Source organism: Simplicispira lacusdiani, from assembly GCF_003604195.1.
Classification (GTDB): Bacteria; Pseudomonadota; Gammaproteobacteria; order Burkholderiales; family Burkholderiaceae_C; genus Simplicispira; species Simplicispira lacusdiani.
Window position 1 is genome coordinate 113063 of sequence record NZ_QXGR01000006.1, and the last position, 55537, is coordinate 168599.

The following is a 55537-nucleotide window of genomic DNA, read 5'->3' on the forward strand; positions in this document are numbered from 1 at the left end:
TGGGCGGCACCTCGCTCCACGGCTGGGCCTTTGCCACGCGCACGTTCCAGAAGGCGGTGTTCGGTGGCGAGGGCGGGGCGACGCAGGGGGTCGATGAAGACTTCGCCGCCCGGGGCTTTCGGAATGTCGGGGCCTGGATCCTGGGCCGGAACATGTTCGGGCCGGTGCGCGGCCCCTGGCCGGACGAGAGCTGGCGGGGCTGGTGGGGCGAGAACCCGGTGTACCACGTGCCCGTTTTCGTGCTCACCCACCACGCTCGCGCGCCGCTGGTGATGGAGGGTGGAACAACCTTCCACTTCGTGACCGATGGCATTGCCAGCGCGTTGGCGCAGGCCCGGGCCGCAGCCGCGGGCAAGGATGTTCGCCTGGGCGGCGGCGTCCACACCATACAGCAGTACCTGCGCGAGCGCCTGGTGGATGAAATGCACATCGCTATCGCCCCCGTCCTGCTGGGCTCGGGGGAGCGCTTGTTCGAAGGGGTCGACCTGCCCGCCCTGGGCTACGCCTGCACGCAGCATGTGGCATCGCCGCTGGCCACACACGTGGTCTTCACCCGCCAGTGAGATCGGTGGCGCGCGCCTGCGGTGGGCCGACGGCAGTTGTTCAATGCATCGTCATCACTGCTGCGCCAGTTCCCCGATCGCCCGCCACTCTGGCTCCTCCACCGGCGTGATCGACAGCCGGTTCCCCCGTTGCAGCACCCGCATCCCGGCCAGCTCCGCGTGCTCGCGCAACTCGGCCAGGCCGATCAGCCGGGTCTTGCGCAGCGCCTGGATGTCCAGCAACAGCCAGCGCGGCTGCCCGGGGCTGGATTTCGGGTCGAAATAGGGCGAGGCGGGGTCGAACTGCGTGGGGTCGGGGCGCGTGCCCGAGGCGACGCGGGCGATACCCACGATGCCCGGCTCCGGGCAGCTGGAGTGGTAGAACAGCACGCCGTCACCCACCTGCATGGCGTCGCGCATGAAGTTGCGGGCCTGGTAGTTGCGCACGCCGGTCCAGGGCACGGTGGCGTGGGGCGCGGCCAGGGCGTCGTCGATGGAGCATTCGCTGGGCTCGGACTTCATCAGCCAGTAGCGGGGGGCGGAGGTGTTCATGCCGCCATTCTGGCAAAAGATCGCTGGCTCCGGGTGTGGCTCTTCTTTTGTGCGTTTTCGCCGTAGTTGGCGTGTTTTGGCGGTGGTTGGCGTCCAGGATGGCGTTTGTGATCCGTCTCCCGCAGGCCAGGCGGCTGCCCTGAAAGCGGCTTGCGGCATGCGTGCAAACCCCGAGCCGTTCTAGGCGCGGGCCTCTAGGGGGCCGCCGCAAGCGCGTGCGATAGTCAAAAGATGCAAAGACGATCCCTCTTGAAGCTGGGCCTGGTGTCGGGCGCCGTGCTGGCCCTGGCGGGTGGTGCCGCCGTGCTGCTGCGCCCTGGGTTGGACCAGGGGCGGCTGACGCCCGCCGCCCGCGCTCTGTTCGCCAGCCTGGGCCGCGCCATCCTGCAAGGCACGCTGCCCACGGAGACGGAGGCCCAGGCGCGCGCGCTGCAGGGGCTGGTGGAGCGTGTCGATGCGGTCGCGTTGAACCTGCCCGCGCATGTGCAGGCCGAGCTGTCGCAGCTCGTGGGCCTGCTGTGCACCGCCCCAGGGCGGCTCGCGCTGGCCGGGCTGGCGAGCGACTGGCCGGATGCCAGCGGTGACGAGGTGCGGGCCGCGCTCGACGGCATGCGCTATTCCACGCTGGCGGTGCGCCAGCAGGCCTACCACGCGCTGCACGAGATCGTCGGCGGAGCGTATTTTTCCGATGAGTCCACCTGGAAAACGCTGGGCTATCCCGGCCCGCTGGTCCTCTGAAACCCATCACGCACACATTTCCATGAGCAATTTCCCCGATCCCATCCGTGCGGGCCTGCAGCGCGGCTGGAAAGTGCTGGGCGGCGCCCACGGCGCGCTGCCCGAGAAAATCACCTGTGATGTGGCCATCGTCGGCTCGGGCGCGGGGGCGGGCATCACCGCCGAGCTGCTCACGCGCGCCGGGCTGAGCGTGGTCATCGTGGAGGAGGGGCCGCTCAAGAGCAGCGCCGATTTCCGCCAGCGCGAAGCCGAGGCCTATCCCTCGCTCTACCAGGAGAGCGCCAGCCGCAAGACCGAGGACAAGGCCATTTCCATCCTGCAAGGGCGCTGCGTGGGCGGCTCCACCACGGTGAACTGGACCAGCTCCTTCCGCACGCCGCCGCCCACGCTGCGCCATTGGCAGGCGCATTTCGGGCTGCAGGACTTCGGCGTGGAGGCCCTGGCGCCGTATTTCGAGCAGGCCGAGCGCAGGCTCCATGTCTCGCCCTGGCAGGTGGCGCCGAACGCCAACAACGATCTGCTGCGCCAGGGTGCGCAGCGGCTCGGCATCCCCGTGGAGTCGATCCGGCGCAACGTCAAGGGCTGCTGGAACCTGGGCTCCTGCGGCATGGGCTGCCCCACCAATGCCAAGCAGTCCATGCTGGTGACGACCCTTCCCGTAGCGCTCGACAAGGGCGCCACGCTGCTGGTGGAGACGCGGGCCGAGCAGTTCACCTTCGCGGACGGCAAGGCGCAGTCGCTGCGCTGCGTGGCCGTGGACGGCAACGGCGTGGCGCGCGACGCGGGCCGGCCCACGACCATCGTGGCCAGGCATTTCGTGCTGGCGGGCGGCGCCATCAACTCGCCGGCCGTGCTGCTGCGCTCCAAGGCGCCCGACCCGCACCAGCGCCTGGGCACGCGCACCTTCCTGCACCCGGTGGTGATGTCGGCGGCGGTGATGGAGCAGGCGGTGGAGGGCTGGGCCGGCGCGCCACAGTCCATCTACACCGACCACTACCTCGAAACCCAGCCCATCGACGGCCCCATGGGCTTCAAGCTGGAGGCGCCGCCGCTGCACCCGGTGATCATGGCCACCAGCATGCCGGGCCATGGGCAGGTGCAGGCCGACATGCTGGCGCAGTTTCCGCGCACGCATGTGCTGCTGGCCCTGCTGCGCGATGGCTTCCACGCGCAGTCGCCCGGCGGGCGCGTGAAGCTGCGCGGCGACGGATCGGCCGTTCTCGACTACCCGCTGACCGATTTCGTGATGGAGGGCGGCCGCCGCGCGCTGCTGGCCATGGCCGAGCTGCAGTTCGCCGCCGGGGCGCGCCAGGTGCTGCCGGTGCACGAAATGGGCCGGCCCGTGGATTCGTGGGCGCGGGCCAAGGCCGCCATCGAACAGTTGCCGATGAAGCCGTTGCTGGCCAAGGTGGTCAGCGCGCACGTGATGGGCGGCTGCGGCCTGGGCGGCGACGACAAGCAGGGCGTGGTGCGGCCCGACGGGGTGCACTGGCAGGTCGAGAACCTCTCGGTGCACGACGGTTCGCTGTTTCCCACCAGCGTGGGCGCGAACCCGCAACTGTCGATCTACGGCATCGTCAACCGGCTCGCGCAGGGGCTGGCGCAGCGCCTCACCGGCCAGGCGCAGGCCCAACCGCTGGCCTGACTGGTGCGATTGCCAGTGGTCTTGGTGCTATATTTAGGATAGCTAATAGCGCTTTATTGGCGGGCGCTAGAGCCGGTTTTAAGCCAAATATTCCGGGCCCTGGCCAGCGTGCTGGCGGGGCCCGGATTTTTTCATGGGCGTTGGAAATAACCGACACCATGGGTTTTTTCGCGGTGATAACTTTGCGCCCCTGACCAAGACAACCCAGGAGCGCACATGCCCAAAACCCTGATCGAACCCTTCCGCATCAAAAGTGTGGAACCCATCCGCATGACCACCCGTGCCGAGCGCGAGCGCCTGCTCGAAGAGGCCAAGCTCAACGTCTTCAAGCTGCGCGCCGAAGACGTGCTGATCGACTGGCTCACCGATTCCGGCACCGGCGCCATGTCGTCCAAGCAGTGGGGCGCCATCATGGAAGGCGACGAGAGCTATGCCGGCGCGCGCAGCTTCTACCGCCTGGAAAAAGTCATCCAGGACATCACCGGCATGCAGTATTTCGTGCCCACGCACCAGGGCCGCGCGGCCGAGAAGGTGCTGTTCGGCGCCACCTGCAAGGCGGGCGACCTGGTGCCCAACAACTGCCATTTCGACACCACGCGCGGCAACCTCGAATACATGGGCGTGGAGGCCGTGGACCTGGTGATCCCCGAGGGCCTGCAGCCCGCGCTGGACTACCCCTTCAAGGGCAACATTGACCTGGCGCGCGTCGAGGCCGTGCTCAAGGAGCAGGGCCACCGCATCCCCTTCGGCATGATCACCGTGACCAACAACACCGGCGGCGGCCAGCCGGTGTCGATGGCCAACATCCGCGCCTACGCCGCCTTGCTGAAGAAGTACGGCAAGCCCTTCATCATGGACGTGTGCCGCTTCTCCGAGAACGCCATGTTCATCAAGATGCGCGAGCCGGGCTATGAGAACACCTCTATCCGCGACATCGTCAAGGAAATGTTCTCCTACGCCGACGGCGCCACCATGAGCGCCAAGAAGGACGGCATGGTCAACATCGGCGGCTTCATCGTGCTGCGCAGCGAGGAATGGCTGGACGCGGTGCGCAACGGCCTGATCATGATGGAAGGCTTCCCCACCTACGGCGGCATGGCCGGGCGCGACCTCGAAGCGCTGGCCGTGGGCCTGGAGGAGGGCATGGAGGAAGACTACCTGCGCTACCGCCTGCGCACCGCCGAATACCTGGGCGAGCGCCTGGAGGCGGCCGGTGTGGGCTTCGTCAAGCCCACGGGCGGCCACGCGGTCTATATCGACGCCAAGACCGTGCTGCCCAACATGCCGGTGGAGCAGTACCCCGCCTGGGCGCTGTGCAATGCGCTGTACCTTGAAGGCGGCATCCGGGGCGTGGAGATCGGCTCGGTGATGTTCGGCAAGCGCCTGGATTCGGGCGTGGAGACCTACCACAGCATGGAGCTGGTGCGCCTGGCCTTCCCGCGCCGCATGTACACGCAAAGCCACTTCGACTATGCCGCCGAGGTGATCGCCGAGGTGAAGGAAAAGGCCGCCAGCATCCGGGGCGTGAAGATCACCAAGCAGCCCAAGTTCCTGCGCCACTTCACCTGTGAGTGCGCCTGGGCTTGAGCATGGGGGTGCCAGGGTTTGAGTGAAATCAGACCCTGGCACTTTTCCAGCAAGCGCCTCAAGCTACGGTTTTAGTAGCATCCGGCGCGGGCAGGCTCAGTTGGGCGGTCTGCGCCACCTGCATGCAGTCGCGGATGTGCCGCTCGCCCAGGTAGCGCAGCGTGGCATAGCCCAGCGTGGCCGAGATCGCCTGGCCCGCCAGCGGCACGTATTTGGCGGCCTGCTTGGTGGTCATGCGCAGGCCCACGGCGCTGGTGAGCTTGAGCACCGCGTCGCGCGTGATGAGCTTGCCGATGAGCACCGAGCCCACCAGGGCCACGGCCTTCTGCACCTGCTCGCGCTGCGTGGGATCGAGCCGGTCGATCTGCTCGGGCGTGAGGCCGAACTCGGCGTTGATCTGCGGCAGAAGCCGGGCGAGCAGGGCGGCGTCCGCGGCCCAGTCGAGGCCGGGCACGGGCACCACGCTGGCGGCCGCCGCCACCAGGGCACGCTTGTGCAGCAGCTTGCGGGCGCGCCGCGCCGCCGCCTCCAGGGCCGCATCGGCGGGCGTGGCCGGTGGCGCGGGGGGCTTGCGCATGCGGACCTGGCCCATCATGGCCGCACCCCGTCGGTCCTCACGAGGCCTTGCCCTTGACAAGGCCGTAGACCACCAGCAACACCACCGCGCCCAGCACCGAGGCGATGAAGCCAGCCGCCTCCCCCGCCTGGTACCAGCCCAGGGCCTGGCCCGCGTAGCTGGCCAAGAAGGAGCCGGCCACGCCGAGCAGGGCGGTCATGATCCAGCCAAGGCTGTCGTCGCCGGGCTTGATGGCGCGGGCGATGAAGCCCACCACCAGGCCGATGAGCAGGGAGCCGATCACAGACATCATGGAAATACCTCCGGTGCGGTTGCAGACCGCGCCAATCTACCGCGAATCCATGGTGCGCACATGTCAGACAACGCCGCCCAGCGGCCGCTCGAACAGGCAGGCTTCCAGGCGGTGCGCGGGCAGGAGCGCGCCGCCAATGGTGCACGGCCGGTCGCTGAACACATAGCGCCCGGCCGGCAGCAGCGCGCAGGCGCTGGCGGTGAGCAGGGTCTCGCCAGGCCCGGCGATGTCCTCGCCCAGCTTGCAGGCCAGGTTCATCTCGTGGCCGAACAGGTCCTTGCCGGCGATCACCAGCGTCGGGCCGTAGCCGATGCCCACGCTGGCCTGGAGCGCGGCCTCGGGCGGCAGCACGGCGTTCATGGCGTCCAGGGCGCGGTGGATGTCCAGCGCCGCCTGCAGCGCCTGCTCGGGCTGGAGGAACACGGCGAACAGGTTGTCGGCCTCCTGCTTGATCACCTCGCCGCCATTGCCCACGATGGCCGGGCGGGCGGCCTGTTCCATCTGGTGCACCATGGCCAGGAAATGGATGATGCCGTGGCGCGCCGTGATGCGCGAGAAGCCGCACATGTCCAGCACCAGCATGGCCACATCGCGCACGAAGGCGCGCTCGATGGCCGCATCGATGGAGGCATCCCGGCCGGCGGCCTGGTTGCGCCGCGACAGCAGGTGCTGAAGGTAGGCATGGTCGTGCGCGGGAGCGTGGTCGGAGCCGGGAGGGTGGGGGGCCGTGGGCATGCGCTGGGGTGGACAGGTGGCGTTGTCCGACATGGTAGCGTGCCGCCCGCCCCTACCATGGGCCTCTCTCTTTCGGTGCGGAATGTCGCCCGAGCCAGAACGAGGAAACCGCCATGACCCAGAAGACACCCCCGATCATCTTCCTGTCCCTGCTGTTGGCCAGCGCCGTGCCCGGCGCGGCCCTGGCGCAATCGTATGACGCGGAGCTGGCGCGTGCCGATGTGCCGGACACCACGCCCCAGCAGCGCTACCGCAGCGCCATCCGCGAGGCGGGCGGCGGGCTGAAGATCGGCCTGGCCGAATGCCGCGCGCTCCCGGCCGGGCGCCAGGCCTGCGAGGCCGAGGCCCGGGCGCGCTACCAGGAGGACATGCGCGCGGCGAAGCGAATGCTGGAAGACCCGCAGGCGCGGCCGGTGAACGAGATGGGCGGCCCGATCCGGGCCACCGAAACGATCACGGTCACCCGGCCCTGACGGCGGGCCGGATGGCCGGCTTACTGCGGAACGGTTTCGGCCTGGGCAGCGGCCGTGGGGCTGACGCGGCGCGCACCGTCGAAGCGGCGCTGCCAATAGGCCTGGCGCATGTCTTCCACGCGCACCTCGGAGCCGCTGCGGGGCGAGTGGATGAACTTGCCGTCGCCCACATAGATGCCGACATGGCTGAAGGCGCGGCGCATGGTGTTGAAGAACACCAGGTCGCCCGGCTGCAGGTCCTTCTTGTCGATGACCTGCGTGCTGGCGGCCTGCTGGTCGGCGCGGCGCGGCAGCAGCAGGCCCACGGTCTGCTCATACATGGAGCGCACGAAGCCGCTGCAGTCGAAGCCGGTTTCGGCGTTGCTGCCGCCACGGCGGTAGGGCACGCCGAGGAAACCCATGGCGGTGACGACGAGGTCGGAGGTGCGGCCCACCACCTGCTGGGCCTGGTCGGTGACGCTGTGGCGCATTTCCGCGAGCTGGCCGAGCAGCCCCTTGTCGTGCAGGAAACGGTCCATGTCCTCCGACGGGGCGGCGCCGGGGGCCGCCTGTGCGCTGGCACAGACCAGCAGCAGAATGTATAACCACTTGGACATGGGGCGCGAGGTTACCACGAGACTTTGACCGGTCAAGCCCCAAAAACCCCGCAAGCCGTTGATTGGTATCCGTATTTCCCCTCTGGTGTGGCGCGCGCCGCACCATGCGAAACGCTGGAAAGGTGCCCATGAAAATATGGCGAAAATGCATTGTGGCGCTTATTGGTAAAGCGCTTCCAGCTATTCAAATAATAGCAATCTGCGGTCTGGCCGGTCCGGGCCTTGCCGCGCAGGCCTCGCGGGTGGTGGCCGAGCCCGTGGCGGGCGGCCTGCAACACCCCTGGGCGGTGGCCTTCCTGCCCGACGGGCGCTTTCTCGTGACCGAACGGCCCGGCCGCTTGCGCGTGGTGGCGGCCGACGGACGGGTGCAGCCGCCCGTGCGCGGGCTGCCCGCCGTGGCGGCGGGCGGGCAGGGCGGCCTGCTCGATCTGGTGCTGGATGCCGGGTTCACGCACAACCGCCGCCTCTATTTCTGCTTTTCCGAGCCCGCTGGCGAGGGCGGCGGCAACAGCACGGCGCTGGCGCGGGCCACCCTGTCGCCGGATGCCAGCGCGCTGCAGGACGTGAAAGTGATCTTCAGCCAGCAGCCCAAGGTGGCGAGCAACCTGCATTTCGGCTGCCGCATCGTGCAGGCGCCCGATGGCCACCTGTTCCTGGCGCTGGGCGAGCGCTACCACCGCAAGGACGACGCCCAGAAGCTCGACAACCACCACGGCAAGGTCGTGCGCATCCAGCCCGACGGCGGCATGCCGGCCGACAACCCCTTGCGCGGCCGCCCCGGCGCGCTGCCCGAGATCTGGAGCTGGGGCCACCGCAACCCGCAGGGCGCCACCTGGGGGCCGGACGGGCGCCTGTGGGTGCACGAGCACGGCCCGCAGGGCGGCGACGAGATCAACCGCCCCGAGCCGGGCCGCAACTACGGCTGGCCCGCCGTCACCCATGGCGAGAACTACGGCGGCGGCAAGATCGGCGAGGGCACGGCCAAGCCGGGCATGGAGCCGCCCTTGCATTACTGGGTGCCCTCCATCGCGCCCTCGGGCATGGCCTTCCTGACCAGCGAGCGCTACGGCCCGGATTGGCGCGACAGCCTGTTCGTGGGGTCGCTCAAATTCGGCCGCCTGCACCGGCTGGAGCTGCAGGATGGCAAGGTGGTGCGCGAGGAGCGCCTGCTCGAAGACCTGGGCGAGCGCATCCGCGATGTGCGTCAGGGGCCGGACGGCTGGCTCTACCTGCTGACCGACAGCCCCGACGGCCGCCTGCTGCGTCTGCGCCCCCGGTGACGCGCGCCGGAAGCAGGTGCCCGAAAGGCCGGGATTCCGGTGTAGGCTAGGGGCATGCAAGCAGACCCGACATCCACTCCGCCCGCCCCCGCGCCGGCCGGCAACGGCGCCCCGGTCTCCCGCCTGGCCTTGCGCCGCGTGGCCATCGACACCTGGCGCGAGAACGTGGCCTACCTGCACCGCGACTGCGCTGTGTACCGCGCCGAGGGCTTTCAGGCGCTGTCCAAGGTCGAGGTGCGCGCCAACGGGCGGCGCATCCTGGCCACGGTGAACGTGGTGGACGACCCGGCCATCGTCGGCTGCCACGAGCTGGGCCTGTCGGAAGACGCCTTCGCCCAACTGGGCGTGGACAATGGCTACAGCGTGGCCGTGGCGCAGGCCGAGCCGCCCGAGTCCATGGGCGCGCTGTTCCGCAAGATCGCGGGCGAGCGTCTGGGGCGCGACGATTTCCGCGCCATCGTGCGCGACATCGCCGACCACCGCTATTCCAAGATCGAACTCACCGCCTTCGTCGTGGCGTGCAACCGCGACGAACTCGACCGCGAGGAGGTGTTCTTCCTGTCCGACGCCATGGTCCAGACCGGCCAGCGGCTGGACTGGCACGAGCCGCTGGTGGTGGACAAGCACTGCATCGGCGGCATTCCGGGCAACCGCACCTCCATGCTGGTGGTGCCCATCGTCGCGGCGCACGGCATGCTGTGCCCCAAGACCTCGTCGCGCGCCATCACCTCGCCCGCCGGCACCGCCGACACCATGGAGGTGCTGGCCAACGTGGAGCTGCCGCTGGAGCAGCTCCAGCGCATCGTGCGCGACCACCGGGGGTGCCTGGCCTGGGGTGGCACGGCCCAGCTCTCGCCGGCCGACGACGTGCTGATCTCGGTGGAGCGGCCGCTCTCCATCGACTCGCCGGGGCAGATGGTGGCGTCCATCCTGTCGAAGAAGATCGCCGCCGGCTCCACCCACCTCGTGCTCGACATCCCCATCGGCGCCACGGCCAAGGTGCGCTCCATGCCCGAGGCGCAGCGCCTGCGCCGCCTGTTTGAATATGTGGCGCACCGCCTGGGGCTGTCGCTCGACGTGGTCATCACCGACGGGCGCCAGCCCATCGGCAACGGCATCGGCCCGGTGCTGGAGGCACGCGACGTGATGCGCGTGCTCGAAAACGACCCCCGCGCCCCCAACGACCTGCGCCAGAAAGCCCTGCGCCTGGCGGGCCGCCTGATCGAGTGCGACCCCGACGTGCGTGGCGGCGACGGCTTCGGCATCGCGCGCGACATCCTCGACTCCGGCCGCGCGCTGGCCTGCATGCAGGCCATCATCCGGGCCCAGGGCGACAAGGATTTCGACCACAACAACCCCCGCCTGGGCGCGCTCAGCTTCGAGGTGCAGGCCCCCGGCGGGGGCGTCGTGGCGGGCATCGACAACCAGCAGATCGCCCGTATCGCCCGCCTGGCGGGCGCGCCCAAGGTGCAGGGCGCGGGCGTGGACCTGCTGAGCAAGCTGGGCGATACCGTGCAGCCCGGCCAGCCCTTGTACCGGGTGCATGCCGACTTCCCGGCCGACCTCGAATTCGCCCGCCAGGCCTGCGCGCACGCCAGTGGCTACCGCATCGGCGCGGCCGAAGACGTGCCGCATGTCTTTGTGGAGTTCTGAGCATGGCCAAAAGCACTGCTGCCTGCCTGCTGTACTTTGACGATGAACGCGCCGCAGCCGAACGCCTCGCCGCAGCTAGCGGCTTGAACGCGCTGGAAATCCAGCGCCATCGCTTCCCGGACGGCGAACTCAAGCTCACCCTGCCCGTGGACGCCGCCGGCCAGTTGCCCGCGCGCGCCGTGCTGCTGCGCAGCCTGCACCAACCCAATGACAAGCTCATCGAACTGCTGCTGGCCGCCCGCACCGCGCGCGGCCTGGGTGTGCGCCACCTCACGTTGGTGGCGCCGTACCTCGCCTACATGCGCCAGGACATTGCCTTCCACCCTGGCGAAGCCGTGAGCCAGCGCATCGTCGGCCCCTTCCTGGCCAGCCTGTTCGACGCCGTGGTCACCGTGGACCCGCACCTGCACCGCGTCGCCACGCTCGAAGAGGCCGTGCCCGCCGCGCAGACCGTGGTGCTGAGCGGCGCCCCCCTGCTGGCCGACTGGATCGTCCAGCAGCGCCCCGGCGCGCTGCTCGTGGGCCCCGACGGCGAATCCGCCCAATGGGTGGCCCAGGCCGCCGCCCGCCACGGCCTTCAGCATGCCGTCTGCACCAAGGAACGCCACGGTGACCGCAGCGTCACCATCCACCTGCCGCCCGTGGCCGTGCAGGGCAGGGCGGTGGTGCTGCTCGACGACATGGCCAGCACCGGCCACACCCTGGCCCAGGCGACGCGCCTTCTGCTGGCGGCCGGCGCCGCCTCGGTGGACGTCGCGGTGACACACGCGCTGATCGACGCCGATGCGCTGGCCGCGCTGCACGCAGCAGGGGTGGGAGAGTTCTGGAGCACGGATTGCGTGGCGCACCCTACAAACGCGGTGGCGATGGCGGTGGAGCTGGCGCGGGGGGTGGGGCAGTTGTGGGGCTTGGGGGCTGATATTCCCGGTTGAATGTGTTTGCCCGCCTGGATATGTAGCACTGTCGGCCATGGTCCAGCAGCTGGGTTTCTGGTGGCCGGCTTCTGTGACACGACGGTTTGCAGCAGCCGACTCGTTCCAACTACTTGTCAATTTTTGGCGAGCGACCGCTTGGGCAAGCATCGGGGGCGCCACAACTGCAAATTCATCGGCCCGATTTCACCCCAACCCTTCGGGCAAGTGCCTTGCCGGGCGGTCTGCGGCGTTGCGGCGCTTGTGGATAGCCGAGCTGTACGCTGCGCCCCGCGCCTTGCATCCCAACACAGCAAAGGACTCGTGCGACTCCAAAAAGACTTTGAACCAAGGCTTTTGGAAGATTTAGCGTGGCCCACAAGGGGCTCTCAGTCATGCAGATGCTCGGCTACAAACTGGCGAAAAATTCCCATGGCAGGCGCTTCAGTACGGTCGGCCAGGGTAACGAACGCAAAGTGTGCGCCCTCGTTCAACGCCGGAGTGATGGGCAACTCCACCAAGCTACCGGCAGCGATGGCTTCACGCGCGGGCCTGACGAGGCCGAGGAACACCGCGTCACTGCCTTGTACCGCGTATAACAAACTGTTGACATCGTTGCAACGCAAGGTCACTGCGACCTGGGGATCCGCTGCGGGTCCATAGCGGGTGATCAGAAGACGTGCCAACTCCGGATTGAGTGAAGTCGACGCTAACGGATAGCGTTGGAGGTGTGCAAATGTAATGGGGGTGTTGAGTTTGGCAAGGGGGTGACCCACGCGACAGATGAAACCACCGCGCATTTGGCCCAAATCTTCGATCAACAGGTCATCAGCTGGCGTGACGCTGCGTAGATCCACGACCAGTGCGTCGAATCCACGTTCGCGCAAGCGCCTGGTCTGCAACTCCGGGGGGCCGGATTCGAGGCTGACCTGCACTCTTGGATGCATGCAAGCCATGTAACTCAGAAAAGGCTGCATCAGCAGTGCAGTCGGCCCCGCGCCGAGCCCAATGCGAATGACCCCCAAGTAGCCTTCTTGCAATAGCTGTGCGCTGCGTTTTAGCTCAACGGCATCCAGCACCATGCGGCGCGCCCGGCTTGCAACGGTCTGGCCGAACGGCGTCAACTCGTTGCGCTTGCCCATTCGGTCGATCAGACGTGCTCCGAGGTCGTCTTCGAGGGTCTGGATGCTGCGACTCAGGGCGGACTGGGTGATGTGGCACCGCTCCGCGGCGCGGCTGAACGAACCGGTGTCCGCCACAGCCAGCAGGTACTCCAGATGGCGCAGGTTCATTTCCTTAGTCGCATGAGTTTTTTGAATGAATTCTGAATAAATTATGCATTAGACGCATTTGATCATGATTCATATGATTTCGCACGCTGTCGTCCAGGGCAGCAGCAATCATCCGGAGACAAATTCATGGGCGTTCAAAATTCCAGTATGGGCGACGTCGCGTTGCCGCCCACATCCCAGGGCGTATCGAACAATTTAACTGCCGCGACGAGCAAGGTGCAGCCCCGCGTCGTGGCTGCAACAGTGGCGGGCAACGCGCTGGAGTTCTTTGATTTCACCACCTACGCGTTCTTCGCGGTGTATATCGGCCAGACCTTCTTTCCTGCTGACGAGCCGCTGGTCACGGTGATGCTGTCGGTAGCGGTCTTTGGCGTTGGCTTCATCACGCGCCCTTTGGGCGGGCTGCTGATCGGCTCTTTTGCTGATCGTGTCGGACGCAAGCCGGCCATGCTGTTGACCATTGCGCTCATCACGATCGGCACGATCGGCATGGCGCTCACACCCTCGTACGCAAGCATCGGATTGGCGGCACCCATCATCGTCATTGCCTGTCGGCTGGTGCAGGGGCTGGCCCTGGGCGGCGAGGTCGGGCCGTCTACGACGTATCTGATCGAGATCGCCCCCCCGGGCCGGCGTGGCCTGTATGGCAGCTGGCAGCTTGCCAGCCAGGGCATAGCGTCGCTGGCGGCTGGCGTCGTCGGCATTGTGCTCACGCTGGCGCTAAGCAAGGAGCAGATGCTGGCGTGGGGTTGGCGTATCCCTTTTTTGCTCGGTCTGGCATTGATCCCCATTGCTTTCTTTCTGCGCCGCCACATGCCTGAGAGCCTCGAGCATCCCACGCATAGCGGACCCATCAAGAGCCCGCTGGCCGATATCCGGCACCATCTGCGCCCGATCATGCTGGCGCTCATGGTGATCCTGGGTGTGACGATCTCGACCTATGCGGCGATCTACATGACCACTTATGCCGTGACCACGCTCAAGCTCTCCGCGACGATCGCCATGTCGGCGACCATCGTATTCGGCGTGGCGACCTGGGCGGGTGCGCTGCTGGGGGGCTGGCTGTCAGATCTGTATGGGCGCAAACCTGTGATGCTCTGGGCTCGCGTGGCATTGTTTGTTCTGGTCTATCCGGCTTATATGCTGCTCATCGACCATACCAGCGTTGCCACTCTGGCACTGGCGACTGCGCTGCTGGCATTGCTAACGGGCATTGGTGGCGCGCCAACGCTGGTGGCCATCCCGGAGCTGTTCCCTGGTCATGTACGCGCGCTCGGGCTGTCGATTGCCTATGCCTTTGGTGTGGCGCTGTTTGGCGGCACCGCGCAACTGGTGATCACCTGGCTGATCAAGGTGACCAACAACCCGGCGGCGCCAGCGCTCTACGTACTTATCACCAGCTTGATCGCCATCGTCGGCATTCTGCTCATGCGCGAAACCGGCGGTGATAAGGAACTACAGAAATGATCACCAGGCGAATTTTTCCGGACTGTGAGTTCATAGCATGACTGTTCAAGACACCTTGCAGGCGGTACGCGCACACGAAGACGAGTTCATCGCTTTGCGCCGTGATATCCATCAGCACCCCGAGCTGCCATTCGAAGAGCTGCGCACCAGTGATTTGGTGGCTGCACGACTGCGGGACTGGGGTTACCACGTTGAGCGCGGCCTGGGCGGAACCGGTGTGGTCGGGCAACTCCAGCGTGGCGACGGCAAGCGCACCCTGGGTCTGCGCGCGGACATGGATGCACTGCCGATCCAGGAGGCCACGGGGCTGCAGTACGCAAGTCGCAACCAAGGCGTCATGCACGCCTGCGGCCACGACGGACATACGGCCATGCTGTTGGCGGCAGCCAAGGTGCTGGCAGAGCAGGGTGACTTCTCAGGGACACTCAACCTGATCTTCCAGCCCGCAGAGGAATACGGCACCAGCGACTGTGGCGCCGTACGCATGATCAACGACGGCCTGTTCGACAAATACCCATGTGACGCTGTCTTCAGCATGCACAACATGCCCGGCTGGCCACAGGGGCACTTGATCTTTCGCGAAGGCCCAATGATGGCCTCCTCTGACAAGGTCTACATTACGCTGGTAGGCCACGGTGGTCACGGTGCTGTGCCGCACAAGACAGCCGATCCGGTGGTGGCGGCAGCCAGCCTGGTGATGGCGTTGCAGACCGTGGTCTCGCGCAATGTCGATCCACTACAAACAGCGGTGGTGACCGTGGGGGTGTTGCAATCCGGACGCGCCAATAACGTCATCCCCGACAGCGCATATCTCGAGCTGAGCGTGCGCGCGCTCGATTCTGAGGTGCGCAGTCTGCTGCAGCAGCGCATTACCGAAATCACCCACGCTCAGGCGCAGAGCTTTGGCGTCAAGGCTGAAATCGACTACCGGCGCGGCTACGCGGCACTGGTCAACAGCAAGGACGAAACCGACTTCGCCCGCCAGATTGGCAGCGAATTGGTTGGTGCCGAGCGCGTCGTGCTGCAGGCCCCGCCGCTCACCGGCAGCGAAGACTTCGCTTTCATGCTGGAGAAGTGCCCCGGCAGCTACCTGTTGATCGGAAACGGGGCTGGCGACAAGCTGGGCGCCTGCATGGTGCACAACCCGGGTTACGACTTCAACGACGCCAACCTGGCCATTGGCGCTGCATACTGGGCGCTGCTGGCGCGGCGTTATCTGGTTTGAACGATGGACCGCGCCGCTTTGGAAACGCTCCAGAGCTTTCTGGTAGGGCTCGACGCGCGCATGAAGCGCGCACACAAACGCGGCCAGGTGGCGCACTACATTCCGCAACTGGCCAGCGTTGATGTGCATCAGTTCGGGATCAGTGTGTGCCTGGCCAGTGGTGAGCAGCTGAGCGCGGGCGACGCTGCGACACCGTTTTCGATCCAGAGCATCTCAAAGGTCTTCTCACTGGCGATCGCATTGGGCCGTCACGGCGACCGGCTCTGGAAGCGGGTGGGCAAGGAACCATCTAACTACACCTTCAACTCGGTCATTGAGCTTGAGCAGGAAGGCGGCAAACCGCGCAATCCTTTCGTCAATGCGGGTGCACTGGTCACCACCGACGCCATGCTTGATGCGCCCGACGCGGGCGGCGGACTCGACGAACTGATGGATTTCGTTCGCACGGCGGCTGGAGATGACCGGATCTCGATTGATGAACAGGTTGCCGCCTCGGAATACCGCACGGCCTACCGCAACTTCTCCCTGGCGTACTTTCTACGCTCGTGCGGCAATCTGCACACGGAATGCGAACGGCTTCTGCAGATTTACTGTCGCCAATGCGCGATCGCGATGAACTGCCAGCAATTGGCCAGCGTCGGCCGGTTCCTGGCCGGCTTCGACTCCGCAGCCCACCTGCTGAGCCCAGCTCAGGCACGCAGTGTCAACGCCTTGATGCTGGTCGCGGGGCACTATGATGGTTCAGGCGACTTCGCCTATTCGGTCGGCTTCCCCGGCAAGAGTGGCGTCGGAGGCGGCATTCTTGCCGTCGTTCCGGGACATGCATCGATCGCTGTCTGGTCTCCTGGCCTGAATGCGTTTGGCAATTCACTGCTCGGCACGCGCGCGCTGCAAGAGTTGTCAGAGTTCACTGGCTGGTCGGTGTTCTGAGGTGCAGACTTTATCGTTTACCTCGACATGAACAGCCCCGGATTTTGAGCAGGCTGGTTGGTTTGAATGAAGGTCGGTGAGACTGCCTCGCCCGCCGATTGCCGCCAGACGGCTTGGAGCGCCGGCATGATCGGCCAGCCTGAGCAAGGCAATCCCAGCGACTCTGCGATGACGTTGCACTCCAGCTTGGCAAGGCACTCCTGAATCAAGGGAGGCCCGGCAAGACCGGCCCATGATGTTGCCGTTTGCGTCATCCCGGGTGGTCATGACGACCGCCGGCCCGGATTCCAGCGGGTAAGAGCCTTGTTCAGAGCCAAGGGTTGCATGAAGCTACCTCCCATGCTCCTGCCAGGCAAGCGCGCTGGGGCCTGCCCGCAAAGTTCAAGATACGCCTGCTGGTGCAAAGCCCCCGGCGCTGCGCCACGGCTGCGACAATCCGGCCCTTGCACCCACCAGAGAGAAAGACCCTGCCATGCTGCTTGACGCCGCCGAATCCCAACTCGTCCTGGTCGACTACCAGGAGCGCCTGATGCCGGCCATCCACGAAGGCCCCGCCGTGCTGGCCCACGCGCGCCGCCTGGCCCAGATCGCCAAGATGTTGGAGGTGCCCGTGTGGGGCACCGAGCAGAACCCCTCGCGCCTGGGCGCCAACGATGCTGCCCTGCGCGCGCTGTGCCGCAAGACGCTGCCCAAGATGCACTTCAGCGCCATGGAGGAGGGTCTGGGCGAGTGGCTGCGTCCGCCGGCCAAGCCGCCGGCCGGCAATGCCCGCAGCCTGCCCAAGCACATGCAGAAGACGGCGCAGAGCGGCCCCGAGCGCGCCACCATCGTCATTGCCGGCTGCGAGGCGCATGTGTGCCTGCTGCAGACGGCGCTGGACCTGATCGAGGACGAGTTCGACGTGTGGGTGGTGACCGACGCCTGCGGCTCGCGCACCGAGCGCAACCGCGATGCCGCCTACGACCGTCTGGCTGGCGCCGGTGCCGAGCTGGTGACGACCGAGATGGTGGCCTTCGAGTGGCTGCGCTCGTGCGAGCACCCGGCGTTCAAGGACATGTTAGCGCTGGTGAAGTAGGTCTTTTCCCCCTACCGCGCGCAGGGGGAAGGGCTAGGATGCATGCTGGGCCGCGAGCCTGTCCATCCGGGGCAGGCCGCGCGCCGTTGGTTCCATTTTTCGGGGTGACACGGCATGCTGGGCTTGGCGACGGTGTTGACGGATCAGGGCATGGAGGGCATCGCCGCCTTCGTGCCGCCCGCGCCGCCGCGCCCCAAGGCGGCGCAGCCGGCGCAGGCCGCCCCGGTCGAGGACGAGGCCGACGCGATCAGCCGGGGAACATGGATTCTCGCGGGCGCCATCGGCGCGGTCGTTCTGGCTTCGGGCCTGGGCTACTGGCTTGCGGCGTCGCCCGACCCCAAACCCGTGCGCAGCACCCGGGTGGTGACCAAGCCGATCGAGGACATGTCCGGGGCGGCATCGGCGGCCGATTCCGCTGCCTCCAGTTCCTCCAGCGCCTCCCCGCCGGAGGCCGCCTCCGAACCCGCGTCACACGAGGCTTCCGCGCCGCCCGCGCAACAGGAAACCGCCGAGCCGCCCGTGCAGGCGGCTCCCGCACGTGAGCCGCCCCAGCGCCGGGTGGTCCGGCGGCCGACAAGGCCAGCGTCGGAAAGCGTGTTCGTGGCCAACCCCGAATGGACGAGCCAGGTGCGCCGCATCGGCGACGTGGACGCGGAAACGGAGCGCTCGACCATGACGATCCTCGATTCCATCCACAACGTGCAGGAGCGCGAACGCCCGTCCCGGGCTTCGGCCGCCAAAGGAGCGCAACGTGAGTGACGAAGCAGCGGCCCTGCGCTGGTCGGTGGTGGAGCCGGTCGATGGCGTGCGCGTGCACGGCTATTTTTTCGTGCAGCACATGTTCGCCACGCACGATGCCGTGCGTAAGACGCTGCCCATCTTCAGCGGCCGTTTGCCCGAACCGGTGCATGTGGGGGAATCGGAGTTCCGTCTCGGGCGCCTGGTTGGCCGGCCCTCGGCGCTTTTCCAGCACGGCACCGGGTTTCTCAGCCTGACCCAGGCCGCCGAGTCGGAAGACCACACCAGCAGCAACTGGCGCGAGCTTCTGCGGCCCGAGGATATCTGGATCGCGCTGGCCAACGCGGCGGCGGTGAGCACCGCCATGCGCAAGCCGGCCGCCGCCATGCTGCGGGCCGGTGGTGCGCTGTATTTCCTGGCGCCCACCGACGAGGCGCTGCAGAAGGTGTTGCACGCGCTGGCGCCCACCGAGGAAAGCGGCCTGGAGCCGATGAGCCCCGCCGACGTGGCGCGGCTGTGCATGGATTCCAAGGAGGCGCCATGACCGTTGACTTTCGTGACCCCGAGCGCGCCCTGCGGGGCGCGGCGCCCGCGCCCGCGCTCGCGCCGCCGCAGAAGGTGGTGCTGCTCGCGCTGGCTGGGTGCGCCGCCGTCTTTCTGCTCGCGGGGGTGTGGCTGCTGCTGGTGCCCGTCGCCTGGCTCGAACCGGCGGTGGCGCCCTGGGTCGGGTTGGCCCTGGTGCTGTCCGCCGTGGGCGATGTCGTCGCCGTTTTCCTGCTGCGCCGCATCTGGCTGCGCGCCGCGAAGCCGCCACGGTAGCGCGCGCAAGGGTTGTGCGGCCAGCGGTGCCGTGCATGCCGTATCCTGTGGGCTTGACTGACCCCGCAGGAGATTTTTGTGGCTCTTCCCATTCGACGCATCGCCATCAGTACCGGGGGCGGCGATGCCCCGGGCCTCAATGCGGTGATCCGGGCCACGGTGTCGGCCGCGCTGCGCCGGGGCTGGGAATGCGTGGGTATCCGCGACGGCTACAACGGCCTGCTGGTGCCCGGGCGCTATCCGCAGGGCGGGCTGGTGCCGTTCACGCACGAGCGGGTGCGTGGCATTTCGCACCTGGGCGGCACCATCCTGGGCACCACCAACAAGGGCGACCCGTTCCATTTCCCGGTGCAGAACCCGGATGGGAGCATGGGCGAATGCGACCGCTCCGATGAGCTGCTGGAGTGCTTCGCGCGCGAGGGCATCGATGCGCTCGTCACGGTGGGCGGCGACGGCTCGCTTTCCATCGCGCACGAGCTGTACCGCAAGGGCCTGCGCGTGGTGGGTGTGCCCAAGACCATCGACAACGACCTGGACAAAACCTTCACCACGTTCGGTTTCGACACCGCCGTGTCGTTCGCCACCGAGTGCCTGGACCGCCTGCACAGCACGGCCGAGAGCCACCAGCGCATCATGGTGGTCGAGGTGATGGGGCGCTACGCGGGCTGGATCGCGCTGCACGCGGGCATTGCGGGTGGCGCCCACGCCATCCTGCTGCCCGAGATCCCGTTCGACCTGGCCGGGGTGGTGGACCAGATCCACAAGCGCGATGCGCTGGGCCGCATGTATTCGATCGTGGTCGTCGCCGAAGGGGCCTACCCGCGCCAGGGGCATCGTGCCCTGACGGCCCCCGCCGAGGCCGGCCATGCCGAGCGGCTGGGCGGCATGGGCGAACAGGTCGCGCGCGAACTGGCCTTGCGCAGCGGCAAGGACAGCCGGGTGGTGGTGCTGGGCCATCTGCTGCGCGGCGGCTCGCCCACCTCGTTCGACCGGCTGGCGGCCCTGCGCTTTGGCGCGGCGGCGGTGCGCGCGCTGGAGGAAGGGCTCTCGGGCGTGATGGTGTCGCTGTCGTTCCCCAATGTGGATTACGTGCCCCTGGCCGATGTGGCGGGCCGCATGAAGGGCGTGCCGCTCGACGGCGACACGCTGCAGACGGCACGCGACCTGGGCATCTGCCTCGGCGACTGAGACCGTCAACATGTTCTGAGCGGCGCTGGTTTCCTGGGCCCAGGGGCCGGTGCCGTGCTTGCGGATGGGGCGCGGATGCTTTCGTCCGTCAGATTCCCGCAAGCCCGTCATGAATAATTATGAATTCAAAACCTGCCCAGCCCGCAGGGAGAGAGGCCAAGGAGACGACCCATGAGCAGCTACGCCGATTTTTACCGCCAGTCCATCGACCACCGCGACGACTTCTGGGCCGAGCAGGCCCGCCTGATCGACTGGCAGACGCCGCCCCAACAGGTGTGCGACTACAGCAACCCGCCGTTCGCGCGCTGGTTCGTGGGCGGCACCACCAACCTGTGCCACAACGCGGTGGACCGCCACCTGAAGGCCCGCGCCAGCCAGCCGGCCCTGGTGGCCATCTCCACCGAAACCGACACCGAGCGCAGCTACAGCTTCGCCGAGCTGCACCAGGAAGTGCAGCGCATGGCCGCTAGCCTGCTGTCGCTGGGCGTGAAGAAGGGCGACCGCGTGCTCATCTACATGCCCATGATCGCCGAGGCAGCCTTCGCCATGCTGGCCTGCGCGCGCATCGGCGCCCTGCATTCCGTGGTGTTTGGCGGCTTCGCCTCGGGCTCGCTGGCCTCGCGCATCGAGGACGCCGAGCCGGTGGCCATCGTCAGCGCCGACGCCGGATCGCGCGGCGGCAAGGGCGTGCCCTACAAGCCGCTGCTGGACGAGGCCATCCGCCTCTCCAGCCACAAGCCCGCCAGCGTGCTGCTGGTGGACCGGGGCCTGGCGCCCATGGACCTGGTGGCCGGGCGCGACCACCTCTGGGCCACCCTGCGCGAGCAGCACCTCAACGCCAGCGTGCCCTGCGAGTGGGTGGAGTCCACGCACCCGAGCTACACGCTCTATACCAGCGGCACCACCGGCAAGCCCAAGGGCGTGCAGCGCGACACCGGCGGCTACGCCGTGGCGCTGGCCGCCAGCATGAAGCACATCTTCGACGCCGAGGCCGGGCAGACCTACTTCGCCACCAGCGACATCGGCTGGGTGGTGGGGCACAGCTACATCATCTACGGCCCGCTGATCGCGGGCATGACGACCATCATGTACGAAGGCCTGCCCATCCGCCCCGACGCGGGCGTGTGGTGGAGCATCGTCGAGAAGTACAAGGTCACGCACATGTTCTCGGCCCCCACGGCGGTGCGGGTGCTCAAGAAACAGGACGCCTCCTGGCTCAAGAAGTACGACGTCTCCACCCTCAAGGCCCTGTGGCTGGCCGGCGAGCCGCTCGACGAGCCCACGGCGCAGTGGATCAGCGACGCGCTGCAGGTGCCCATCATCGACAACTACTGGCAGACCGAGACCGGCTGGCCCATCCTCACGCTGGCCAACGGCGTGGAGCAGCAGTCCACGCGCTTCGGCAGCCCCGGCAAGGCCATGTACGGCTATGCCGTGAAGCTGATCGACGAGGCCACGGGCGAGGAACTGACGGGCGCCAACCAGAAGGGCGTGGTCGCCATCGAGGGCCCGCTGCCCCCGGGCTGCATGCAGACGGTGTGGCGCGACGACGCGCGCTTCGTCAACACCTACTGGAAGAGCATCCCCGGCCGCCTGATCTACAGCACCTTCGACTGGGGCATCCGCGATGCCGACGGCTACCACTTCATCCTGGGCCGCACCGACGACGTGATCAACGTCGCCGGCCACCGCCTGGGCACGCGCGAGATCGAGGAATCGATCTCGTCCCACCCCAACATCGCCGAAGTGGCCGTGGTGGGCGTGGCCGACCAGCTCAAGGGCCAGGTCGCCATGGCCTTCGCCGTGCCGCGCGACGCCACGGGGCTCGACAGCGACGCCGCGCGCCTCAAGCTCGAAGGCGAGGTGATGAAGGTGGTGGACGGGCAATTGGGCGCCGTGGCCCGGCCCTCGCGCGTGTTCTTCGTTACCACGCTGCCCAAGACGCGCAGCGGCAAGCTGCTGCGCCGCGCCCTGCAGGCCGTGGCCGAGCGCCGCGACCCGGGCGACCTCACCACCATGGAAGACCCGGCCGCGCTGCAGCAGGTGCGCGCCCTGGTCGGCGAGTGAACACCGATTGAACGGCGGGAGCAGAAATGCTCCTTGATTGATAGCTTCCAGCGCCCGTTCCACGGGCTCTAGAGGCTTTTTTTATGGTGATTTCAGCCGAAGTGCGGCCGCTGTCCCGTGGCCGGTGGCTGCCAGCGGCCGACCCACTCGATGAATTCATCCACCGGCATGGGCCGTGCGAAGTGGTAGCCCTGCGCGAGATGGCAGCCCATCTGCAGCAGCATCTGGCCCTGGTCGGCGGTTTCCACGCCCTCGGCGATGATGCGGTAGCCGAACGAGCGCGCCAGCCCGATCACGCCCTGCACGATGGCCAGGTCGCCCGCGTCGCCCATCATGCCGTGCACGAAGCTCTGGTCGATCTTGAGCGTGGACAGCGGCAGGCGCCGCAGGTAGGTGAGCGATGAATAGCCCGTGCCGAAGTCGTCCAGCGAAGTGCCCAGGCCCATGGCCTGCACCGCCTTGAGCGTGCTGGCCACGTGGTCGACGTGGTAGAGCGCGGCGGTCTCGGTGATCTCGATCTCCACCTGGCTCGGTGGCACGTCGGGGTGGCGGGCCAGTTGTTGCTCCATCCAGTCGGCGAAGCCGGGCTGCTGCAGGTGCGGGGCCGAGATGTTCAGGCTCACCGGCAGGTGCACCCCGTGCTGCATGAGCCGGCGGATCAGCGCCAGGCCGGCATCGACCACCCAGGCGCCGAACGGCACCTCGAAGTCGGTGCCCTCCAGCAGCGGCATGAACGCGCCGGGCGAGAGCACGCCCTTCTCGGGGTGGCGCCAACGCGCCAGTGCCTCGGCGCCCACCACGGTGCCCTGGCGCATGTCCACCTTGGGCTGCAGGAACAGTTCGAACTGTCCGCGCGCCAGCGCCTCGCGCAACTGGGCGATCTGCTCGCGCAGCTGGCGCGTCTGGCGCTCCTGCGTGGCGTCGAACTCGTGGAAGCGGTTGCGCCCGGCCTGCTTGGCGACGTACATGGCCTGGTCGGCGTGGCGCAGCAGGGTGTCGGCATCGGCGTCGTCCTGCGGGAACAGCGTGAAGCCGATGCTGGCCGTGACCGACACCCGCTCGCTTCCCAGCTGGTAGGGCGAGCCGATGCTCTGCATCACCTGGCCCAGGGCATGGCGGCAGTCCTGCGCGTGGGCCAGGCCGGGTAGCAGGATGACGAATTCGTCGCCCCCCAGACGCGCCACGCAGTCGGTGGGGCGCAGGGCGCGTGTCAGGCGCTGGGCGGCGACAACCAGCAGGCGGTCGCCGGCGTCGTGGCCCAGGCGGTCGTTGACGGGCTTGAAGCCGTCCAGATCGAGGTAGGCCACGCCCAGCAGCGAGTCGTTGGTCCGGGCCTCTTCCATGAACTCGGCCAGCTTGCGCGCCAGCAGCACGCGGTTGGGCAGGCCGGTGAGGGTGTCGAAATGCGCCAGCCGGCGCAGCAGCATCTCCTGCTCGCGCTGGCCCGTCACATCGATGGAGACGCCCAGCATGCGCTGGGGCTGGCCGCTGTCATCGAAGCTGACGATCTTGCCCAGGCTGCGGACCCAGCGGTCCTTCTCGTGCGGGCGCGCGATGCAGCAGGTGGCGTCGAACGGGGTGTCCAGGTTGGCGGCGTGGCGCGCCACCTCGGTGGTCATGCGCAGCACGTCCTCGGGGCCGAGGAACTGGGTCCAGGCCACGGCCGGCGGCGTCCCGCCGCCCGACGGCACGCCGCGCATGGCCATCCAGCGGTGGTCGCCGGTGATCATGCCCGTGTGCAGGTTCCAGTCCCAGCGGCCCAGCGCGGCGGCCGAGAGCGTGAGCGAGAGCAGGGCCTCGCGCTCGCGCACCTGTTCCTCGCCGCGCTTGCGGTCGGTGATGTCGTTGAGCGCGAACAGCCAGCAGGGCTTGCCGTCGAACTCGGTGGCGCGCATGGACTGCAGCACCGTGCGCTGCTCTCCGCCGCGCGTGGTGGCGAGCACCTCGTAGTCCTGCAGCAGGTCGGTGGCCTGCGCTGCCTCGACCATGCGGGAGCGCGAGGTGTCCGAAAGAATGCCCAGTTCCATGGCCGAGCGGCCGATGGCCTCTTGGCGCGTGTAGCCGAACATCTGCTCCCACGCCGGATTGACCTCGATGTAGCGGCCGGTGTCGCGGTCCGACAAGCCCATGGGGTAGGGCATGAGCTGGAAGATACGCGAGAACAGGGCCTGCGATTGCAGCAGGCGCTGCTCGGTGCGCTTGAAGTCGTCGATGTCCTGCATCACGCCCAGGATGCGCACCACCCGGCCGCTCTCCACCACCGGCTCGCCGTGGGCGCGGCCCCAGATGGTGCTGCCGTCGGGGCGCAGGATCTCCACGTCCATGCTCCACTCGGTGCGTTCGAGGATGCTGCGGCGGATCTTCTCGCGCATGGTCTCGCGCCACTGCGGCGCGACATGCTCCTCGATGTAGTCGCGCGGCAGCGGGGCGCCGCGCGGCAGGCCGTGGATGTCGTAGCAGACGTCGGACCAGTACACCAGGCCCTTGCCCCGTTCGTCCTCCCAGGCGCCCAGGCGGGCCATGCGCCCGGCCTGGCCGAGCACGGCGTTCATCGCCACCAGCTCGTCATGCACCTTTTTCTCGCGCGTGGCGTCGTGGAACACGAACACCAGGCAGTCCTCGCCATCGATCTGCACAGGGCGCGCCGAAAGCACGCCCGGGATGAGGTGCCCGTTGCTTTGGGCCAGCATGGGCAGCTTGTCCACTAGGCCATCGCGGCGCAGGGTATCGACCAGCTTGAAACGCTCCTGGTCCGTGGCCCAGATGTTGAGCGCGGTCGAGGTGCGGCCCAGGATCTCTTCGCGCGCGAGCCCGGCCATCGTGCAGAAGGCGGGGTTCACCTCGATGTACAGGCCGTCGGACATGCGCGAGATGCCCGCCGGGTCGGGCAGCGCCTCGTAGATGGCGTTCATCTTGGCCTGCGACGTGCTCAGCGCGTGCCGGACGGCGTCGAAACTGGCGTCCACGCCCTCCGGCTGAGTGGCCCCGGGGCCGGTGTTGCGGCTCTGATCGGGGTGGGGGCGGCTGGGCGCGGCGGACATGCCCCGAGTGTAGACTTGTTACGCGGTGTTTTTCCCGTCCTGGCGGGTCCTGATAAGTCCGGTTGACAACAGGGTGCCGCCCACGATGACCACGGCGCAGCCCACCATCCACGGCGTGATGGCTTCGTTCAGGAACACCACGCCGTAGAACACCGCGAACACCGGCGCCATGAAGGTCACGGCCAGCGCGCGGCTCGGCCCGGCATGGGCAATGAGCCGGAAATACAGGATGTAGGCGATGCCGGTGCACAGGATGGCGATGGCGATGATGGCGGCCCAGGCGCGCGGCCCCGGCAGTACGGCGGGCCAGAACCAGATCATGGGCACGAACAGCCCCAGCGCCGCCCCGAGCTGGCTGCCCGTGGCCGTGGCCAGCGGCGGAGCCCCCACCAGGTAGCGCCGGGCAAAGCTGGCCGCAAGGGCATAGCAGGTGGTGGCGCCCAGGCAGGCCGCGATGGCCCAGGGCGCATCATCCGACTTGATGCCCGCGCCCCCCGGCGCGCGCCAGGCCAGCAGCGCCACGCCCACGAAGCCGATGCCCAGGCCCAGCCAGCGCAGGCGGTTGATGCGGTCGCCCAGCCACACCCAGGCCACCAGCGCGCCGAACAGCGGCACCGTGGCGTTGAGGATGGAGGCCAGCCCCGTGGTGATGTGCAGCACCGCCCAGGAATACAGCGCGAACGGAATCGCCGAATTCACCAGCCCGGACAGCAGCGCCGGCTTCCAGTGCTGGCGCAAGGCCGGCCACTGGCCCTGGTGGAGCAGGATGGGCCACAGGAACACCGTGGCCAGCAGCACGCGCAGCCCGGCCGTGGGAAGCGGGCCGAACTCCGAGGCGCCCATGCGCATGAACAGGAACGAGGCGCCCCACAGGGCGGACAGCAGGATGAATTCGCCGATCCAGGCGGAAACCGGTTTGGTCGTGGGCGTGGCGCTCATGCGGGAACCTTGGTGTCGGAGGGGAGGGCGCCTTCCAGGCGCAGCAGGGCCGCCTTGCGTTCCAGCCCGCCGGCATAGCCCGTGAGGCTGCCGTCGCCCCCCAGCACGCGGTGGCAGGGCACGACCAGGCTCAGCGGATTGCGCCCCACGGCGGCGCCCACGGCGCGCACGGCGGCGGGCCGGCCGATCTCGCGGCCCAGGGCGCCGTAGCTCGTCGTGCGGCCCGGCGGAATGCGCAAGAGCGCCTGCCACACGGCCTGCTGAAAGCCGGTGCCCCCGGCCAAGTCCAGCGGCAGGTCGAAGTGCTGGCGTTCGCCGCGCAGGTACTGCAGCAACTGGGCGGCGGCTTCCTGCAGCAGGGGGTGGTCCGGTGCCTGTGCCCAGGCCTCCGGGCCGTCGAGTTGGGCCGGCAGGTGGCGCTGGCCGTCGAACCACAGGCCGCACAGGCCGGTGGGCGAGGCGGCGAGCCGCACCGTGCCCAGCGGGGTGGCGGTTTGGCTCTGTACGGTGGAGGGGTGGAATTGCATGGTGAATGCTCCATTAGAAGCGAAATCGATGTTTTGCGCAGGCGGGGCAAGCGCTATCAGCTACGCTTTTGATAGTGAAGCCTCGCTGATGTGGATGCAGCCCGCCGCCCAGGCCCGCAGCACGGCATAGCCGCGCCAGGGGCGCCAGGCGTCGGCCACCTCGGTGGCGGCGCGGGCCGGGTGTTTCTGCCCCTGCACGCCCAGCGCCTTGTGCAGGGCCACATCGCCGGCCGGGAAGGCGTCGGGCCAGCGCAGCGCGCGCAGGGCGATGTACTGCGCCGTCCAGTCGCCGATGCCGGGCAACTGGCACAGCGCCGCCGTGGTGGCCGCCACGTCGGCGCCCGGGTGCAGGGCGAGCTGGCCGCTGTCCACCGCCCGCGCCAGCGCCACGATGGCGGCCTGGCGCTGGCGCACGATGCCCAATTGCCCCAGCGCCTCGCCCTCGGACCGGGCCAGCACGGCGGGCGCCGGGAACAGGCGGTGCAGTTCGGGCCAGGGCGTGGCGATGGGGTCGCCAAAATGCCCCACCAGCCGCTGGCCCAGCGTGCGCGCGGCCGCCACGGTGATCTGCTGGCCCAGCACGGCACGCACCGCCAGCTCGAAACCGTCGAAGGCGCCGGGCACGCGCAGGCCGTCGCCAGCCGGGAAGGCGCCGTGCAGCACGGCGTTGATGGCGGCCGGGTCGGCGTCGAGGTCCAGCATGGCGCGCACCCGGGCAATGACCTGCGGCAGCGCCGGGTACAGGCTGGCGGAGGTTTCCAGCCATACCTGGTGGCGTGCCGTGTCGAAGCGCGCGCCGAGCCAGCCGGTGATCTCGCCCGCGCCGGTGCGCAAGCGCACGGTGCGTCGGAGTGTGGCTTCGTCCGGCAGGGCCCATTCCACGCCCTCGAACTGGCGCTGGGCGAAGAAGGCCAGCAGCGCGGCCACGTCGAACGGCGGCCGGTAGGCCAGGCGCAGGCTGCCGCCTGTGCCGCCACCAGCGGTGGTGCCGGTGCGCCGCAACTGCGTGGGGTTGAGGCCGTAGTGCCCGGCGAAGGCGGCGTTGAAGCGGCGCACGCTGCCAAAGCCGCTGGCCAGTGCTACCTGGGTGACGGGCATGGCCGTGTCGGTCAGCAGCTGCTTGGCCATCAGCAGGCGGCGCGTCTGCAGGTACTGCAGCGGCGAGACGCCCAGCGCGGCCTCGAAGATGCGGCGCAGGTGGCGGTCGCTCACGCCCAGGCGCTGGGCCAGCCGTGCCGCGCCCAGGCCCTCGGGGGGCTCCCAGACCTGCGCGCTGTCGAGCAGCCGCACGGCCTGGCGCACCAGGATGCCCGATGCATCCTGCACCGACCAGGCCAGCGCCTGCGGCGCCACCTCGGGGCGGCAGCGCAGGCAGGGCCTGAAGCCCGCGCTCTCGGCTTGCGCCGCCAGCGCGAAGAAGCGGCAGTTCTCGCGCCGGGGCGTGCGCACGGCGCAGACCGGACGGCAGTAGATGCCGGTGGAGGTCACGCCGGTGAAGAACTGGCCGTCGAAACGCGCGTCCCGCGCCCGCAGGGCGAGGTAGCGGCCGTCGTCGTCGGCGGTGTCGGCGGGCGGGGGGGCGGTGGTGGGGGCCATGGGGGTGATGATAGGCACCGCCGGCGGCGCCGGCTGGCCGTTTCCGGACATCTGCTTCGCGGCCCGGGGCTGCGGCAGGGCACCTACAATCGGCGCCGGTTCGGAACACCTGTGGAAACCATCACCGTGCAACTCTCGCCCGCCATCTTCAAAGCGTATGACATCCGGGGCATCGTGCCCACCACCCTGAATGAGCATGTGGCGCGCTGCCTGGGCCGCGCGTTCGGCACGGCGGCCCGCATCGAGGGCCAGTCCGTCGTGGCCGTGGGGCGCGATGGCCGCCTGTCCGGTCCCGAGCTGTCGTATGCGCTGATGCTCGGCCTGGCCGAAAGCGGCCTGGAAGTGATCGACATCGGTCAGTGCACCACGCCCATGCTCTACTTCGCCGCCAGCACGCTGTGCGCCAGCGGCATCCAGGTCACGGGCAGCCACAACCCCAAGGACTACAACGGTTTCAAGATGGTGCTGAACGGCCGCGCCATCCATGGCGAGGAAATCCAGGCGCTGCGCCGCTGCATCGAGGAGCAAAGCTGGACGCTGGCCCAGGGCGGCTTCATCCGCCAGGCCGACGTGCTGCCGGCCTACCGCGAGCGCATCGTGGGCGACATCCGGCTCGCGCGCCCGATGAAGATCGTGGTGGACAGCGGCAACGGCATCGCCGGAGCCTCGGCGCCGGACATCTTCCGCGCCATCGGCTGCGAGGTGACCGAGCTGTTCTCCGAGGTCGACGGCGACTTCCCCAACCACCACCCCGACCCGAGCAAGCCCGAGAACCTGCGCGACCTGATCGCAGCCCTGCAGGCGGGCGACGCCGAGCTGGGCCTGGCCTTCGACGGCGACGGCGACCGCCTGGGCATCGTCACCAAGGACGGCCAGAACATCTTCCCCGACCGCCAGATGATGCTGTTCGCCCAGGACGTGCTCTCGCGCGTGCCCGGCGGCGCCATCCTGTTCGACGTGAAATGCACCCAGCGCCTGGCGCCCGCCATTGCACAGGCGGGCGGCCAGCCGCTGATGTACAAGACCGGCCACTCGCTCATCAAGGCCCGCATGAAAGAGGTCGATTCGCCCCTGGGCGGCGAGATGAGCGGCCACATCTTCTTCAAGGAGCGCTGGTTCGGCTTCGACGACGGCACTTACGCCGGCTGCCGCCTGCTCGAAATCCTGAGCCGCCATGCCGACCCCAGCGCCGTGCTCAACGGCCTGCCCACCAGCCACAGCACGCCCGAGCTGAACGTGGCCTGCGCCGAGGGCGAGCCGCACCGCCTCACCGCCGAGCTGCAGGCCCTGGCGCCCGAAACCTTTGCGGCGCCCGCGCAGATCAACACCATCGACGGCCTGCGCGTGGATTGGCCGGACGGCTTCGGCCTGATCCGCGCCAGCAACACCACGCCCGTGCTGGTGCTGCGCTTCGAGGGCCACACGCCCGAGGCCCTGCACCGCATCGAGGCGGCGATGCTGGCGCTGCTCAAGCGCGTCAAGCCCGATGCCCAGGTGGGCGCGGCCGCGCACTGAGATGGAAGGCCTGGGCCACGGGTGGCGTGAAGCGCTGCGATCAATGAACCTTCGGTCAGCAATACCATGGCAACTCTCGCGCTTCGGCTCTACTCGGCGCTGACCTGGTCGGTCCAGCCCCTGCTGCGCCGCAAGCTCGCGCGCCGCGCGCGCGCCGAGCCGGGCTACGGCAAGGCCGTGGGCGAGCGCTTCGGCCGCTACCCCCGGCCCATCGAGAGCCTGCTGATGCAGAACAGCACCGACCTGCTGCGCAGCTTTGTCTGGGTCCATGCCGTCTCGCTGGGCGAGACGCGCGCCGCCGCCATCCTGCTGCAGGAGCTGCGCGAGCAGATTCCGGGCATGCGCCTGCTGCTCACGCACGGCACGGCCACGGGGCGCAAGGAGGGCGAAAAGCTGCTGCAGCCCGGCGACGTGCAGGTCTGGCAGCCCTGGGACACGCCGGGCGCCGTGGCGCGCTTTCTGGCGCGCTTCCGCCCAGCCATCGGCATCCTGATGGAGACCGAGGTCTGGCCCAACCTGGTCGAGGGCTGCCGCCAGCGCGGCATTCCGCTGGTGCTGGCGAACGCGCGCTTCAACGACAAATCCCTGCGCAAGGCCCGGCGCATGCACTGGCTGGCGCGCCCGGCCTACGGCGGCCTCACGGCCGCCTGGGCGCAGACCGAGGCCGACGCAGCGCGCCTGCGCGCCATCGGCGCGCCCGTGAAGGCGGTGCTGGGCAACCTGAAGTTCGACGTGGTGCCCGACGCGGCCCAGGTGGAACAAGGCCGCGCCTGGCGCGCCACGGGCACGCGCCCCGTCGTCCTGCTGGCCAGCAGCCGTGAGGGCGAGGAGGCGATGTGGCTCGACGCCTTGAAGCAAAAATGGCCTCCAGGCCAATCAGGACAGGCGCTATTAGCTATCAAAACAGAAGCAAATGCAGTGCCTGAAACGGCCTGTGCCGGTGTGCAGTGGCTGATCGTGCCGCGCCATCCGCAGCGCTTCGACGAGGTGCAGCAGCTCCTGCAGGGCGCGGGCCTGCGTGTGTCGCGCCGCAGCACCTGGGCGCTGCCGCCGCAGGATGTGGATGTGTGGCTGGGCGACAGCCTGGGCGAGATGGCCCTGTACTACGGCCTGGCCGATGTGGCGCTGCTGGGGGGCAGCTTCGCGCCGCTGGGCGGGCAGAACCTCATCGAGGCCGCCGCCTGCGGGTGCCCGGTGGTGCTGGGCCCGCACACCTTCAACTTCGCCGACGCGGCGGAAAAAGCCTGTGCCGCTGGCGCGGCCCAGCGCGTGGCCGGCCTGGCGCAGGGACTGGAGGCCGCCTGTGGCCTGGCACGCGACAGCGCGCGCCTGGGCCAGGCGCGCGATGCGGCCCTGCGGTTCGCGGCCGACCACCGGGGCGCGGCCCGCGCGACAGCGGCGGCCGTGGTGCGCCTGCTGTCATCCCGGCGTTAAGATTCAAAGCAGAAATGGCCTCCATGGCCTGATGGTATTGCGCGGCATGCTACGGTAATCAGAGCAAAATGGGGCTTCCTCCGTGCCCTTGAACCAGCCAGGATGCCCCCCATGAGTCATTTGCGCACCCGTGCCGTCCACGCCGGACAGCACCCCGACGCCACCACGGGCGCCATCGCCACCCCCATCAGCCAGACCACGGCCTTCGGCTATGGCACCCTGGAGCATGGCGCCGCCATTTTCGCGGGGGAGGCGCCGGGCTACCGCTACAGCCGCTTCGCCAACCCCACGGTGGCGGCGCTGGAGGCCAAGATGGCCGACCTCGAAGGCGCCCCGGCGGCGGTAGCCTTCGCCAGCGGCACGGCGGCCACGTCGTCGGTGCTGCTCGGCCTGCTCCGGCCGGGGGATGAACTGGTGTTCCTGGGCCCGCTCTACGGTGGCACCGAAGGGCTGATGCGCTCGCTGGGTGAGCGCTGGGGCATCAAGGTCACCGATGCGACGGCCAGCGGCCTCGCGGCCGCCCTGACGCCGGCCACGCGCTTGGTATGGGTCGAAACGCTCACCAACCCCACCCTGCGCCTGCACGACCTGGCCGAGGTGGCCGCCCTGGCGCGCGCACGCGGTGTGCCCACCGTGGCGGACAACACCTTCTGCACGCCTTGCCTGGCAAGGCCGCTGGAACTGGGCATCGACCTCGTGCTGCACTCCATGACCAAGTACCTTGGCGGCCATGGCGACGCCACGGGCGGCATCGTGGCGGGGTCCGAGGCGCTGGTGGGGGCCGTGCGCAAGACCGGGATGGGCCATGTGGGGGGCAACCTCGCGCCGCAGGAAGCCTTCTTGTTCCTGCGCGGCATCAAAACGCTGCCGCTGCGCATGGCGGCGCACTGCGAGGGCGCGTTGGCCGTGGCGCGCTTCCTGGCGGCGCACCCGGCCGTGCGGGCCGTGCACTACCCGGGGCTGGAGTGCCACCCGCAGCATGCGCTGGCGCAACGCCAGTTGCAGGAGGGGTTTGGCGGCATGGTGTCGTTCGAACTGGCGCGCTGCGAGCGCGCGGCGGCAGCGGCCGTGCTCGACCGGCTGCGGCTGTTCACGCAGGCCGTGTCCTTGGGCGACGCGGACAGCCTGGCCTGCCATCCGGCCAGCACCACGCACAGTTTCGTGTCGGCCCAGACCCGTGCGGCCGGCGGCGTGACCGAAGGGCTGATCCGCCTGAGCGTGGGCATCGAGCACCCGGACGACCTGGTGGCCGACCTGGAACAGGCGCTGCGCGCCGTGGCCTGAATTACTTCGCCAGCAGCGCGTTGATGGCGGTCACATCGTCCTGCGCGAGCGTGCCGGCCGCCTGGCGCAGCTTGAGCTGGCCCAGCAGCACGTTGTAGCGCGCCACGGCCAGGTCGCGCTTGGTCTGGTAGAGTTGGCTTTGCGCGTTGAGCACGTCGATGTTGATGCGCACGCCCACCTGGTAGCCCAGCTTGTTGGCGTCCAGCGCGCTCTGGCTCGATTGCTCGGCCGCTTCCAGCGCCTTGACCTGGCCGATGCCCGACTGCACGCCGAAGAAGGCGCTGCGCGTGGCCTGGGCGACGTTGCGGCGCACGGTTTCAAGGTCGGCCTCGGCCTTTTGTTCCAGCGCCAGGGTTTCCTTCACGCGGTTCTGCACCGCGAAGCCGGCGAACAGGGGCATGTTCAGCGCCACGCCCACGGTGGCGTTGTTGGTGCGCGTGTTGAGGCCGGGGGCTGACACCGTGCCGTTGGGGTTGTGCTGGATGGCGTAGCTGGCCTGCAGGTCGATGGTCGGGCGGTGGCCGGTCTCGGCCTTGCGGGTTTCCAGGCGGGCCACGTCGAGCGCGAGCTGGGCCTGGCGCACGCCGGGCTGCTGCTCCTGCGAGGTCTGCACCCACGTGGCCACGCTGTCGGGCTGCACGCCGGGCAGTTGCAAGGGCTGAGCCAGCGGGCGCGGCTGGGCGCCCGTGGTGCCCACGAGCTGATCGAGCGCGAGCTTCTTCACGCGCAGGTCGTTCTCGGCGGCGATTTCCTGGGCGCTCACGAGGTCGAAGCGGGCCTGGGCCTCGCGCGAATCGGTCACCGTGGAGGTGCCCACCTCGAAGTTGCGCTTGGCGGCGGCCAGTTGCTCGGACACGGCGGCCTTCTGCGCCTGCACGAAGGTGAGGGTGTCCTGCGCGGCCAGCACGTCGAAATAGGCCTGGCTCACGCGCACCAGCAGGTCCTGCGTGGCGGCGTCGAGCTGCGCCTGGGCCACGTCGATGCCCAGCTTGCCCTGTTCATGGGTGATGCGGTTGGCCGGACGGTAGAGCGGCTGCGAGGCGCTCACGGCCACGCTGCGCGTCGTGCCGTTGAACTGGATGGGCGGGCGGCTGACCTCGGTGTCGGCGCGCGAAATGCCGGCGCTCAGGCCGACGCTGGGCAGCAGGCCGGCGCGGGCCTGGTCGGCGCGGCGCTCGGCGGCTTCGAGCTGGGCGCGGGCCGACTGCCAGGCGGAGTCGTAGCCACGGGCCGACTCGACCAGTTCGAGCAGGCTTTGCGCCTGCGCGGGCGCGGCAAGGGCGGCGCCCAGCGCCAGGGTCAGGGGGAGAAGCCGGAACAGCTGCATGGAAAGGGTCTTTCTGGAAAAGCCTGCGGGAATGGGGTGCGCTCGCGAAAAAGGACGGGTCAGTAGCGGGGGATACCGGGGTCGTGGTCTTGCGCCCAGGCATCGATGCCGCCAGTGATGTTGGCCACGTGTTCGTGGCCATGCTGTTCGAGGTAGGCCGCCACCCGCAGGCTGCGCACGCCGTGGTGGCACAGGCAGGCGGTGGGGCGCTCGGGGTCCAGTTCGTTCAGGCGCGCGGGCAGGCTTCCCATGGGAATGGCGAGCAGCTCGAAGCCTTGCGCGGCCACGGCGGCCTGCTGCAGCTCCCAGGGTTCGCGCACGTCCAGCACCAGCGGCCGCGCGCCGGGCGCCACCTGGGCGAACCAGGCGGCGAGTTCGGCGGGTCGGACGTGGTCGGTCATGCGCTGCTCTCCGTTCCCGGCCCGCGTCAGAACTTGAAGCCCGAGGGCTCGCCGAAGCCGGAGAGGCGCGGCGCGTTCACGTCCCAGGGGAAGGTGGCGTCGAAGCGGTCGCCCGTCTTGCGCACCACGGTGACGCGCATCTGGGGTTCCTGGCCGACGATGGCCACCAGGCGGCCGCCGTCGTTGAGCTGGGCCAGCAGGTGGGCGGGCACCTCGGCCACCGAGCCGCTCAGCACGATGGCGTCGAACGGGCCGTCGGGGATGCCGGCCTGGGCGCCATCGGCCTGGTGCACGGTGACGTTGGTGATGCCGGCGCGCTCCAGGTTGGCGCGGGCCATCTGGGCGAGCGCGGGGCTGATTTCGAGCGAGACCACCTGGCCGGCGTTGTAGGCCAGCAGGGCGGCCATGTAGCCCGAGCCGGTGCCGATTTCGAGCACGCGCTCGTGCTTCTGGGCGTTCACTTCCTGCAGCAGGCGGGCCTCGACCAGGGGCTTGAGCATGCACTGGCCGCCGCCCAGGGGGATTTCCATGTCCACGAAGGCCAGATTGCGGTAGGCCGCGGGAACGAAGTCCTCGCGGTGCACCTGTTCCAGCGTTTCCAGCACGGCGTCGCTGGCCACGTTCCAGGTCCGGATCTGCTGCTGGATCAGGTTGTAGCGTGCGTGGACGATTGGATCGCTGGTGTCGGCGGTCGTGTTCAGGGGCATGTTCATGGAAAAACTCCGGGATTGGTGGGGCTGGTCAAGACAAACCCTTGATTTTAGGCCGCCTTGCGGCCCAGAACGCGCCGCGCCCATTGCGCCAGATCGTCCATGTAGCAATAAACCACCGGCACCACCACCAGGGTCAGCAGCGAGGAGGTGATGACGCCGCCGATCACCGCCTGGCCCATGGGGGCGCGCTGCTCCGAGCCCTCGCTCATGGCGAAGGCCAGCGGCACCATGCCGAAGATCATGGCCAGCGTGGTCATGAGGATGGGGCGCAGCCGCACGCGCGCGGCCATCAGCAGGGCATCGTGGCGCGACATGCCGGCCACGGGCTGGCCGTCCTCGCCGGTGTGGTCGTCGCGCGCGCGGATGGCGAAATCCACCAGCAGGATGGCGTTCTTGGTCACCAGGCCCATGAGCATGATGACCCCGATGATGGAGAACATCGACAGCGACGAGCCGAACATCAGCAGCGCCAGCACCACGCCGATGAGCGTGAGCGGCAGCGCCGTCATCAGCGCCAGCGGCTGCAGGAAGCTCTTGAACTGGCTGGCCAGGATCATGTAGATGAACACCACGGCCAGCAGCAGCGCCGAGATGGCGTAGCCGAACGATTCCTGCATGTTCTTGGTCGAGCCGCCGAACTGGTAGCGGTAGCCCGGCGGGAAGGCCATGCCGTCGAGCACCTTGCGGATGTCGCCCGACACCTCGCCCGCCGAGCGGTGGTGCACGTTGGCGTTCACGGCCACCTCGCGCGTGAGGTCGCGCCGGTTGATCTGGTTGGGGCCGGTGGTTTCGCGCACGCTGGCCACCTGGTTCAGGCGCACGATGCGGCCCGCGCCGTCGGCGCCCGCGAGGGCGAAGGGCAGGCGCTCCAGGTCCTGCGGCGCGTTGCGCGCGTCGGGGGCGAGGCGCACGTTCACATCGTAGGTCTGGTCATCGGGGGCGCGCCAGTTGCCCACGGTCTGGCCGGCGATCAGCGTGCGCAGCGAGTTGGCCATTTGCGCCACCGACAGGCCGAGGTCGGAGGCGGCGTCGCGGCGCACATCGACGGCGATCACCGGCTTGTCGGGCTTGACGCTGGAGTCGAGGTCCACCAGCCCCGGGATGTCGCGGATCTTTTCATTCACCGCGCGCGCCAGGCGCGCCAGTTCCTGTAGGTCGGGGCCCTGCAGCGAGAACTCGATCTGCTTCTGCCCGCCCACCGGGTCGAGCAGGCCCACGTGCGTGACCGTGATGCCCGGAATCTGGCGCAGCCGCTCGCGCAGCACGCCCGACATGTCGTCCACGCTGCGGCTGCGCTGCTTGCGGTCCACCAGGCGCACGTAGACGCTGGCGTAGATCTTGCCCTGGGTGCTGCCGGTGTTGATGGTCGAGAGCGTGTAGCGCACCTCGGGCATGGAGCGCACCACGGCCTCCACCTGCCTGGCCTTGGCCTCGGTGGCTTCGATCGACGAGCCCACGGGCACGTAGAAGTTGATGGAGGTTTCCGAGAAATCCGCCTTGGGCACGAACTCGGTGCCCAAGAGCGGCACCATGACCACGCTGAGCACGAAGATGCCCAGCGCCAGCGCCAGGGTCTTGAGTTTGTGCACCAGCGCCCACCCGAGTACCTTCTGATAGCCCTCGGCCAGCGCGTCGGTGGCGTGGTCGAACCAGCCGGTCACGCGGCCGATGGTGCGGTCGTACAGGGTGACGGGGCGCACATGCTCGCCGTGGGGATGGATGCTCGGGTCGTGCCACACGGACGACAGCATGGGGTCGAGCGTGAAGCTCACGAACATCGAGATCAGCACCGCCGCGACGATGGTGATGCCGAACTCGTGGAAGAACTTGCCGATGATGCCGCCCATGAAGCCAATGGGCAGGAACACCGCCACGATGGACAGCGTGGTCGCCAGCACGGCCAGCCCGATCTCCTGCGTGCCGTCCATGGCGGCGGCATAGGCCCCCTTGCCCATCTGCACGTGGCGCACGATGTTCTCGCGCACCACGATGGCGTCGTCGATCAGCAGGCCCACGCACAGCGAAAGCGCCATCAGCGTGATCATGTTGATGGTGAAGCCGAACATGTTCATGAACAGAAAGGTGCCGATGAGCGCGATCGGCAGCGTCAGGCCCGTGATGACGGTCGAGCGCCACGAGTTCAGGAACAGGAAGACGATGAGCACGGTGAGCAGCGCGCCCTCGACCAGCGTCTGGCGCACGTTGTCCACGGCCACGCGGATGGGGCGCGAGCTGTCGCCGATGGTCTCCAGGCGCACGCCCGGGGGCAGCTCCTTGCGCAGCGCCTGCACGGCCTGGTTCAGGCCGTCCACCACCTCGATGGTGTTCTCGCCCTGGGCCTTCTGCACCGACAGCAGCAGCGTGCGCTGGCCGTTGTAGAGCGCCAGGCTTTCCACCTCCTGCGGGCCGTCCTGCACGCGGGCGAGCTGCTCCACCCGCACCGGGGCGCCGTTCTTGCGCGCCACGATGATGCGGCCGAAGTCCTCGGGCCGCTCCATGCGCGCGTCGATCTGCACCACGCGGTCCTGCGCCAGCGAGCGCACGGCGCCTAGCGGCAGGTCCTGGTTTTCGCTTCGCACGGCCTGCGCCACCTGCTCGGGCGTGACGCCGAAGGCTTCGAGCGCCTGCGGGTCGAGGTAGATGTTGACCTCGCGCCGCGTGGCACCCACCAGCGTCACGGCGCCCACGCCGCGCACGTTCTCCAGGCGTTTCTTGAGCGTCTGGTCGGCCCAGGTGGTCAGCTCCACGGCGCTGGGGCGGTGGGCCTCGTCGCCCTCAGGCAGCACGGCCAGCGACCACACGGGGCGGCTCGCCGGGTCGAAGCGCAGCACGCGCGGCTCCTTCACCTCGGTGCGCAGGTTGGGGCGCACGGTGGCCACCTTCTCGCGCACATCCTCGGCGGCCTTGCGCCCGTCGATGTGGAGCTGGAACTCGATGATGACGACCGCCGAGCCCTCGAAACTGCGCGAGGTGAGGGCGTTGATGCCGGCGATGGAGTTGACGCCTTCCTCGATCTTCTTCGTGACCTCGCTCTCCACGATCTCGGGCGAGGCGCCGGGGTAGTCGGCCGTGACCACCACCACCGGAAAGTCGATCTCGGGGAACTGGTCCACCTTCAGGCGCTGGTACGAAAAAATGCCCAGCACCACGAAGGCCAGCATGACCATGGTGGCAAACACCGGATTCTTCAGACTGACCTTGGTAAACCACATGGCGTGTCCCTGCGGTCAGGGTTTGGCGGCGGCGCTGGCCACCGGGGCAGGGGCGGGTTCGGGCAGGCGCAGCGCCGTGCCCTCGGGCAAGGCGCCCACGCGCCCGGCCAGCACCAGCGCGCCCTCGTCCACGCCCTCCACGGCCACCAGGGTCTGGCCGCCGGCCTGCGAGCGCGCGCCCAGGCGCACGGCGCGGTGCGCCACGCGGCCGTTCTCGGCCACCTGCACATAGGGCTGGGGCCGGTCGGTGCGCACAGCTTCAAGCGGCACGGCAAGCTGCTCGGCCCGGCCCACGTCCAGCTGCCCCTGCACGAACAGGCCCTGGCGCAGGGCGGGCATGTCGGGCGCGGGGTCAATGGCCAGGTACACCGGCACCGTGCGGCTGCCCGGCTGGGCGCTGGGGCTGATGCGCACCACGGTGGCCTGCAGCGGCTCGCTGCGGCCCTCGATGGTCAGGCGGGCTTTCTGCCCCACGCGCACCGCCACGGAATCGGCGGGGCCGAGCAGGGCCTCCAGCTCCAGGCGCGAGAGGTCCACCACCTCCAGGATGCGCGCCTCCACCGCCACGCGCTCGCCGTTCTGCACCAGCCGCTGGGCCACCTGCCCGCTGATCGGGCTGCGCAGCACCGTGTCGGCCAGGGCCTTGCGCGCCACGTCGGCGGCGGCCAGGGCCGCCTGGTAGGAGGCCTTGGCCGAGTTCAGGCTGGCCTGCGAGGTTTCGAGCGCGGTGCGCGAGATGAAGCCCTGGTCCACCAGCGCGCTGTTGTTGTTGAACTGGCGCTGGCTGATTTCCACCTGCGCCTTGGCCGCGTCGGCCTGCTGCTGCGCCTGGCGCAGGCGGGCCTCGGAATCCGTGGGGTCGATGCGCGCCACCTCCTGGCCGGCGCGCACGCTGTCGCCCTCGCGCAGTTGCAGGCCCTGCAGCTCGCCGGCCACGCGCGCCTTGATGGTGGCGCTGTGCACCGCGCGCAACGAGCCCGACACCGGCACGCCCAGCACCAGGCTCTGGCGCCGTGCCGGTGCCAGCTCGTCCGCGGCGACCTCCATGACCAGCTTCTCGGCCTTGCTGGCGGACGCGGCCGCCAGGGCCTTCTGCTGCGCCTGGCGCGCCGACACGGCCCGCAGGGCGCCGCCCACGACCAGCACGATGATGACGGCCACGGCCATCCAGGGAATCCAGCGTTTCATGGGAGGTTCAGGAGGGGGAGGGGGGAGGGAGGTCCGGGCGCCGGAGCAGGCCGAACAGCAGGCTGTCCACCTGGCTGGCGAGGTAGGCCTCGGGGTTGAAGGCCATGCCGTTGGGCACGCAGGCGCCGATGGAATGCTTCCAGAGCATCAGGAAGATCATGGGCGAGAGCACGGCGAACACGGCGTAGTCCATGTCCAGCACGCGGAATTCACCGCGTTCGATGCCGCGCATCAGCACGCGGCGGATCAGCATCTGGCCCGGCTCGATCACCTCGCGCTGGTAGAACTCGGCCAGCTCGGGGAAGTTGCCGGCCTCGCTGAGCATCAGCTTGGTGATGCCCGAGGCCCGCGTGGAGCCGATGCTTTCCCACCAGGTGACATAGGCGTAGCGCAGCATCTCGGCCGTGCTGCCCTGGAACTGCTCCAGCTCCTTGCTCCACTCGCCAAAGCGCCCCACGATGCTCTCGCGCACCACGGCCTTGAACAGTTCTTCCTTGCTGGGGAAGTAAAGGAACAGCGTGCCCTTGGACACGCCAGCGCGCGCGGCCACCTCGTCCACCTTGGTGGCGGCGAAGCCTTTTTCCACGAACAGGTCGAGTGCCGCTTCAAGCAGCTCGCCGGGGCGGGCTTCCTTGCGGCGCTCGCGCTTGGGCGTGGTGGCGGTGGGGGAAGTGGGCACGGGTGAAATTTACTGACTGACTGGTTAGTAATATAGCAAAGCCCTTACTGGCGGTCAATGCATGGAACCGGCGAGCAGCGGCCTGGGGGTACGATTTCGTCAACCCTATTTGAAACAGCGCAGCGGCGCATTCCAGGAGCATCACCGCCGTGACACAAGACACCCAGAGCCGGGGCTTCCCGGCCTTCTTCGACGCAGCCCCCCGCCTGACCGTGCGCGACCCCCTGGCGCACTTCCTCGGCGCCGCCACCGAAGGCGAAATGGACTACACCTTCGCCGACGCGGTGCGCCTCGCCGGGCATTCCTGCCCCACCGTGGCGGGCGCCTACCTGATGGCCCTCCACGGCCTGCGCGCCCTCTATGGCGGCGAGCCGCCCGAGCGCGGCGGCATCGACGTCCTCGTGCGCGACGCGCGCGACAGCGGCGTGACCGGCGTGATCGCCTCGGTGCTGCAACTGCTGACCGGCGCCGCGCCGGAAACCGGCTTCCAGGGCATCGGCCCGGCACACCGCTTCGCGCGCAAGAACCTCATGGTGTTCGGCGTGGCCATGGACGGCCTCTTCGCACTGCGCCGCCAGGACACCGGGCAGGCCGTGCAGGTGGACTGGAACAGCGCCCTCGTGCCCTGGGCCGAGGACATCAAGACACTCATGCCCCAGGCCGTCTCCGGCCGGGCGGACGAAGCAGCGCTGGCGCGCTTCGGCCAGCTCTGGCAGGATCGGGTGCGCCGCATCCTCATCGACCACGCCGACGATCCGCGCCTGGTGCAGGTGAGCGACTGGACCCCCGCCGCCTGAACCCGGCAGCCGCCAAGGAGAGCCTCATGAACAGCCCAGCACTGGAAACCATCACCCTCGGCGGCGGCTGCTTCTGGTGCACCGAGGCCGTGTTCGTTTGCGTGCGCGGCGTGACCGACGTGGAAAGCGGTTACAGCAACGGCCATGTGGCGCACCCGCGCTACGAGCAGGTCTGCACCGGCACCACCGGCCACGCCGAGGTGGTGCGGCTCACCTTCAACCCGGCTGTGATCGGCGTGCGCGAGATCTTGGAGATCTTCTTCGCCACGCACGACCCCACCACGCTCAACCGCCAGGGCAACGACGTGGGCACGCAGTACCGCAGCGGCATCTACTACGAGCGGCCCGAACACCAGCAGGCGGCCGAGGACTTGATCCGCGAGATGTCGCAAGACAAGCTGTTCGGCGCCCCCATCACCACCGAGGTGCGCCCACTGGCTAACTACTGGCCCGCCGAGGACTACCACCAGGACTACTACGCCCACAACCCCGAGCAGGGCTATTGCGCCTACGTGGTGGGCCCCAAGGTGGAGAAGTTTCGCAAGACCTTCTCGTACTACCTCAAGCCCTGAAACACCCGCAGGGCAGGCCGGAGACGGCATACTTGCGCCCGAAAGCTGTCAACACCATGAAGAAATTCCGCACCGCACTCGCCCTGGCGCCCCTGCTGCTGGCCGCCACGCTGGCCCAGGCCCAGAACCACACCGACAAGGAAACCAAGGCCGACATCGAGCGCCACCGCGCCATGGCCGCCGCGCACGAGGCCGCCGCCAAGTGCCTGGAGTCGGGCAAGGGCCAGGACACCTGCATGAAGGAACTGCAGGCCGCCTGCAAGAACCTCGCCATCGGCAAATACTGCGGCATGAAGCACGCGCACTGACGCTTTCCAGGCGCATCGCCCACTGACTCCCCCCCCATGCAGCCACCGCGCCGCGCCCTGCACCCCATCCTGCGCCTGCGCCAGGGTGCGGCCCTGCTGTGGCTGCTGCTGGCCCTGGCCTGGGCGCCCACGCTGGGCCGCATGCACCAGGCGGTGCACGGCGGGCAGGGCGCGCACGCGCATGCCGAGCATGCGGTGGCGCCAGCGGGTGGCGCCAGCCAGTTCCTCCTTCCCCTCCTGGCAGACCACACCCCGGTGGACTGCCTCTTGCTCGACCAGCTCGCGCTGGCCGACGCCGCCCTGGGTGCACCCCAGGCGCTGCCGCCCACGGCCCCCGCCGTGGTGCCGGCACTCTGGCGCGCCACGGGCACGGCGCCACGCCATGTGGCGCTGTTCCACGCCCGGGGCCCGCCCCCACGGGTGCTGGGCTGACGGGCTTGCGCCCGCCGCGCCCATTCGATTACTCCTGAATTCATAGCTACTAGCGCTTGATACATCAGCGCTAGAGGCAAATTTCGCTTGAAACCGTGGCGTGGCCATGGCGTTCGCGCGTCCGCATCTGGCGGGCCGGCGCGGCGCCGGCCGTGCCGCACCCGCACATCCATTTCCATGCAACAACACACCGCAACCCCGTTCCTACCCACCCTGCGCCCCGTGGCCCTGGCCGCCGTGCTGGCCGCCTCCAGCATCGCCCAGGCCCAGGATGCAACCCCGGCCCCCAGCCTGCCGCCCGTCACCGTGTCGGCCAGCGGCCTGCAACTGGGCGCTGGCGACATGACCACGCCCGCCAGCGTGCTCGAAGGCGACGAACTCGTGCAGCGCCGCGAGGCCACGCTCGGCGAAACCCTGGCGGGCGAGCCCGGCATTGCCGCCAGCCACTTCGGCGCAGGTGCCAGCCGCCCCATCATCCGGGGCATGGACGGCCCGCGCGTCAAGGTGCTCTCCGACGGCGCCGAGCTGCACGACGCCTCCACCCTCAGCCCCGACCACGCCGTGGTGGCCGAGCCCCTGCTCGCCACCCAGATCGAGGTGCTGCGCGGCCCCTCGGCCCTGGTGCACGGCGACGGCGCCGTGGGCGGCGTGGTCAACGTGCTCGACGGCAAGGTGCCCACCGCCGTGCCCGCCAAGGGCTACGAAGGCAGCCTGGAACTGCGCGCCAACAGCGCCGCCCGCGAAAAGGCCGGCGTGTTCTCGCTCACCGGCGGCACGGGCAACCTGGCCGTGCACGTGGAAGGCGTGGCGCGCGACGCCGCCGACTACCGCGTGGGCCCCGGCTGGGTGCACGACGACCATGTGGACCGCAAGGTGCCCGGCAGCTTCAACCGCACCGACACCGGCAGCATGGGCATCTCGTGGGTGGGCAGTAGCGGCTACCTGGGCGCCGCGTACACGCGCCAAACTGCCAAATACGGCCTGCCGGGCCACAACCACGGCTTTGAAGGCTGCCACACCCACGGCAACCACCTGCACTGCGGCAGCCACGGCGAGGACGACGGCCACGACCACGGCCATGAAGACGAACACGGCGATGTGCCCGTGGTGGACTTGCGCAGCGAGCGCCTGGACATCCGGGGCGAACTGCGCAACCCCTTTGCAGGCTTCACCGCCCTGCGCTTGCGCGCCGCCGCCACCGACTACCAGCATGACGAGGTGGAGGACGGCACCCCCGTCACCACCTTCAGGAACAAGGCCCACAGCGCCCGCGTGGAGCTGCAGCACGAACCCCTGGCCGGCTGGCGCGGCATGCTGGGCGTGCAGGCATCGCAACGCCGCTTTGCCGCCGAAGGCGACGAGGCCTACATCCAGCCCACCACCACGCGCCGCGCCGGCCTGTTCGCGCTGGAGGAATACCGCTGGGGCGACTGGCGCTTCGAGGCCGCCCTGCGCCACGACCGCCAGACGGCCGAGGCAGAAACCAGCGGCCTGGAGCGCAGCCACAACGGCACCTCGGCATCGCTGGGCGCAGTGTGGAAGTTCCGCCCCGGCTACCAGTTGGGCGCCAGTCTCACCCGCGCCAGCCGCGCCCCCACGCCCGAAGAGCTGTACGCGCGCGGCCTGCACATGGCCACCGCCACCTACGAGCGCGGCGACGCCAACCTGCGCGCCGAAACGTCCAACAACATCGACCTGAGCCTGCGCAAGACCAGCGGCGACACCACCTTCGGCGTGAGCGTGTTCCGCAACCGCATCCACGGCTACATCCACGGCACCACGCTCGACGAACTGGACGGCCTGCAACTGCTGCAATACGCCCAGCAAAACGCCACCTTCACCGGCATCGAAGCCCAGGTGCGCCAGCGCCTGAACCGCCACGCAGGCATCACCCTGTTCGGCGACGCCGTGCGCGCCCGCCTGGCGGACGGCAGCCTGCTCCCCCGCATCCCCCCGGCCCGCGCCGGCCTGCGCCTGGACGCCACCTGGAACGCCTGGCAAGCCCAGGTGGAGTGGGTGCAGGTCGCCCGCCAGACCCGCTTGGCCGCCTTCGAGCAGCCCACGCCCGGCTACGGCATGCTGAACCTGGGCGTGAGCTACAGCGGCCAAACCAACGGCACGCCGTGGCAGGTGTACCTGAAGGGCAATAACCTGACGGACCGGCTGGCCTACGCCCACACCTCGTTCATCAAGAACGCCGCGCCTTTGATGGGGCGCAATGTGACGGTGGGGGTGAGGGTGGCATTCTGAGGAAATTGATGCCGTGATGTGAGCGAGCCAGCGGCGGGGGGAGGGGGGGGCCGCTGGCTTGTGCAGCCGTTGATGATTATTTGTGGATGGTTCGGCAATCCGATTGGATCGCTATCGACCCATCGGTGACATCCAGCGCTTCTTATTTTTCCGCGAACTGCAAACTTTCGGAACCTATACGGTCGAGTACAAAGAGGATGATCAAACAGTCGTCTTGGACGAAGGCTACTTGTTCAAAAGCTTCTCCAGATTAATCGAAAACTGCTCAAAAGAAACGGCGCGCATGATATCCGACGAAAGCTTCTGTACAAACATCAGTTCATCAATTCCGCGTGATTCGAGATTTTTTCGAAGCCGAAAATAGAACTTCTTGTCCGGCTGATCTAATTTCGTGCCCGCATATTTGGCGTGATGTTCCGCCGCCAACGTGTCCAACGAGTCCAGTTGAAAATATTTATCATTTATAGTCTTTTTAAGGGCGGGCTGCTTTCCGTCAATTACGATCTCGTAGAGAAATTTCTCAATGCTTTTGACCGGCAGAAATAGCTTTTTTAGGTCTGGTCGCGCTTTGTTGGCTTCCGCCACCACATCACCATCCAAGATGCTTATCACTTCGCGACCCAAGCCAAGAACATTCCCCCGCAATAGATCGTTCTGAAGAGAAAGTACGTTGCTCCACCCGCCCACAGGGACGACATGAATTAACTTGCTAGTGTTTAATCCGCGGGTCTCAAGGACATTTTCAACGAGCACCTTGGCGAGAATGTCCTCAACCAACAAAAGAAAGTCGAACCCGTCATGGCGATATACATCGCGAATGATGTAGCTTGGAAATCCGGGGTTAACCACTTCAACTGTGCCGCCATTGTTCTCAATTTTGTATATATTCTTTGGGGCAATCTTCCTTATAACCTCGGGCGAGTGAGATGTAAGTATTACCATCAAGTTCTCTGACGCCTTAACAAGGTCACTCATCAGGTCAATAAAGCGACTGACAGCGATGGGGTGCAAAGCCAGTTCAATCTCATCTATGAGAACCAATATAGGTTGATCCTGCGGCAAAGACCTACGAACAATTGCGTTGTAGACGAAGTGGAGTAGCGAGACAAGCAAACATTCGCCTGAACTCATCCGGTACTGACTAATTAGCTTACCATTCACGGAATTGAAGTAAGGCGTACTCGCAAGCCCCAATTTTTCAGAGATGGTCCGATTTCTTACTCTTTTTAGGCCAGAGTACTTTCCTACTCCACCGGAAAGAATGAAGCTCAGTTTTTCTTTGACGTAATCGTCGGCATCGACTATTTCATCGGATTGAATACGCCCAGCCCGCAAATGCTCGTCTACCGTTCGGGAATCATTGAACCGTGTCCCATAAAACAAGCTCCCCTCATACATGCCGTTAAGCGGTGAATTTCGAGAGTTGTGGCGCCACTTATCTGAGCCCTTCCAGACGTTCGCATTGCCGTCGATATTTATCTCCACGCTGGATGAGTCATCAAAGTCATCATCGCTTAGCGACTTTAGCGAGCTTCGAATTGCCTGCGACAAGGCCAAGAGAATGGTGCTTTTCCCGCTCCCATTGCTTCCGACAATTAGGTTTAGGCTCTTCTCTAGTGGAAATTCAATGGTTGCTTGCTTGATGTTTTTGACATTTCCGATGGTAATTTTCAAGTCATTCATATTGCGTCCAATCTCCAATAGCGACTATCTCGGCTCAAACTGAAACAGCTTATCATCTAACAGCGGTAGGTTGCCCGCAACCGCGATAGAAGCACGATCGCATCTCCGACGACACCGCGTTGGGTCGTGTACCTGAAAGCCGCCGCTCGGCAATGTCGCCTTCTGGCCGATACCCGACTGCGATCAATCGCACGCCTTCTTCATCAAGATGGCCCCGCCTTTGATGGGGCGCAATGGGACGGTAGGGGTGAGGGTGGTGTTCAGACGGGTGACGTCGTCGTGATGTGAGCGAGCCCGCGGCGGGGGATGCGTTGCTGGCTTGCACTCTTTCGCTGCCCCAAACCACCGAAACCAAGCAGGCTTAGGCACCAGAAACCCGTGCCATACTTGATCCAACGTGGTTGATTTTTCTATCCGTTGGATGTATTTGCCCCCTTTGCGACAGCCCTGCATGCCCACCACTCCGACGCCGTCCGCAAACCTGTTGCAACTGCTCCCTGAGGCGGTGGTGCAAACCGATGCGCTGTGGCAGATCACTTATCTGAATCCGGCGTGGCACAAGCTCACCGGCCATTCGGTGGAGGCGGCGCTCGGCAGGTCTCTGCTGGAGTTCGTGCATCCCGACGACATCGGCACCATGCGCTCGGGCATGCCGGTGTTCCGGATGCAGTTTGCCGATGCGGACTACCGCTGGGTGCGGCTGCAGTTCCACCCAGAGACGGATTCGGCGGAGCGGGTGATTAGCCGCCAGGGTGTGCTGATTGAGATCACCGAGGTCACCGAGCAGGTGCTGGTGGAGGTTCGCCAGCGCTTTCTGCGCTTGCTGGAAACCATCGATGGCGTGGTGTGGGAGGCCGAAATCGGCGTGGGCAATACCTTCCTGAGCCCGCAGGTCGAGCGCTTGTTCGGTTACTCCGTGGAGGAGTGGCGGGCTGACCCGAACTTCTGGCGGGCGCATGTGCACCCCGATGATCTGGCGCAGGCCCTGGTGATCGACGACGGCGCCTACAACGCCACGCACAGCCATGCCTACGAGATGAGTTACCGGCTGATTGCCAAGTCTGGCAAGGTCGTGTGGGTGCGTGACCTGTGCCGCGCGGTGGTCGAGCCGGGGCGACCGAACCGCATGATCGGCCTGATGATCGACGTGACCCAGCAGAAGAACACCGAACTGGAGTTGTTGCGCTCCGAAAACCGCTATTCGCTGGCCACGCGCGGGTCCAATGACGGTATTTGGTACTGGGACTTGCGCACGGACGCCCTGCATGTGTCGGGGCGGTTTCACCAGATCGTCGGGCTGGGGAGCGCCGATCTTGTGCATGCCGGAGGCTGGCGCTTTCTGGAGAAGCTCATCGATCCCGAGGATCGCGCTCGCGTGCAGGCGGCCTACCGCAGGCACCTGGCGGGAAGCAGCCCGAACTTTTCGGTGGATTTCCGCGCGTTCCATGGGGCGGGGCGGCTGGTGTGGGTCAATTGGCGCGGGCTCGCCGAGTTTGAAGACGGCATTCCGGTGCGCATGGCGGGGTCGCTCAGCGATCTGGCCGAACGGGGCAGTTCCTACGATGCGCTGACCAACTTGCCCGGCCGGCCGTTGTTCCGCGATCGCCTTGCGCAACTCATCGCGCTACAGCAGAACGAGGCGGCGAACGGTGAGGGCGTGCCTGCGCGCGATGAAGCCACGATGTTCGCCGTGCTGCTGCTGGACCTCAACGGCTTCAAGGCCGTCAATGACAGCTACGGGCACCATGTGGGCGACCAGCTATTGCAGCAGGTGGCGCGGCGGCTCGAATCCTGCGTGCGGGCGGTGGATCTGGTCGCCCGCATGAGTGGCGACGAGTTCAATGTGCTGTTGGAGTCCATCGACCCTGCTGAAGCCCGCGAACGCGCCCAACAGATTGCCGCCGCCCTCGCCGCGCCTTACGTGATCGGCACGCAGACCGTGACCAGTGGCGCGAGCATCGGTTTGGCCAGCAGTGCATCCCGGCTGGCGACGGTGGACGACTACCTGCGCGCTGCAGACTCCGCCATGTACCGGGCCAAAAGCCAGTCACTGGGCGTGTGCGTGTTTCAATAAAGGGGTCTGGGGCAATGGCCTGCGAGGCTGTCGCATGGCTCGCCACGCTCGTTCCCTTGGGGTTCGGGCAGGAAATGAACCCGGCTCCATGCGGGTCGGCGAATCAAAAATCAAACCGCATCCGCCCATTCGACAGCGTGACCCGGTCGCGCGTGGTGTGGCAGTGCCATTGCTCGTACCGGCCCTCGGGGGTCAGCATGGTCAGGCTGTGGGGGGCGAACACGGCGGCGCACGCATGCCCTGGGGCGCGGACCGAGGCATACCGAATCCACGCCACGTCGCCCGCCTCGCGCGCCAGGGCGCCTAGCTTCTGGGTTTCGGTGTAGTCGCTGGGGTGTTTCCAGTGCGCTTCGGCCTGGGACCAGGGGGGCGATTGCAGGTCGATGGCGCGGCCTTGCACGGCGGCTTCGTACAGGGAGTGGTCGGTGAGCAGGTGCTGGGTGATGAGGCCCGCGCTGTCGAGCAGAAAGCGCTGGCGCCAGTAGGCGATTTCGGCGCAGGCGCAGTAGGGGTCGTCCGCGCCGTACCAGATGCCGGGCATGTGCGGGCCGCGAAAGCGCGAGCCCGTGGGGGGCAGGTAGCGGAAGGGCGCGGCCAGAAGGTAGTGGATGCCTTGGGCCTCCGGCGGCTGGGGTGGCTTGCTGGCGTCCAGCATTTGCTCCAGCAGGTCTTGCTCGGCGGCGGAGTCCACCAGGCGCATGGTGGCGGCGATGTGCTGTGTTTCGACCATGCGAAACGCGTGCATGGCCAGGGGCTGGGTGTGCTCTGGCACCCAGCCGGGGTTCCATGCCGTGGCGGCCATCAGGCGGCAGCCCGCATGCCGTCCAGGTAGGCCAGGGCGTTGACCAGGCCGGTGGGGTTTTCGATGAGAGCGGCGGGGGTGCCGTTGAGCGCCTTGTTGTGGCTGCGCAGCCAGTCGTGGCGCTTTTGTGCGTCGGAGCCGACCAGCGGGTCCAGCGAGCGGAACAGGCGCACCACCAGCAGGGCCAGTTGACCTTCCTTCGATTCTGGCGCGATGCCGCGTGCGCCGCCCGCGATGCGGCTGATGCTGGGCTCGCTCAGGCCGATCACGCGCGCCAGGGCGGCGTTGGAGAGGTGCAGCTCCTGGGCGGCACGGATGGTTGCCTTGCCCAGCACCATGGCTTTGTCCGGGGCGGGGGCCATATGGGGTTGCATGAGAGGCTCCTGTGTTTCTTCAGAAATAATATAGCACTAATGCTTAATAATTGCATGGTGTTTTGCGCGGACGATGCGGGATGCGGGCTGCGGGCGTTGGTGGCACCCTCGTTGGTCGATTTTGAGACTGTTTTTGGCCTCTAGCGCTTTACCAATAAGCGCGAGCAGCTATCGTATTAATAGCAAGAAGGCTTTGCTACCCCAGGATGCGGGGCGAAAAAAAACCGGCTCATCAGAGCCGGTTCTTCATGGGGGGTTACTGGGATCAGTAACGGCCGCCGCCGAAGCCGCCAGAGCCGTAGCCCACGTCGGAGCGTTTGTTGCCGCCGTAACCGTTGGCGCTGTAGCCGCCCGAACCACGGTTGTCTTCGCGGGGGCGGGCCAGGTTCACGACGATGGAGCGGCCATCGACCGACATGCCGTGCAGGGCGCTGATGGCGGCCTGGGCTTCTGCGGCGCTGGTCATTTCCACGAAGCCGAAGCCTTTGGAGCGGCCGGTGTCGCGGTCCATCATGATTTTGGCGGAGGCAACGCCACCAAACTCGGCGAAGTTGCTTTCCAGGCTGGCGTTGGTCACGGAGTAGGGCAGGTTGCCCACGTAAATTTTGCTGCTCATGAAAGAGCCTTTCTGAAAGATGGCGCGCAATGAAGGGCGCACCGTTAAGGTTGGGATGTGCGGGTTGGGAGTCCGCAGCAGGGGGTTGGGTTGGATGGGGTCCGGGCTGACCAGGTCAGCACACGGGCGGGTGCTGCATGCTCGTTTGCAGCCAGCCCTGGGTCACGGCAAAGAGCCGGGCGGCTTCGCGCGAGGCAAAGGCTTTGTCGAAGCGGAACACGCGGCAGTAGCTGCCGTTGCCCTGGGAGCGACGGAGCGAGAAGGAGGCTCGAAAGCGGCCGCAGTCGGTCGGGTGTGTCGTGGGCGAAACGACGTACTTGCCCATGGAGATGGCGGTCTGTGAAATGGGGAACATTCAGGGTCGCAGGCTCGAAACGGCCGGCGTGAGCATCAAGGGACGCGGTGGGCTGCAGCTCTACAGACCCACTGGGCGACAAAGGTCGCAAAAGGCGGCCTGCGGGAAGGGGCTGGTGCCCCTGACAGGCGTTGCGGTGACGGCACGCAGGAAGAACCGTGACTGCAATGCGAAGAAGTATAACTCAATTTGTATTTGACTGTAATTTAATATTCTTTTGGGTTTTAAAAATGCGTGCCAGGTGCGCCCAGCGCCGCGCAGCGCCGCTGCAAACCCACCCGGCCCGGTGCGATACCCGCGCGCTGCTACCATCCGCACCCATGCGTTTCCAGCCCCCAGCGTCCATTCCTCCAGGCCCCGTGCGCGGCTGCCTGTGCGTGGGCGGGGGCGCGGCCGTGGTGCGCGAGATCTGGCCTTACAAGCCGGTCGCACATTCCTCCGCCCGGCGATAACCCTTTCCCCTCTTTTGCGCACCACATCCATCGCCGGGCACCCGCTCAGCGCGATGGCGGCCCCGCTCCGTCGTTGAAGCCTTGATCGGTTCATCGGCCCGGGCCGCTCCCCCAGGAGATGTTTCATGCACACCGTTCTTGCGTGTGGGCCCACGCCCATCTGGTCGCACCCCGTTCACCCCCCTTCCATGCGCACGCGCCGGGGGTGAGCACGATGGAGTTCACCAAAAAATTCTTGCGGGCCAAGAACCCTTGCGCTGACGGCTTCCGCTGGTTCAGCCGCAACGTGCAGGACGGCAGCGGCTACCAGGAGGCGCTGGACACACTGGTCAACGCCGGGCGGGTGGGCGACGCCTGCTGGCTGCTGTCGCAGTTTGGGCCGACCAATGCGGTGCTGGAGGTGGATGCACTGGAGGCAGATGCCATCGTGTTCGCTGGCACGGTGGTGGTGCGCGGCGGCATCGACGTGACCAGCGTGATCCAGGCGGGCCGCTCCATCCGGGCGGGTGGCGGGGTGCGGGCCGGGGAGTCCATCGTGGCGGGGGAAGACATTCGCGCGGCGGGTGGCATCGTCAGCCAGGGCTTGCTGCAGGCGGGCGGCGATGTGCGCGCCGACTGGGGCGTGCAGGTGGAGGGCGACATCGTCTGCGCGGGCGACCTGCGGGCCGCCTGGGATGTGGTGTGCCACGGCAAGCTGCAGCTCCAGGGCGGCGCCTTTGTCGGGCAGGATCTCATCGCCCACGGCCCGTTGGAGTGTGGCAAGGGCCTGCGCGTGGGCGGCCACCTGACCGGCGAAGCGGGCCTGCGGGCGGGGCAGGGCATCGTGGTGGGCGGCGCCATCACCGGCGGGGCGCACCTGGAGGCGGGCTGGGGCATCAAGGCGGGCGAGTGCATCCATGCCCAGGGCGCCATCAAGGCGGGCGAGAGCCTGTGCGCGGGCGGCACCATTTGCGCGGGCCCAGGCTATGGCGTGTTTGCCGGGCTGCATGTGCAGCAGGAAACCTGGGAGGCCAGCGCGCAGGTGTGGTCGCCCGAGCGCCCCGAGGGCCTGCGCAGCGGCGTGTGGCTGGGGCCGAGCGCGGTTTAAGGCGCTGCTGTGGCGTGGAACCTTGCGCCATCCGCCTACACCAACCGGCCGCCACCCGCCGCTACACTTCAAGCCCCCATGACAGTTCTATCCCCCGGCATGCGCCTTGGCGCCTTACCGCGCGCCCTGGCGTACCTTCTCGTTGCCAGCCTGGCCGCCTGCGGCGGCACCCCGCCCAGCCCGGCCCCGGCCGTCCCCGACGCCACGGGCACCACGACCTCGGCTCCCTCCATCAAGATCGGCGTCGCCTTGGGCGGCGGCGCGGCCAAGGGGTTCGCGCACATTGGCGTCATCAAGATGCTGGAGGCCAATGGCTTCGCACCCGCCGTGGTGGCGGGCACCAGCGCGGGCAGCGTGGTGGGGGCGCTGTATGCCAGCGGCATGAATGCGTTCGAGCTGCAGGAAAAGGCCGTGGCGCTGGACGAGGCCAGGATCCGCGACCTGCAGCTATCGTCCGGCGGGCTGGTGCTGGGCCAGAAGCTGGAGGACTACGTGAACGAGCAGGTGCGCCGCAAGCCGCTGGAGCAGATGGCCAAGCCCTTCGTGGCGGTGGCCACGCGGCTGGAGGACGGCGAGCGCACCGTGTTCGCGCGCGGCAACACGGGGCAGGCGGTGCGGGCGTCGAGCAGCGTGCCGGGCGCGTTCCAGCCGGTCACCATCGGCAAGTACCACTATGTGGATGGCGGCATCGTGAGCCCGGTGCCGGTGGACGCGGCGCGCCAACTGGGCGCCGACGTGGTGGTGGCGGTGGACATTTCCAACAAGGCGCGCGGCCAGACGCCCGGCAACATGCTGGGGGCGCTGAACCAGTCCATCGCCATCATGGGCCAGAAGTTGGGGCAGGCCGAACTGGCGCGGGCCGACATCATCATCCGCCCGCAGGTGCTGGACATGGGCCCGGCGGACTTCACCCAGCGCGCCAGCGCCATCGTCGAGGGTGAAAAAGCCGCCCTGGCCGTGATGCCGCAGCTACGCGAGCGCGTGGCCCGGCTGCAGGCCGAGCGCGCCCAGGCCATGCGCCTGGCGCGGCAGAAGGCGGCCGAGGCCGAGCACCAGGCCTGCCTGGACAACCGCTCGCGCCTGCAGAAGCTCGCGGGCACGGTGGGTCTGGACGGCTCCTGCGCCCAGCCCTGACGGGCGGCGGGCGCGCCGTTGCGGGGCCGGGCGGCGGCCCCGGCGCTGTCACACGCGAAATGGAAACACCTGCTAGCATCTGCCGCAGCCTTGTCGGGGGCTGGATTTTCGTTGTGAACGTACCGAAACATGCAGGAGTGACAGACCCATGCCCGACAACCAGTTCGACGCGCCGCTGTTCATCAAAGAGATTTTCGAGACGGCGGTGGACACCGCCAGCACGCCGTTTTTCTTCAACGATGGCGGCTCCCCGGTCTACCTGGGCCAGCCGCCCGCTGGCGTCGCGCCCATCGAGCCGGCGGCCACCAACCCGGCCATGGCCATGGGCAACGAATACACCGTGGCCAAGGTGCTGGGGGTCAAGCCCACGCCGCCGTATGGCGTTGAAACCCAGCTGGGCTTCGCGGCCGGGCAGGTCGATTTCGCGCCGCTGTGGGCCACGCGGGACGTGGCGGCGGCCTTTGGCATCACCCTGGTGGAGCCGGGGCAGGCGGTGCGGCTCAGCAGCCCGGTGGCCGCGCTGCAGCAGATCGAATACGAGTATGGCGTGTTCGCCGGGCATTGGTCGCCCTACCAGGGCACGGGCAACACCTTGCTCAGCGTGGTGTGCACCGACCTGGAGCACCACGACTTTCCCCATGTGTTCGCCTCCACCGACCCCACGCAGCCGCTGGTGATCTCGGTGGGCCGCTACTGGCCCGCGCTGGGCAGGATCCGGCTGGCCGACCTGTGGGTGCCGCGCGGCAGCGCGCTGTATATCCCGCCCAAGCCGGCAATCCCCGGCGCGGAGTGCATCGACCTGCACAACAACCGCAACTCGGCCCGCGCCTGCTGGGGCGACATCCGCCAGAACAGCATCGTCACGCACACGCTGTTGCAGAAGAACGGTGGTTTTTTCTACTGGTACTGGAACGCGATCGCGACAGCGCACGGCAAGCCCGACGCCATCGGGTGAACCGGCGAGCCACACAACAGCCAAGGAGGGATGGGCATGTCCTATATGGGTGAACTCGACAGCCACAACGCGGTGTACCGAACCCTGCTCGAATCGACCAAGGCCATTCCCTGGAAGATCGACTGGGCCACCAAGCGGTTCACCTATATCGGTCCGCAGATCGAGGAACTGCTCGGCTGGAGCCCGGAGAGCTGGATGAGCGTCGAGGACTGGGCCATGCGCATGCACCCCGAAGACCGCGACTACGTGGTGAACTTCTGCGTGGCGCAGTCCCAGGCCGGCGTGGACCATGAAGCCGACTACCGCGCGCTGACCAAGGACAACGGCTATGTGTGGATTCGCGACGTGGTGCATGTGGTGCGCCACGGCAGCGGCGAGCCCGAGGCGCTGGTCGGCTTCATGTTCGACATCAGCGAGCGCAAGAAGACCGAGGAGAAGCTGCTCGCGCTGCAAAAGGAGCTGGAGGCCCTGTCGTTCAAGGACGGCCTGACCAACATCGCCAACCGGCGCCGCTTCAACGCCTGCCTGGAGGTGGAATGGGACAGCGCGCGCAGCAACGGCCAGCCGCTGTCCATCCTGCTGTTCGACATCGATTTCTTCAAGCAGTACAACGACCTCTACGGCCATGTGCGGGGCGACCGCTGCCTGATCGACATCGCGCAGACGCTGAGCCTGGCGCTCGACGGCCCGCGCGATCTGGTCGCGCGCTACGGCGGCGAGGAGTTTGTCGTGCTGCTGCCGCAGGCCGACGCCGATGTGGCGCGCAAGGTCGCCGAGCGCTGCCAGCGGCTGATCCAGAAGCAGGCCATCGTGCATGCGCAATCGCCGCACGACGGGCGCATCACCGTCAGCATCGGGGCGGGCACCGTCGTTCCGTCCGAGGGCATGAAGCCCTCGGACTTCATCGAGGCCGTGGACCGGCAACTCTACGCGGCCAAGAAGAACGGCCGCAACCGGATCGAATCCACGCCTGGGTGAGCGCGCCACCGCCCGCCCAGCCACGGCGTGCGGGCGCTCCAGGGCGGGTTCCCGTCACGCCGGGCGCATACACTGCGGCGCTGTTTCCTGTCCGTTTGCTCATGTCTTCTGCACGCCCTGTTTCCACGCCTTCCGCACCCGCGCCCGCCTCGGCATGGCAGGTGTTCTGGATCTTCCTGCGCCTGGGGCTGACCTCGTTCGGCGGCCCGGTGGCGCACCTGGGCTATTTCCGCGATGAGTTCGTGCAGCGCCGCCGGTGGCTCACCGAGCACAGCTACGCCGATCTGGTGGCCCTGTGCCAGTTCCTGCCCGGCCCGGCCAGCAGCCAGGTGGGCATGGCGCTGGGGCTGCTGCGCGCGGGCATGCCCGGCGCGCTGGCGGCGTGGCTGGGGTTCACGCTGCCCTCGGCCCTGGTGCTGGCCTTGTTCGG

51 protein-coding genes and 2 pseudogenes (2 of these 53 cut by a window edge) are annotated in these 55537 nt (G+C 67.8%); 32 read left to right on the plus strand and 21 right to left on the minus strand.

Going from position 1 to position 55537, the window contains the following annotated elements:
- Positions 1 to 563, plus strand: partial view of a dihydrofolate reductase family protein gene (locus D8S75_RS10040; protein ID WP_119966207.1) — the 3' portion only. Its footprint begins 88 nt before the window's first position; 563 of the gene's 651 nt are visible here — the last part of the coding sequence; its start codon lies off the left edge, out of view; the stop codon is at positions 561 to 563.
- A gap of 54 nt (positions 564 to 617) precedes the next feature.
- On the opposite strand, the gene D8S75_RS10045 is transcribed toward D8S75_RS10040, so the two are convergent.
- The gene (locus D8S75_RS10045; protein WP_119966208.1) at positions 618 to 1094 is read right to left on the minus strand and encodes an EVE domain-containing protein; all 477 of its coding nucleotides are present in this window, start codon (positions 1092 to 1094) and stop codon (positions 618 to 620) included.
- Positions 1095 to 1325: 231 nt separating this feature from the next.
- On the opposite strand from D8S75_RS10045, the gene D8S75_RS10050 reads away from it, so the two are divergent.
- The 3 genes from D8S75_RS10050 (at position 1326) to D8S75_RS10060 (ending at position 5064) form a co-directional block, all read left to right on the plus strand.
- The gene (locus tag D8S75_RS10050) at positions 1326 to 1832 is read left to right on the plus strand and encodes a hypothetical protein (protein ID WP_119966209.1); all 507 of its coding nucleotides are present in this window, start codon (positions 1326 to 1328) and stop codon (positions 1830 to 1832) included.
- A 22-nt stretch (positions 1833 to 1854) separates the two neighbouring features.
- On the plus strand, positions 1855 to 3477 hold the full coding sequence (locus tag D8S75_RS10055) for a GMC family oxidoreductase (protein WP_119966210.1): 1623 nt from the start codon (positions 1855 to 1857) through the stop codon (positions 3475 to 3477).
- 216 nt (positions 3478 to 3693) lie between these two features.
- Positions 3694 to 5064 carry a tryptophanase gene (locus D8S75_RS10060; RefSeq protein ID WP_119966211.1) on the plus strand — a complete coding sequence of 457 codons (1371 nt, stop codon included), beginning with the start codon at positions 3694 to 3696 and terminating at the stop codon, positions 5062 to 5064.
- 58 nt (positions 5065 to 5122) lie between these two features.
- Here D8S75_RS10060 and D8S75_RS10065 read toward each other — a convergent pair whose 3' ends face one another.
- From D8S75_RS10065 to D8S75_RS10075, 3 genes are all read right to left on the minus strand, one after another.
- Positions 5123 to 5659, minus strand: coding sequence for a hypothetical protein (locus D8S75_RS10065; protein ID WP_232829004.1), 537 nt, complete (start codon positions 5657 to 5659; stop codon positions 5123 to 5125).
- Between the two features lie 19 nt (positions 5660 to 5678).
- Positions 5679 to 5933 carry a GlsB/YeaQ/YmgE family stress response membrane protein gene (locus D8S75_RS10070; RefSeq protein WP_119966212.1) on the minus strand — a complete coding sequence of 85 codons (255 nt, stop codon included), beginning with the start codon at positions 5931 to 5933 and terminating at the stop codon, positions 5679 to 5681.
- Between the two features lie 63 nt (positions 5934 to 5996).
- Positions 5997 to 6701 (minus strand): adenylate/guanylate cyclase domain-containing protein, encoded by a 705-nt coding sequence (locus D8S75_RS10075; RefSeq protein WP_232829005.1) that lies wholly within the window; start codon positions 6699 to 6701, stop codon positions 5997 to 5999.
- Positions 6702 to 6781: 80 nt separating this feature from the next.
- On the opposite strand from D8S75_RS10075, the gene D8S75_RS10080 reads away from it, so the two are divergent.
- Entirely contained in the window at positions 6782 to 7141 is a 360-nt protein-coding gene (locus D8S75_RS10080) for a hypothetical protein (protein ID WP_119966213.1), read from the plus strand.
- Between the two features lie 20 nt (positions 7142 to 7161).
- On the opposite strand, the gene D8S75_RS10085 is transcribed toward D8S75_RS10080, so the two are convergent.
- A complete protein-coding gene (locus tag D8S75_RS10085) occupies positions 7162 to 7737 on the minus strand; it encodes a C40 family peptidase (RefSeq protein WP_119966214.1) in 576 nt (191 codons plus the stop codon).
- Between the two features lie 245 nt (positions 7738 to 7982).
- Here D8S75_RS10085 and D8S75_RS10090 point away from each other — a divergent pair, with 245 nt between their 5' ends.
- The 3 genes from D8S75_RS10090 to D8S75_RS10100 all read left to right on the plus strand — a co-directional run bounded on the left by D8S75_RS10090 (position 7983) and on the right by D8S75_RS10100 (position 11602).
- Complete coding sequence (locus D8S75_RS10090; protein ID WP_370807566.1) at positions 7983 to 9017, plus strand: PQQ-dependent sugar dehydrogenase; 1035 nt, start codon at positions 7983 to 7985, stop codon at positions 9015 to 9017.
- 123 nt (positions 9018 to 9140) lie between these two features.
- Positions 9141 to 10670 carry a thymidine phosphorylase family protein gene (locus D8S75_RS10095; RefSeq protein WP_119966401.1) on the plus strand — a complete coding sequence of 510 codons (1530 nt, stop codon included), beginning with the start codon at positions 9141 to 9143 and terminating at the stop codon, positions 10668 to 10670.
- Between the two features lie 2 nt (positions 10671 to 10672).
- Complete coding sequence (locus D8S75_RS10100) at positions 10673 to 11602, plus strand: ribose-phosphate diphosphokinase (RefSeq protein ID WP_119966216.1); 930 nt, start codon at positions 10673 to 10675, stop codon at positions 11600 to 11602.
- Between the two features lie 368 nt (positions 11603 to 11970).
- Here D8S75_RS10100 and D8S75_RS10105 read toward each other — a convergent pair whose 3' ends face one another.
- Positions 11971 to 12873, minus strand: coding sequence for a LysR family transcriptional regulator (locus D8S75_RS10105; RefSeq protein ID WP_042423659.1), 903 nt, complete (start codon positions 12871 to 12873; stop codon positions 11971 to 11973).
- 126 nt (positions 12874 to 12999) lie between these two features.
- On the opposite strand from D8S75_RS10105, the gene D8S75_RS10110 reads away from it, so the two are divergent.
- From D8S75_RS10110 to D8S75_RS17960, 10 genes and pseudogenes are all read left to right on the plus strand, one after another.
- Positions 13000 to 14340 carry an MFS transporter gene (locus D8S75_RS10110; protein WP_042423661.1) on the plus strand — a complete coding sequence of 447 codons (1341 nt, stop codon included), beginning with the start codon at positions 13000 to 13002 and terminating at the stop codon, positions 14338 to 14340.
- A gap of 37 nt (positions 14341 to 14377) precedes the next feature.
- Positions 14378 to 15565: a M20 aminoacylase family protein gene (locus tag D8S75_RS10115; RefSeq protein WP_042423663.1), complete on the plus strand. Its 1188-nt coding sequence runs from the start codon at positions 14378 to 14380 to the stop codon at positions 15563 to 15565.
- A 3-nt stretch (positions 15566 to 15568) separates the two neighbouring features.
- Positions 15569 to 16495, plus strand: coding sequence for a glutaminase (locus D8S75_RS10120; protein WP_042423665.1), 927 nt, complete (start codon positions 15569 to 15571; stop codon positions 16493 to 16495).
- Between the two features lie 472 nt (positions 16496 to 16967).
- Entirely contained in the window at positions 16968 to 17570 is a 603-nt protein-coding gene (locus D8S75_RS10125; protein ID WP_119966217.1) for an isochorismatase family protein, read from the plus strand.
- A gap of 150 nt (positions 17571 to 17720) precedes the next feature.
- Complete coding sequence (locus D8S75_RS10130) at positions 17721 to 18329, plus strand: hypothetical protein (protein ID WP_157982628.1); 609 nt, start codon at positions 17721 to 17723, stop codon at positions 18327 to 18329.
- Positions 18322 to 18852 (plus strand): hypothetical protein, encoded by a 531-nt coding sequence (locus D8S75_RS10135; RefSeq protein ID WP_119966219.1) that lies wholly within the window; start codon positions 18322 to 18324, stop codon positions 18850 to 18852. Before D8S75_RS10130 ends, D8S75_RS10135 begins: the two co-directional genes overlap by 8 nt.
- Complete coding sequence (locus D8S75_RS10140) at positions 18849 to 19127, plus strand: hypothetical protein (protein ID WP_119966220.1); 279 nt, start codon at positions 18849 to 18851, stop codon at positions 19125 to 19127. Before D8S75_RS10135 ends, D8S75_RS10140 begins: the two co-directional genes overlap by 4 nt.
- A 78-nt stretch (positions 19128 to 19205) precedes the next feature.
- Positions 19206 to 20315 carry a 6-phosphofructokinase gene (locus D8S75_RS10145; protein WP_119966221.1) on the plus strand — a complete coding sequence of 370 codons (1110 nt, stop codon included), beginning with the start codon at positions 19206 to 19208 and terminating at the stop codon, positions 20313 to 20315.
- Between the two features lie 171 nt (positions 20316 to 20486).
- Positions 20487 to 22382 (plus strand): propionate--CoA ligase, encoded by a 1896-nt coding sequence (locus tag D8S75_RS10150; RefSeq protein WP_119966222.1) that lies wholly within the window; start codon positions 20487 to 20489, stop codon positions 22380 to 22382.
- A gap of 111 nt (positions 22383 to 22493) precedes the next feature.
- Positions 22494 to 22571 (plus strand): annotated as a pseudogene (locus tag D8S75_RS17960) (hypothetical protein); the annotation flags it as partial.
- On the opposite strand, the pseudogene D8S75_RS10155 reads toward D8S75_RS17960, so the two are convergent.
- The 4 genes and pseudogenes from D8S75_RS10155 to D8S75_RS10170 all read right to left on the minus strand — a co-directional run.
- A pseudogene (locus tag D8S75_RS10155) lies at positions 22565 to 25423 on the minus strand (sensor domain-containing protein); the annotation flags it as partial. The pseudogenes D8S75_RS17960 and D8S75_RS10155 sit on opposite strands and share 7 nt — an antisense overlap.
- 18 nt (positions 25424 to 25441) lie before the next feature.
- The gene (locus tag D8S75_RS10160) at positions 25442 to 26362 is read right to left on the minus strand and encodes a DMT family transporter (protein ID WP_119966224.1); all 921 of its coding nucleotides are present in this window, start codon (positions 26360 to 26362) and stop codon (positions 25442 to 25444) included.
- On the minus strand, positions 26359 to 26889 hold the full coding sequence (locus D8S75_RS10165; protein WP_119966225.1) for a methylated-DNA--[protein]-cysteine S-methyltransferase: 531 nt from the start codon (positions 26887 to 26889) through the stop codon (positions 26359 to 26361). The genes D8S75_RS10160 and D8S75_RS10165 overlap by 4 nt, the downstream gene beginning before the upstream one ends.
- 60 nt (positions 26890 to 26949) lie before the next feature.
- Positions 26950 to 28485 (minus strand): DNA-3-methyladenine glycosylase 2 family protein, encoded by a 1536-nt coding sequence (locus tag D8S75_RS10170; RefSeq protein WP_119966402.1) that lies wholly within the window; start codon positions 28483 to 28485, stop codon positions 26950 to 26952.
- A 126-nt stretch (positions 28486 to 28611) separates the two neighbouring features.
- On the opposite strand from D8S75_RS10170, the gene D8S75_RS10175 reads away from it, so the two are divergent.
- The 3 genes from D8S75_RS10175 (at position 28612) to D8S75_RS10185 (ending at position 32718) form a co-directional block, all read left to right on the plus strand.
- On the plus strand, positions 28612 to 30000 hold the full coding sequence (locus D8S75_RS10175) for a phosphomannomutase/phosphoglucomutase (RefSeq protein ID WP_119966403.1): 1389 nt from the start codon (positions 28612 to 28614) through the stop codon (positions 29998 to 30000).
- Between the two features lie 66 nt (positions 30001 to 30066).
- On the plus strand, positions 30067 to 31434 hold the full coding sequence (locus D8S75_RS10180; RefSeq protein WP_119966226.1) for a 3-deoxy-D-manno-octulosonic acid transferase: 1368 nt from the start codon (positions 30067 to 30069) through the stop codon (positions 31432 to 31434).
- Between the two features lie 111 nt (positions 31435 to 31545).
- Positions 31546 to 32718 (plus strand): trans-sulfuration enzyme family protein, encoded by a 1173-nt coding sequence (locus tag D8S75_RS10185; RefSeq protein ID WP_119966227.1) that lies wholly within the window; start codon positions 31546 to 31548, stop codon positions 32716 to 32718.
- Between the two features lies 1 nt (position 32719).
- Here the strand turns inward: D8S75_RS10185 and D8S75_RS10190 are convergent, their stop codons facing one another.
- From D8S75_RS10190 to D8S75_RS10215, 6 genes are read right to left on the minus strand one after another with little or no spacing between them, the layout of a single operon-like run.
- Positions 32720 to 34045 carry a TolC family outer membrane protein gene (locus D8S75_RS10190; protein ID WP_119966228.1) on the minus strand — a complete coding sequence of 442 codons (1326 nt, stop codon included), beginning with the start codon at positions 34043 to 34045 and terminating at the stop codon, positions 32720 to 32722.
- 59 nt (positions 34046 to 34104) lie between these two features.
- Positions 34105 to 34446: a rhodanese-like domain-containing protein gene (locus D8S75_RS10195; protein WP_119966229.1), complete on the minus strand. Its 342-nt coding sequence runs from the start codon at positions 34444 to 34446 to the stop codon at positions 34105 to 34107.
- Between the two features lie 26 nt (positions 34447 to 34472).
- Entirely contained in the window at positions 34473 to 35159 is a 687-nt protein-coding gene (locus tag D8S75_RS10200) for a protein-L-isoaspartate O-methyltransferase family protein (RefSeq protein WP_119966230.1), read from the minus strand.
- A 47-nt stretch (positions 35160 to 35206) separates the two neighbouring features.
- Entirely contained in the window at positions 35207 to 38371 is a 3165-nt protein-coding gene (locus D8S75_RS10205) for an efflux RND transporter permease subunit (protein WP_119966231.1), read from the minus strand.
- Between the two features lie 15 nt (positions 38372 to 38386).
- On the minus strand, positions 38387 to 39559 hold the full coding sequence (locus D8S75_RS10210; protein ID WP_119966232.1) for an efflux RND transporter periplasmic adaptor subunit: 1173 nt from the start codon (positions 39557 to 39559) through the stop codon (positions 38387 to 38389).
- Between the two features lie 7 nt (positions 39560 to 39566).
- A complete protein-coding gene (locus tag D8S75_RS10215; protein WP_119966233.1) occupies positions 39567 to 40247 on the minus strand; it encodes a TetR/AcrR family transcriptional regulator in 681 nt (226 codons plus the stop codon).
- Positions 40248 to 40387: 140 nt separating this feature from the next.
- Here D8S75_RS10215 and D8S75_RS10220 point away from each other — a divergent pair, with 140 nt between their 5' ends.
- The 5 genes from D8S75_RS10220 (at position 40388) to D8S75_RS10240 (ending at position 44597) form a co-directional block, all read left to right on the plus strand.
- On the plus strand, positions 40388 to 41035 hold the full coding sequence (locus tag D8S75_RS10220; RefSeq protein ID WP_232829008.1) for an FmdE family protein: 648 nt from the start codon (positions 40388 to 40390) through the stop codon (positions 41033 to 41035).
- Positions 41036 to 41061: 26 nt separating this feature from the next.
- The gene (msrA, locus tag D8S75_RS10225) at positions 41062 to 41607 is read left to right on the plus strand and encodes a peptide-methionine (S)-S-oxide reductase MsrA (protein ID WP_119966234.1); all 546 of its coding nucleotides are present in this window, start codon (positions 41062 to 41064) and stop codon (positions 41605 to 41607) included.
- A 56-nt stretch (positions 41608 to 41663) separates the two neighbouring features.
- Positions 41664 to 41915, plus strand: a complete 252-nt coding sequence (locus D8S75_RS10230) for a hypothetical protein (protein ID WP_119966235.1) — start codon at positions 41664 to 41666, stop codon at positions 41913 to 41915.
- A gap of 36 nt (positions 41916 to 41951) precedes the next feature.
- Entirely contained in the window at positions 41952 to 42347 is a 396-nt protein-coding gene (locus tag D8S75_RS10235; protein WP_119966236.1) for a hypothetical protein, read from the plus strand.
- 177 nt (positions 42348 to 42524) lie between these two features.
- On the plus strand, positions 42525 to 44597 hold the full coding sequence (locus tag D8S75_RS10240; protein ID WP_119966237.1) for a TonB-dependent receptor domain-containing protein: 2073 nt from the start codon (positions 42525 to 42527) through the stop codon (positions 44595 to 44597).
- A gap of 225 nt (positions 44598 to 44822) precedes the next feature.
- On the opposite strand, the gene D8S75_RS10245 is transcribed toward D8S75_RS10240, so the two are convergent.
- On the minus strand, positions 44823 to 46280 hold the full coding sequence (locus D8S75_RS10245; RefSeq protein ID WP_119966238.1) for an ATP-dependent nuclease: 1458 nt from the start codon (positions 46278 to 46280) through the stop codon (positions 44823 to 44825).
- 451 nt (positions 46281 to 46731) lie between these two features.
- Between D8S75_RS10245 and D8S75_RS10250 the strand changes: the two genes are divergently transcribed.
- Positions 46732 to 48354 carry a PAS domain-containing protein gene (locus tag D8S75_RS10250; protein WP_119966239.1) on the plus strand — a complete coding sequence of 541 codons (1623 nt, stop codon included), beginning with the start codon at positions 46732 to 46734 and terminating at the stop codon, positions 48352 to 48354.
- Between the two features lie 103 nt (positions 48355 to 48457).
- Here D8S75_RS10250 and D8S75_RS10255 read toward each other — a convergent pair whose 3' ends face one another.
- From D8S75_RS10255 to D8S75_RS10270, 4 genes are all read right to left on the minus strand, one after another.
- Entirely contained in the window at positions 48458 to 49156 is a 699-nt protein-coding gene (locus tag D8S75_RS10255) for an RES family NAD+ phosphorylase (protein ID WP_232829009.1), read from the minus strand.
- Complete coding sequence (locus tag D8S75_RS10260; RefSeq protein WP_119966240.1) at positions 49156 to 49530, minus strand: antitoxin Xre/MbcA/ParS toxin-binding domain-containing protein; 375 nt, start codon at positions 49528 to 49530, stop codon at positions 49156 to 49158. The genes D8S75_RS10255 and D8S75_RS10260 overlap by 1 nt, the downstream gene beginning before the upstream one ends.
- Positions 49531 to 49795: 265 nt before the next feature.
- Positions 49796 to 50146 (minus strand): RNA-binding regulator, encoded by a 351-nt coding sequence (rbp, locus tag D8S75_RS10265; RefSeq protein WP_119966241.1) that lies wholly within the window; start codon positions 50144 to 50146, stop codon positions 49796 to 49798.
- A gap of 115 nt (positions 50147 to 50261) precedes the next feature.
- A complete protein-coding gene (locus D8S75_RS10270) occupies positions 50262 to 50501 on the minus strand; it encodes a hypothetical protein (RefSeq protein ID WP_370807570.1) in 240 nt (79 codons plus the stop codon).
- A 666-nt stretch (positions 50502 to 51167) separates the two neighbouring features.
- Between D8S75_RS10270 and D8S75_RS10275 the strand changes: the two genes are divergently transcribed.
- From D8S75_RS10275 to chrA, 5 genes are all read left to right on the plus strand, one after another.
- Positions 51168 to 52040, plus strand: a complete 873-nt coding sequence (locus tag D8S75_RS10275; RefSeq protein ID WP_119966242.1) for a hypothetical protein — start codon at positions 51168 to 51170, stop codon at positions 52038 to 52040.
- A 99-nt stretch (positions 52041 to 52139) separates the two neighbouring features.
- Positions 52140 to 53174, plus strand: a complete 1035-nt coding sequence (locus D8S75_RS10280) for a patatin-like phospholipase family protein (RefSeq protein WP_119966243.1) — start codon at positions 52140 to 52142, stop codon at positions 53172 to 53174.
- Between the two features lie 148 nt (positions 53175 to 53322).
- Positions 53323 to 54129 (plus strand): hypothetical protein, encoded by an 807-nt coding sequence (locus D8S75_RS10285; protein WP_119966244.1) that lies wholly within the window; start codon positions 53323 to 53325, stop codon positions 54127 to 54129.
- 36 nt (positions 54130 to 54165) lie between these two features.
- Positions 54166 to 55107, plus strand: a complete 942-nt coding sequence (locus D8S75_RS10290; protein WP_119966407.1) for a sensor domain-containing diguanylate cyclase — start codon at positions 54166 to 54168, stop codon at positions 55105 to 55107.
- Between the two features lie 101 nt (positions 55108 to 55208).
- A protein-coding gene (gene chrA / locus D8S75_RS10295; protein WP_119966245.1) for a chromate efflux transporter crosses the window boundary here: on the plus strand, positions 55209 to 55537 show its beginning. It continues 922 nt past the right edge of the window; the window shows 329 of its 1251 coding nt (coding positions 1-329); the start codon lies at positions 55209 to 55211; its stop codon lies beyond the right edge, outside the window.

What these genes read in the sequence shown, in the direction of transcription:
- D8S75_RS10110 (WP_042423661.1), top strand. Translation starts at nt 13,000, where the DNA reads ATGGGCGTTCAAAATTCCAGTATGGGCGACGTCGCGTTGCCGCCCACA.
- D8S75_RS10195 (WP_119966229.1), bottom strand. Translation starts at nt 34,446, where the DNA reads ATGACCGACCACGTCCGACCCGCCGAACTCGCCGCCTGGTTCGCCCAG.
- D8S75_RS10125 (WP_119966217.1), top strand. Translation starts at nt 16,968, where the DNA reads ATGCTGCTTGACGCCGCCGAATCCCAACTCGTCCTGGTCGACTACCAG.
- D8S75_RS10065 (WP_232829004.1), bottom strand. Translation starts at nt 5,659, where the DNA reads ATGATGGGCCAGGTCCGCATGCGCAAGCCCCCCGCGCCACCGGCCACG.
- D8S75_RS10275 (WP_119966242.1), top strand. Translation starts at nt 51,168, where the DNA reads ATGGAGTTCACCAAAAAATTCTTGCGGGCCAAGAACCCTTGCGCTGAC.
- D8S75_RS10205 (WP_119966231.1), bottom strand. Translation starts at nt 38,371, where the DNA reads ATGTGGTTTACCAAGGTCAGTCTGAAGAATCCGGTGTTTGCCACCATG.
- D8S75_RS10185 (WP_119966227.1), top strand. Translation starts at nt 31,546, where the DNA reads ATGAGTCATTTGCGCACCCGTGCCGTCCACGCCGGACAGCACCCCGAC.
- D8S75_RS10190 (WP_119966228.1), bottom strand. Translation starts at nt 34,045, where the DNA reads ATGCAGCTGTTCCGGCTTCTCCCCCTGACCCTGGCGCTGGGCGCCGCC.
- D8S75_RS10050 (WP_119966209.1), top strand. Translation starts at nt 1,326, where the DNA reads ATGCAAAGACGATCCCTCTTGAAGCTGGGCCTGGTGTCGGGCGCCGTG.
- D8S75_RS10170 (WP_119966402.1), bottom strand. Translation starts at nt 28,485, where the DNA reads ATGGCCCCCACCACCGCCCCCCCGCCCGCCGACACCGCCGACGACGAC.
- D8S75_RS10255 (WP_232829009.1), bottom strand. Translation starts at nt 49,156, where the DNA reads ATGGCCGCCACGGCATGGAACCCCGGCTGGGTGCCAGAGCACACCCAG.
- D8S75_RS10165 (WP_119966225.1), bottom strand. Translation starts at nt 26,889, where the DNA reads ATGCAATTCCACCCCTCCACCGTACAGAGCCAAACCGCCACCCCGCTG.
- msrA (WP_119966234.1), top strand. Translation starts at nt 41,062, where the DNA reads ATGAACAGCCCAGCACTGGAAACCATCACCCTCGGCGGCGGCTGCTTC.
- D8S75_RS10200 (WP_119966230.1), bottom strand. Translation starts at nt 35,159, where the DNA reads ATGAACATGCCCCTGAACACGACCGCCGACACCAGCGATCCAATCGTC.
- D8S75_RS10075 (WP_232829005.1), bottom strand. Translation starts at nt 6,701, where the DNA reads ATGTCGGACAACGCCACCTGTCCACCCCAGCGCATGCCCACGGCCCCC.
- D8S75_RS10280 (WP_119966243.1), top strand. Translation starts at nt 52,140, where the DNA reads ATGCGCCTTGGCGCCTTACCGCGCGCCCTGGCGTACCTTCTCGTTGCC.
- D8S75_RS10150 (WP_119966222.1), top strand. Translation starts at nt 20,487, where the DNA reads ATGAGCAGCTACGCCGATTTTTACCGCCAGTCCATCGACCACCGCGAC.
- D8S75_RS10105 (WP_042423659.1), bottom strand. Translation starts at nt 12,873, where the DNA reads ATGAACCTGCGCCATCTGGAGTACCTGCTGGCTGTGGCGGACACCGGT.
- D8S75_RS10245 (WP_119966238.1), bottom strand. Translation starts at nt 46,280, where the DNA reads ATGAATGACTTGAAAATTACCATCGGAAATGTCAAAAACATCAAGCAA.
- D8S75_RS10085 (WP_119966214.1), bottom strand. Translation starts at nt 7,737, where the DNA reads ATGTCCAAGTGGTTATACATTCTGCTGCTGGTCTGTGCCAGCGCACAG.
- D8S75_RS10140 (WP_119966220.1), top strand. Translation starts at nt 18,849, where the DNA reads ATGACCGTTGACTTTCGTGACCCCGAGCGCGCCCTGCGGGGCGCGGCG.
- D8S75_RS10130 (WP_157982628.1), top strand. Translation starts at nt 17,721, where the DNA reads ATGGAGGGCATCGCCGCCTTCGTGCCGCCCGCGCCGCCGCGCCCCAAG.
- D8S75_RS10250 (WP_119966239.1), top strand. Translation starts at nt 46,732, where the DNA reads ATGCCCACCACTCCGACGCCGTCCGCAAACCTGTTGCAACTGCTCCCT.
- D8S75_RS10260 (WP_119966240.1), bottom strand. Translation starts at nt 49,530, where the DNA reads ATGCAACCCCATATGGCCCCCGCCCCGGACAAAGCCATGGTGCTGGGC.
- D8S75_RS10115 (WP_042423663.1), top strand. Translation starts at nt 14,378, where the DNA reads ATGACTGTTCAAGACACCTTGCAGGCGGTACGCGCACACGAAGACGAG.
- D8S75_RS10055 (WP_119966210.1), top strand. Translation starts at nt 1,855, where the DNA reads ATGAGCAATTTCCCCGATCCCATCCGTGCGGGCCTGCAGCGCGGCTGG.
- D8S75_RS10235 (WP_119966236.1), top strand. Translation starts at nt 41,952, where the DNA reads ATGCAGCCACCGCGCCGCGCCCTGCACCCCATCCTGCGCCTGCGCCAG.
- D8S75_RS10160 (WP_119966224.1), bottom strand. Translation starts at nt 26,362, where the DNA reads ATGAGCGCCACGCCCACGACCAAACCGGTTTCCGCCTGGATCGGCGAA.
- D8S75_RS10285 (WP_119966244.1), top strand. Translation starts at nt 53,323, where the DNA reads ATGCCCGACAACCAGTTCGACGCGCCGCTGTTCATCAAAGAGATTTTC.
- D8S75_RS10270 (WP_370807570.1), bottom strand. Translation starts at nt 50,501, where the DNA reads ATGTTCCCCATTTCACAGACCGCCATCTCCATGGGCAAGTACGTCGTT.
- D8S75_RS10080 (WP_119966213.1), top strand. Translation starts at nt 6,782, where the DNA reads ATGACCCAGAAGACACCCCCGATCATCTTCCTGTCCCTGCTGTTGGCC.
- D8S75_RS10230 (WP_119966235.1), top strand. Translation starts at nt 41,664, where the DNA reads ATGAAGAAATTCCGCACCGCACTCGCCCTGGCGCCCCTGCTGCTGGCC.
- D8S75_RS10070 (WP_119966212.1), bottom strand. Translation starts at nt 5,933, where the DNA reads ATGATGTCTGTGATCGGCTCCCTGCTCATCGGCCTGGTGGTGGGCTTC.
- D8S75_RS10120 (WP_042423665.1), top strand. Translation starts at nt 15,569, where the DNA reads ATGGACCGCGCCGCTTTGGAAACGCTCCAGAGCTTTCTGGTAGGGCTC.
- D8S75_RS10240 (WP_119966237.1), top strand. Translation starts at nt 42,525, where the DNA reads ATGCAACAACACACCGCAACCCCGTTCCTACCCACCCTGCGCCCCGTG.
- D8S75_RS10290 (WP_119966407.1), top strand. Translation starts at nt 54,166, where the DNA reads ATGTCCTATATGGGTGAACTCGACAGCCACAACGCGGTGTACCGAACC.
- D8S75_RS10100 (WP_119966216.1), top strand. Translation starts at nt 10,673, where the DNA reads ATGGCCAAAAGCACTGCTGCCTGCCTGCTGTACTTTGACGATGAACGC.
- D8S75_RS10180 (WP_119966226.1), top strand. Translation starts at nt 30,067, where the DNA reads ATGGCAACTCTCGCGCTTCGGCTCTACTCGGCGCTGACCTGGTCGGTC.
- D8S75_RS10045 (WP_119966208.1), bottom strand. Translation starts at nt 1,094, where the DNA reads ATGAACACCTCCGCCCCCCGCTACTGGCTGATGAAGTCCGAGCCCAGC.
- D8S75_RS10210 (WP_119966232.1), bottom strand. Translation starts at nt 39,559, where the DNA reads ATGAAACGCTGGATTCCCTGGATGGCCGTGGCCGTCATCATCGTGCTG.
- D8S75_RS10060 (WP_119966211.1), top strand. Translation starts at nt 3,694, where the DNA reads ATGCCCAAAACCCTGATCGAACCCTTCCGCATCAAAAGTGTGGAACCC.
- rbp (WP_119966241.1), bottom strand. Translation starts at nt 50,146, where the DNA reads ATGAGCAGCAAAATTTACGTGGGCAACCTGCCCTACTCCGTGACCAAC.